This window comes from Puniceibacterium confluentis, from assembly GCF_007923445.1.
In the GTDB taxonomy this organism is placed as follows: domain Bacteria; phylum Pseudomonadota; class Alphaproteobacteria; order Rhodobacterales; family Rhodobacteraceae; genus Puniceibacterium; species Puniceibacterium confluentis.
The window spans coordinates 53,704-109,844 of the sequence record NZ_VOJI01000002.1; the positions used below are offsets into that span (position 1 = coordinate 53,704).

The 56,141-nt window shown below is 63.1% G+C and carries 57 protein-coding genes (1 of these 57 running past the window's edge); 14 read left to right on the plus strand and 43 right to left on the minus strand.

Annotated elements, in window-relative coordinates; all coding sequences use genetic code 11:
* The 5 genes in view from FOY53_RS02945 to FOY53_RS02965 are tightly spaced (at most 22 nt apart) and all read right to left on the minus strand, a layout consistent with a single transcriptional unit that may run on beyond the window.
* Positions 1-129 carry the start of an ABC transporter substrate-binding protein gene (locus FOY53_RS02945; protein WP_146585565.1) on the minus strand. The gene continues 825 nt to the left of window position 1, outside the view, so 129 of the gene's 954 nt are visible here — the first part of the coding sequence; it begins with the start codon at positions 127-129; its stop codon lies beyond the left edge, outside the window.
* Between the two features lie 22 nt (positions 130-151).
* Entirely contained in the window at positions 152-1,150 is a 999-nt protein-coding gene (locus tag FOY53_RS02950) for an ABC transporter permease (RefSeq protein WP_146585567.1), read from the minus strand.
* Positions 1,147-2,643, minus strand: coding sequence for a sugar ABC transporter ATP-binding protein (locus FOY53_RS02955; protein WP_246107260.1), 1,497 nt, complete (start codon positions 2,641-2,643; stop codon positions 1,147-1,149). The genes FOY53_RS02950 and FOY53_RS02955 overlap by 4 nt, the downstream gene beginning before the upstream one ends.
* Positions 2,640-3,797 carry a Gfo/Idh/MocA family protein gene (locus FOY53_RS02960; protein WP_146585571.1) on the minus strand — a complete coding sequence of 386 codons (1,158 nt, stop codon included), beginning with the start codon at positions 3,795-3,797 and terminating at the stop codon, positions 2,640-2,642. Before FOY53_RS02960 ends, FOY53_RS02955 begins: the two co-directional genes overlap by 4 nt.
* Entirely contained in the window at positions 3,794-4,852 is a 1,059-nt protein-coding gene (locus FOY53_RS02965; RefSeq protein ID WP_146585573.1) for a sugar phosphate isomerase/epimerase family protein, read from the minus strand. Before FOY53_RS02965 ends, FOY53_RS02960 begins: the two co-directional genes overlap by 4 nt.
* A 131-nt stretch (positions 4,853-4,983) precedes the next feature.
* Between FOY53_RS02965 and FOY53_RS02970 the strand changes: the two genes are divergently transcribed.
* Positions 4,984-6,000 carry a LacI family DNA-binding transcriptional regulator gene (locus tag FOY53_RS02970; RefSeq protein ID WP_146585575.1) on the plus strand — a complete coding sequence of 339 codons (1,017 nt, stop codon included), beginning with the start codon at positions 4,984-4,986 and terminating at the stop codon, positions 5,998-6,000.
* A gap of 16 nt (positions 6,001-6,016) precedes the next feature.
* On the opposite strand, the gene FOY53_RS02975 is transcribed toward FOY53_RS02970, so the two are convergent.
* From FOY53_RS02975 to FOY53_RS23940, 9 genes are all read right to left on the minus strand, one after another.
* On the minus strand, positions 6,017-7,096 hold the full coding sequence (locus FOY53_RS02975; RefSeq protein WP_146585577.1) for a DUF1513 domain-containing protein: 1,080 nt from the start codon (positions 7,094-7,096) through the stop codon (positions 6,017-6,019).
* Between the two features lies 1 nt (position 7,097).
* Positions 7,098-8,087 carry an imelysin family protein gene (locus tag FOY53_RS02980; RefSeq protein ID WP_146585579.1) on the minus strand — a complete coding sequence of 330 codons (990 nt, stop codon included), beginning with the start codon at positions 8,085-8,087 and terminating at the stop codon, positions 7,098-7,100.
* Positions 8,084-9,658, minus strand: a complete 1,575-nt coding sequence (locus FOY53_RS02985) for a di-heme oxidoreductase family protein (RefSeq protein WP_246107261.1) — start codon at positions 9,656-9,658, stop codon at positions 8,084-8,086. Before FOY53_RS02985 ends, FOY53_RS02980 begins: the two co-directional genes overlap by 4 nt.
* 120 nt (positions 9,659-9,778) lie before the next feature.
* On the minus strand, positions 9,779-11,041 hold the full coding sequence (locus tag FOY53_RS02990) for an imelysin family protein (RefSeq protein ID WP_146585581.1): 1,263 nt from the start codon (positions 11,039-11,041) through the stop codon (positions 9,779-9,781).
* 114 nt (positions 11,042-11,155) lie between these two features.
* Entirely contained in the window at positions 11,156-12,430 is a 1,275-nt protein-coding gene (gene arsJ / locus FOY53_RS02995; protein ID WP_146585583.1) for an organoarsenical effux MFS transporter ArsJ, read from the minus strand.
* The gene (locus FOY53_RS03000; protein ID WP_146585585.1) at positions 12,427-13,428 is read right to left on the minus strand and encodes an ArsJ-associated glyceraldehyde-3-phosphate dehydrogenase; all 1,002 of its coding nucleotides are present in this window, start codon (positions 13,426-13,428) and stop codon (positions 12,427-12,429) included. The genes arsJ and FOY53_RS03000 overlap by 4 nt, the downstream gene beginning before the upstream one ends.
* A complete protein-coding gene (locus FOY53_RS03005) occupies positions 13,425-14,264 on the minus strand; it encodes an arsenate reductase/protein-tyrosine-phosphatase family protein (RefSeq protein ID WP_146585587.1) in 840 nt (279 codons plus the stop codon). Before FOY53_RS03005 ends, FOY53_RS03000 begins: the two co-directional genes overlap by 4 nt.
* A gap of 80 nt (positions 14,265-14,344) precedes the next feature.
* Complete coding sequence (gene ade / locus FOY53_RS03010) at positions 14,345-16,039, minus strand: adenine deaminase (RefSeq protein WP_146585589.1); 1,695 nt, start codon at positions 16,037-16,039, stop codon at positions 14,345-14,347.
* Between the two features lie 199 nt (positions 16,040-16,238).
* Positions 16,239-16,373, minus strand: coding sequence for a hypothetical protein (locus FOY53_RS23940; protein WP_281289545.1), 135 nt, complete (start codon positions 16,371-16,373; stop codon positions 16,239-16,241).
* Between the two features lie 104 nt (positions 16,374-16,477).
* On the opposite strand from FOY53_RS23940, the gene FOY53_RS03015 reads away from it, so the two are divergent.
* Positions 16,478-17,197 (plus strand): PRC-barrel domain-containing protein, encoded by a 720-nt coding sequence (locus FOY53_RS03015; RefSeq protein ID WP_146585591.1) that lies wholly within the window; start codon positions 16,478-16,480, stop codon positions 17,195-17,197.
* 41 nt (positions 17,198-17,238) lie between these two features.
* On the opposite strand, the gene FOY53_RS03020 is transcribed toward FOY53_RS03015, so the two are convergent.
* Genes FOY53_RS03020 through FOY53_RS22975 form a run of 5 tightly spaced genes read right to left on the minus strand, consistent with a single transcriptional unit; the run spans position 17,239 to position 21,404 of the window.
* Positions 17,239-17,985, minus strand: coding sequence for a gamma-glutamyl-gamma-aminobutyrate hydrolase family protein (locus FOY53_RS03020; protein WP_246107262.1), 747 nt, complete (start codon positions 17,983-17,985; stop codon positions 17,239-17,241).
* The gene (locus FOY53_RS03025) at positions 17,982-18,926 is read right to left on the minus strand and encodes an amidoligase family protein (protein WP_146585593.1); all 945 of its coding nucleotides are present in this window, start codon (positions 18,924-18,926) and stop codon (positions 17,982-17,984) included. Before FOY53_RS03025 ends, FOY53_RS03020 begins: the two co-directional genes overlap by 4 nt.
* A 29-nt stretch (positions 18,927-18,955) precedes the next feature.
* Positions 18,956-20,683, minus strand: a complete 1,728-nt coding sequence (locus tag FOY53_RS03030; protein WP_146585595.1) for a sensor histidine kinase — start codon at positions 20,681-20,683, stop codon at positions 18,956-18,958.
* Between the two features lie 2 nt (positions 20,684-20,685).
* A complete protein-coding gene (locus FOY53_RS03035; protein ID WP_146585597.1) occupies positions 20,686-21,243 on the minus strand; it encodes an RNA polymerase sigma factor in 558 nt (185 codons plus the stop codon).
* Positions 21,240-21,404 carry a NepR family anti-sigma factor gene (locus FOY53_RS22975; RefSeq protein ID WP_186766494.1) on the minus strand — a complete coding sequence of 55 codons (165 nt, stop codon included), beginning with the start codon at positions 21,402-21,404 and terminating at the stop codon, positions 21,240-21,242. Before FOY53_RS22975 ends, FOY53_RS03035 begins: the two co-directional genes overlap by 4 nt.
* Positions 21,405-21,580: 176 nt before the next feature.
* On the opposite strand from FOY53_RS22975, the gene FOY53_RS03040 reads away from it, so the two are divergent.
* Complete coding sequence (locus FOY53_RS03040) at positions 21,581-22,381, plus strand: response regulator (protein ID WP_146585599.1); 801 nt, start codon at positions 21,581-21,583, stop codon at positions 22,379-22,381.
* Positions 22,382-22,532: 151 nt separating this feature from the next.
* On the opposite strand, the gene FOY53_RS03045 is transcribed toward FOY53_RS03040, so the two are convergent.
* The 5 genes from FOY53_RS03045 to dctP form a co-directional block, all read right to left on the minus strand.
* Positions 22,533-22,697: a DUF1328 domain-containing protein gene (locus tag FOY53_RS03045; RefSeq protein ID WP_146585601.1), complete on the minus strand. Its 165-nt coding sequence runs from the start codon at positions 22,695-22,697 to the stop codon at positions 22,533-22,535.
* Positions 22,698-22,721: 24 nt separating this feature from the next.
* On the minus strand, positions 22,722-22,910 hold the full coding sequence (locus tag FOY53_RS03050; protein WP_372836319.1) for a PLDc N-terminal domain-containing protein: 189 nt from the start codon (positions 22,908-22,910) through the stop codon (positions 22,722-22,724).
* A 238-nt stretch (positions 22,911-23,148) separates the two neighbouring features.
* The gene (locus FOY53_RS03055; protein ID WP_146585605.1) at positions 23,149-24,549 is read right to left on the minus strand and encodes a TRAP transporter large permease; all 1,401 of its coding nucleotides are present in this window, start codon (positions 24,547-24,549) and stop codon (positions 23,149-23,151) included.
* A 4-nt stretch (positions 24,550-24,553) separates the two neighbouring features.
* Positions 24,554-25,183, minus strand: a complete 630-nt coding sequence (locus FOY53_RS03060) for a TRAP transporter small permease subunit (protein ID WP_146585607.1) — start codon at positions 25,181-25,183, stop codon at positions 24,554-24,556.
* Between the two features lie 81 nt (positions 25,184-25,264).
* On the minus strand, positions 25,265-26,281 hold the full coding sequence (gene dctP / locus FOY53_RS03065) for a TRAP transporter substrate-binding protein DctP (RefSeq protein ID WP_146585609.1): 1,017 nt from the start codon (positions 26,279-26,281) through the stop codon (positions 25,265-25,267).
* Positions 26,282-26,671: 390 nt separating this feature from the next.
* On the opposite strand from dctP, the gene FOY53_RS03070 reads away from it, so the two are divergent.
* The 4 genes from FOY53_RS03070 (at position 26,672) to aat (ending at position 29,911) form a co-directional block, all read left to right on the plus strand.
* Positions 26,672-27,157, plus strand: coding sequence for a hypothetical protein (locus FOY53_RS03070; RefSeq protein ID WP_146585611.1), 486 nt, complete (start codon positions 26,672-26,674; stop codon positions 27,155-27,157).
* Positions 27,158-27,336: 179 nt separating this feature from the next.
* Positions 27,337-27,828 (plus strand): acetyl-CoA carboxylase biotin carboxyl carrier protein, encoded by a 492-nt coding sequence (accB, locus tag FOY53_RS03075; protein WP_146585613.1) that lies wholly within the window; start codon positions 27,337-27,339, stop codon positions 27,826-27,828.
* Positions 27,829-27,837: 9 nt separating this feature from the next.
* Complete coding sequence (gene accC, locus FOY53_RS03080) at positions 27,838-29,190, plus strand: acetyl-CoA carboxylase biotin carboxylase subunit (protein WP_146585616.1); 1,353 nt, start codon at positions 27,838-27,840, stop codon at positions 29,188-29,190.
* Positions 29,191-29,275: 85 nt separating this feature from the next.
* On the plus strand, positions 29,276-29,911 hold the full coding sequence (gene aat / locus FOY53_RS03085) for a leucyl/phenylalanyl-tRNA--protein transferase (protein ID WP_146585618.1): 636 nt from the start codon (positions 29,276-29,278) through the stop codon (positions 29,909-29,911).
* Here aat and FOY53_RS03090 read toward each other — a convergent pair.
* The 14 genes from FOY53_RS03090 to FOY53_RS03155 form a co-directional block, all read right to left on the minus strand.
* Positions 29,875-30,336 carry a DUF2155 domain-containing protein gene (locus FOY53_RS03090; RefSeq protein ID WP_146585620.1) on the minus strand — a complete coding sequence of 154 codons (462 nt, stop codon included), beginning with the start codon at positions 30,334-30,336 and terminating at the stop codon, positions 29,875-29,877. The genes aat and FOY53_RS03090 overlap by 37 nt on opposite strands.
* 4 nt (positions 30,337-30,340) lie before the next feature.
* Positions 30,341-30,724 (minus strand): NADH:ubiquinone oxidoreductase subunit NDUFA12, encoded by a 384-nt coding sequence (locus tag FOY53_RS03095; protein ID WP_146585622.1) that lies wholly within the window; start codon positions 30,722-30,724, stop codon positions 30,341-30,343.
* A 113-nt stretch (positions 30,725-30,837) separates the two neighbouring features.
* Entirely contained in the window at positions 30,838-31,206 is a 369-nt protein-coding gene (locus FOY53_RS03100) for a RidA family protein (protein WP_146585624.1), read from the minus strand.
* A 134-nt stretch (positions 31,207-31,340) separates the two neighbouring features.
* Entirely contained in the window at positions 31,341-32,606 is a 1,266-nt protein-coding gene (gene clpX / locus FOY53_RS03105; protein ID WP_146585626.1) for an ATP-dependent Clp protease ATP-binding subunit ClpX, read from the minus strand.
* Positions 32,607-32,766: 160 nt separating this feature from the next.
* Positions 32,767-33,396, minus strand: a complete 630-nt coding sequence (locus FOY53_RS03110; RefSeq protein ID WP_146585628.1) for an ATP-dependent Clp protease proteolytic subunit — start codon at positions 33,394-33,396, stop codon at positions 32,767-32,769.
* A gap of 250 nt (positions 33,397-33,646) precedes the next feature.
* Positions 33,647-34,687, minus strand: a complete 1,041-nt coding sequence (locus FOY53_RS03115) for a c-type cytochrome (protein WP_146585630.1) — start codon at positions 34,685-34,687, stop codon at positions 33,647-33,649.
* Positions 34,671-35,936, minus strand: coding sequence for a sulfite dehydrogenase (gene soxC, locus FOY53_RS03120; protein ID WP_146585632.1), 1,266 nt, complete (start codon positions 35,934-35,936; stop codon positions 34,671-34,673). Before soxC ends, FOY53_RS03115 begins: the two co-directional genes overlap by 17 nt.
* Before the next feature lie 76 nt (positions 35,937-36,012).
* Positions 36,013-37,710 carry a thiosulfohydrolase SoxB gene (gene soxB, locus FOY53_RS03125; RefSeq protein WP_146585634.1) on the minus strand — a complete coding sequence of 566 codons (1,698 nt, stop codon included), beginning with the start codon at positions 37,708-37,710 and terminating at the stop codon, positions 36,013-36,015.
* Positions 37,711-37,799: 89 nt separating this feature from the next.
* Positions 37,800-38,651, minus strand: a complete 852-nt coding sequence (gene soxA / locus FOY53_RS03130; protein WP_146585636.1) for a sulfur oxidation c-type cytochrome SoxA — start codon at positions 38,649-38,651, stop codon at positions 37,800-37,802.
* A gap of 55 nt (positions 38,652-38,706) precedes the next feature.
* The gene (gene soxZ, locus FOY53_RS03135) at positions 38,707-39,036 is read right to left on the minus strand and encodes a thiosulfate oxidation carrier complex protein SoxZ (protein ID WP_146585638.1); all 330 of its coding nucleotides are present in this window, start codon (positions 39,034-39,036) and stop codon (positions 38,707-38,709) included.
* A 17-nt stretch (positions 39,037-39,053) separates the two neighbouring features.
* Positions 39,054-39,473, minus strand: a complete 420-nt coding sequence (gene soxY / locus FOY53_RS03140) for a thiosulfate oxidation carrier protein SoxY (protein WP_146585640.1) — start codon at positions 39,471-39,473, stop codon at positions 39,054-39,056.
* A 28-nt stretch (positions 39,474-39,501) separates the two neighbouring features.
* Positions 39,502-39,975, minus strand: coding sequence for a sulfur oxidation c-type cytochrome SoxX (soxX, locus tag FOY53_RS03145; protein WP_146585642.1), 474 nt, complete (start codon positions 39,973-39,975; stop codon positions 39,502-39,504).
* Between the two features lie 111 nt (positions 39,976-40,086).
* Positions 40,087-40,665 carry a thioredoxin family protein gene (locus FOY53_RS03150; protein WP_146585644.1) on the minus strand — a complete coding sequence of 193 codons (579 nt, stop codon included), beginning with the start codon at positions 40,663-40,665 and terminating at the stop codon, positions 40,087-40,089.
* Between the two features lie 26 nt (positions 40,666-40,691).
* Positions 40,692-41,429: a cytochrome c biogenesis CcdA family protein gene (locus tag FOY53_RS03155; protein WP_146585646.1), complete on the minus strand. Its 738-nt coding sequence runs from the start codon at positions 41,427-41,429 to the stop codon at positions 40,692-40,694.
* Between the two features lie 88 nt (positions 41,430-41,517).
* Between FOY53_RS03155 and FOY53_RS03160 the strand changes: the two genes are divergently transcribed.
* The 3 genes from FOY53_RS03160 (at position 41,518) to FOY53_RS03170 (ending at position 43,417) form a co-directional block, all read left to right on the plus strand.
* Positions 41,518-41,880 (plus strand): thioredoxin family protein, encoded by a 363-nt coding sequence (locus FOY53_RS03160; protein ID WP_146585648.1) that lies wholly within the window; start codon positions 41,518-41,520, stop codon positions 41,878-41,880.
* A gap of 55 nt (positions 41,881-41,935) precedes the next feature.
* Entirely contained in the window at positions 41,936-42,271 is a 336-nt protein-coding gene (locus tag FOY53_RS03165; protein WP_146585650.1) for an ArsR/SmtB family transcription factor, read from the plus strand.
* A gap of 87 nt (positions 42,272-42,358) precedes the next feature.
* Entirely contained in the window at positions 42,359-43,417 is a 1,059-nt protein-coding gene (locus tag FOY53_RS03170) for a YeeE/YedE family protein (RefSeq protein WP_146585652.1), read from the plus strand.
* Positions 43,418-43,428: 11 nt separating this feature from the next.
* Here FOY53_RS03170 and FOY53_RS03175 read toward each other — a convergent pair whose 3' ends face one another.
* The 5 genes from FOY53_RS03175 to FOY53_RS03195 form a co-directional block, all read right to left on the minus strand.
* On the minus strand, positions 43,429-44,523 hold the full coding sequence (locus FOY53_RS03175; protein ID WP_146585654.1) for an ABC transporter ATP-binding protein: 1,095 nt from the start codon (positions 44,521-44,523) through the stop codon (positions 43,429-43,431).
* Between the two features lie 30 nt (positions 44,524-44,553).
* The gene (locus FOY53_RS03180) at positions 44,554-46,206 is read right to left on the minus strand and encodes an alpha-glucosidase (protein ID WP_146585656.1); all 1,653 of its coding nucleotides are present in this window, start codon (positions 46,204-46,206) and stop codon (positions 44,554-44,556) included.
* 27 nt (positions 46,207-46,233) lie between these two features.
* The gene (locus tag FOY53_RS03185) at positions 46,234-47,484 is read right to left on the minus strand and encodes a carbohydrate ABC transporter permease (RefSeq protein ID WP_146585658.1); all 1,251 of its coding nucleotides are present in this window, start codon (positions 47,482-47,484) and stop codon (positions 46,234-46,236) included.
* Between the two features lie 10 nt (positions 47,485-47,494).
* Complete coding sequence (locus FOY53_RS03190) at positions 47,495-48,472, minus strand: carbohydrate ABC transporter permease (RefSeq protein WP_146585660.1); 978 nt, start codon at positions 48,470-48,472, stop codon at positions 47,495-47,497.
* A gap of 124 nt (positions 48,473-48,596) precedes the next feature.
* Positions 48,597-49,952, minus strand: a complete 1,356-nt coding sequence (locus tag FOY53_RS03195) for an ABC transporter substrate-binding protein (protein ID WP_146585662.1) — start codon at positions 49,950-49,952, stop codon at positions 48,597-48,599.
* Between the two features lie 254 nt (positions 49,953-50,206).
* On the opposite strand from FOY53_RS03195, the gene FOY53_RS03200 reads away from it, so the two are divergent.
* From FOY53_RS03200 to FOY53_RS03215, 4 genes are all read left to right on the plus strand, one after another.
* A complete protein-coding gene (locus tag FOY53_RS03200) occupies positions 50,207-51,238 on the plus strand; it encodes a LacI family DNA-binding transcriptional regulator (protein ID WP_146585664.1) in 1,032 nt (343 codons plus the stop codon).
* A 26-nt stretch (positions 51,239-51,264) separates the two neighbouring features.
* On the plus strand, positions 51,265-52,587 hold the full coding sequence (locus FOY53_RS03205) for a GH1 family beta-glucosidase (protein ID WP_146586079.1): 1,323 nt from the start codon (positions 51,265-51,267) through the stop codon (positions 52,585-52,587).
* A gap of 4 nt (positions 52,588-52,591) precedes the next feature.
* Positions 52,592-53,572: a glucokinase gene (locus FOY53_RS03210; RefSeq protein WP_146585666.1), complete on the plus strand. Its 981-nt coding sequence runs from the start codon at positions 52,592-52,594 to the stop codon at positions 53,570-53,572.
* A 143-nt stretch (positions 53,573-53,715) separates the two neighbouring features.
* The gene (locus FOY53_RS03215) at positions 53,716-56,115 is read left to right on the plus strand and encodes a glycogen/starch/alpha-glucan phosphorylase (protein WP_146586081.1); all 2,400 of its coding nucleotides are present in this window, start codon (positions 53,716-53,718) and stop codon (positions 56,113-56,115) included.
* Positions 56,116-56,141 lie beyond the last annotated feature (26 nt).

The following is a 56,141-nucleotide window of genomic DNA, read 5'->3' on the forward strand; positions in this document are numbered from 1 at the left end:
GCCCATGAAGCCATGTGTGGCCGAAGGGATCGCCACACCGATGGTGTAGGTCTGATCCTGTGCGACAGCCGGTCCCGCCGCGAGCGCGAGGCCCAGTGCAGCGCCCTTGAAGATATCTCTGCGTTTCATAATATTCCTCCCAAATTGCCGCTCAATCTGCGGACTTCCCTTCCCGCTGCAAAACCACAGCGAGGATGACGATGACCCCCTGGATCGCACCGTTGAGATACGGGCTGACGATCGAGGCGAGGTTCAGAATGTTGTCGATCAGGCTCAGTATCAGCACCCCGACGACGGTGCCCCAGACCCGGCCAAAGCCGCCCTTGAGCACGGTCCCGCCGATGATCACGGCGGCAATGGCCTCAAGCTCCCACAGGGTGCCGGTCGACCCCGATGCCGAGCCGAGGCGCGGCACATACATGATGGTGGCCAGCCCGACCAGCATGCCGAGCAGGACATATGTGCCCATGCGGACCCGGTCGACCTTGACGGCCGAGTATTTCGCGACCTGTTCGTTGGCGCCTAGGGCTGCGCAATGGCGTCCAAACGGGGTGTGGCGCATGGTCAGTTCGCCCAGAACGGCGACAATGGCAAAGACGATGATCGGCCAGCTGACGCCCAGAAGACCGTCGTAATAAACCGGGCGGTAAAACCCGCGCGCGGCAAAATCGAGGCTCAGCGTGCCGCCATCGGCCAGCCAGGTGACTAGGCTGCGGTAGATGCCCATCGAGCCCAGCGTGACAATGAAGGCTTCGATCCCGACCTTCGAGATCAGAAAACCGTTCAGCAGCCCCGCCGCCAGACCTGCGAGCAGTGCCACACACATGCCCGCAAGGATCAGCGGCACGCCGACGCCCAATGTGGGGATCATCGCGTTCATCGCCATGATCATCACCCCGGCCACAAAGGCCGCCATCGAGCCGACGGACAGGTCGATGCCCCCGGCGGTGATCACGAAGGTCATGCCCACGGCAATGATGCCGATAAAGGCCGAGCGGGCCAGCACGTTGGTGACATTGCCATAGCCGAGAAAGTTCGCGTTCAGCGACGCGCCCAGGACAATCAGCGCGACAAGCGCCAGCACCGGTCCCAGAACATGCAGGTTCAGACGGCGGCGCGGTGGCGCGGCGGAGGCGGTTGTATCACTCATGCTGTTTCCCTTTCTGCGCCGACACCCATGGCAAGCCGCAGGATCGCGTCCTCCGAGATGGCAGTCCCGGACAACTCTCCGGCGATATGACCGCGCCCCATCACGATCACCCGCGCGGCGAGGCCAATCACCTCGGGCAGTTCGGACGAGACGACGATGACGCTTTTGCCCCTGGCGGCCAGGGCGGCGATGAAATCATAGATCTGCTGCTTGGTGCCGATGTCGATGCCGCGGGTCGGCTCGTCGATGATGACGATCTCGGGCTCTGCCAGCATGGTCTTGGCCAGCAGCAGTTTCTGTTGGTTGCCGCCCGAAAGACTGCCTGCGGCCATGGCGCGGTCGTTCACCCGGATATCGAAGTCGTGGATTGCCGTGGTCAGGGCGGCATCCTCGGCCGACTTGTCGATGCGAACCGTCCCGAACCTGTCCAGCGCCAGCAGGGTCAGGTTTTCGGTCAGGTTCTTGCCCAGAAGCAGGCCTTTGTCCTTGCGGTCTTCGGTGAGGTACACCAGCCCGGCCTCACGCGCGGCCAGAACCGAACCGGGTTTCAGCGGTTTGCCCAGCACCGCGACCTTGCCGCTCGCGGGACGCAGACCGACGATGCCCTCCATCAGTTCCGTGCGCCCTGCCCCGACCAGCCCGGCAAAGCCCAGAACCTCGCCCCGGCGCAGGGTGAAAGAGGCATCGCGCACCCGGCCCGGCACGCTGAGGTTCTCGACCTTCAGCACAACTTCGTCCTGCGGCACAGGCTTTGCCGGAAACAGGTCGCTGAGTTCACGGCCCACCATCGCGGTGGCCATGGCGTCCTCGGTGAATCCTGCGGCGTCGCGGGTCAGGATATGCCTGCCATCGCGCAGCACGGTCACCCGGTCGGCAATGCGGCGGATTTCGTCCAGCTTGTGCGAGGTATAGAGGATCGCCGTGCCGCTCTCGCGCAGCCTGTCGATCTGTTCCAGCAGGATGTCGGTCTCGCGGTTGGTCAGCACGGCGGTCGGCTCGTCCATGATCAGCACGCGGGCGTTGCGTCCCAGGGCGCGGGCAATCTCGACCATCTGCCGGTTCGGCACCGACAGGTCGCGGATACGGCTGCGGGGGTCGACATGGCAATTCAGGCGCACAAGCAAGGCGCGGGCCTCGTCCTGCATCGCCTTGTGATCCAGGAACGGCCCGCGCATCCTTTCGCGGCCCAGAAAGATGTTCTCTTCGACGGTCAGTTGCAGGGCGAGGTTGAATTCCTGATGGATCATCAGGAGCCCCTGCGCCTCGGCCTGTTTCTGGTCACTGAACTGAACCGGCTGGCCGTCCAGGAACAACTGACCTTCGGAAGGTGCCAGATATCCGCCGAGGATTTTCATCATCGTCGATTTGCCGGCGCCGTTTTCGCCGATCAGGGCATGCACCTGCCCCGGCACCAGGTCGAAATCGACGCCGTGCAGCACCTGGATCGGCCCGAACCGCCGGATGATCTGCTGCGCCGACAGAATGGCGGTCACAGCGGCACCCATGCGGCGTTGCGCTTTGACGACCGCACGCAGGCCTCGACAAATGCCACCCCTTCAACCCCGTCCGAGATGTCGGGGTAGGTCACACCTTCGGGCAACGCCGCCCCGGTACGATGCGCCCGAATGGCCTGTGCCGCTTCCGCGTACAGGTTGGCGAAGGCTTCGAAAAACCCCTCGGGATGGCCGGGAGGAAGGCGCGACACCCGCCCCGCCGCAGAACCGGTCGCGCCAGAGGCGCGGGTCACCACCGTCGTCGATCCGCCCAGCGGCGTGACCCGCAGCTCATTGGGGTTCTCCTGCCTCCATTCCAGTCCGGCTCTGGTGCCATAGACCCGCAGGCGCAGGGCATTCTCGCTGCCCGACGCCACCTGGCTGCACCACAGCATGCCCCGCGCGCCGCCCACGAAGCGCAGCATCACATGGGCGTTGTCGTCCAGTGCCCGGCCCGGAACAAAGCTTTGCAGATCGGCGGCCAGCGCCTCGGGGGCAAGACCAGTGACAAAACGCGCGAGATTGAAGGCATGGGTGCCGATGTCACCCGTGGCCCCCCCGACGCCGCTGCGCGCCGGATCGGTCCGCCAGTCGGCCTGCTTGTTGCCGGGATCCGGCACCTCGCCCAGCCAGTCCTGGGCATATTCGACCTGCACCAGCCGGATATCGCCCAGGTCGCCGCGCGCAACCCGCTCTTTCGCCTCGCGGACCAGCGGATAGCCGGTGTAATTGTGGGTGAGGACAAAAAGGGCATCGGCATTCGCCGCCGCCACCTGCATCTTTTTCGCATCCGCCAGCGTGCCGGTCAGCGGCTTGTCGCAGATGACATGAATGCCCCGCTTGAGGAACTCTCGGGCGACAGGCAGGTGCATGTGGTTCGGGGTCACGATGGCGACCGCTTCGATCCCGTCCTTGATCCGCGCCTCGCGCCTGGCCATGTCACTGTAGCTGCCATAGATCCGGTCGTCGGGAAGCCCGAGGTCAAGGCCGGAGGCGCGCGCCCGTTCCGGCGTCGAGGCCAGAGCCCCGGCCACCAGTTCGTAGTGACCGTCCAGGCGCGCCGCCACCCGATGGACCGCGCCGATCAGCGCCCCCTGCCCACCGCCGACCATGCCCAGGCGGATAGGGCCGCTGCGGTCTGCGAACCGGCTCATCGGTCCAGTCCCAGCATCTTGCGGTTGGCCGCCTCGTCGGTGCCGCCCGCGGCAAAATCATCGAAGGCATGTGGCGTCACGCGGATGATGTGATCGCGCACGAATGCCGCCCCCTCGCGGGCACCGTCTTCGGGGTGCTTCAGGGCACATTCCCATTCGACCACGGCCCAGCCGTCAAAATCCATCGCCGCGAGCCTGGAAAACACCGCCCCGAAATCGACCTGTCCGTCGCCGAGGCTGCGGAACCGGCCCGCGCGATTGACCCAGGATTGAAAGCCGCCATAGACGCCCTGTCGCCCGGTCGGATTGAACTCTGCGTCCTTGACGTGGAACATGCCGATCCGTTCGCCGTAGATGTCCAGATTGTCGAGATAATCGAGACATTGCAGCACATAGTGGCTCGGATCGTAGAGCATTTTCGCCCGCGGATGCTGGGCAACGCGATCCAGGAACATCTCGAAGGTGACGCCGTCGTGCAGATCCTCGCCCGGGTGGATCTCGTAACACAGGTCGATGCCCTGGTCTTCGGCGTGGTCCAGCAGCGGACGCCAGCGGGTGGCCAGTTCGTCAAAGGCCGTCTCGACCAGCCCGGCCGGACGCTGTGGCCAGGGGTAGACATAGGGCCAGGCCAGCGCACCGGAAAAGGTTGCGGCGGCAGAAAGGCCGAGATTGCGCGACGCGGTGATGGTCTTTTTCACCTGATCGACCGCCCAGGCCTGCCGGGCGGCGGGGTTGCCGCGCACCGACGGGGCGGCAAAGCCGTCAAAGGCCGTGTCATATGCGGGATGCACCGCGACCAGCTGGCCCTGCAGGTGGCAGGCAAGCTCGGTCACGGTGATGTTGTTCTCTGCCGCCTGACCTTTCCAGGTGTCGCAATAGTCCCGGCTCGTCGCGGCCGCATGCAGATCTATCAGCCGGTTGTCCCAGCTGGGCACCTGCACGCCGGCATACCCGCAGTCCGCAGCCCAGCGGGTGATCCCGTCCCAGGTGTCAAAGGGCGCTGTGTCCCCGGCGAACTGCGCCAGAAACAGGGCCGGACCCTGAATCGTTTTCATCTGATCCTCCCCCGCGCCTCTTTCGGGCGCATCTTGACGATGTAATCGTTTGCAGCGAGACTGACAAAAGATGAAATCGTTTACAACAGATTTTTTCGCCGCCATTCTCCGCGCCGAAAGAAAGGGTGACGATGGACAGGAAAACCGCGACCATTCAGGATGTTGCCCGTGTTGCCGGTGTCTCGACCGCCACGGTGAGCCGGACGCTGTCAAAGCCATCCGTGGTCGCCGAATCAACCCGCGAGGCGGTTCTGAGTGCCGTGGCCGAGACCGGCTACCGGATCAACTCCACCGCCTCGAACCTGCGCCGCCAGCGCACCGGCAGCGTCATCGCGCTGATCCCCAACCTCGCAAACCCGTTTTTCTCGCAGATCCTGGCGGGCATGTCCTCTGTCCTCGCCCCGGCGCAGCTGGGCCTGCTGGTGGCGGATACGCAGACCGGCACCGACCCCGAGGCGCGGCTGGCGGATTTTCTCCAGTCCGGTCAGGCCGACGGGCTGGTGCTGTTCGACGGCACGATGTCGCCCGGGGCGCTGGATCTGCCGGGGCGTCCGCCCGTGCTCATGGCCTGCGAATGGATGGGGGGTGATCTGCCGTCCATTCGGGTGGACAATGCCCGGGGCGCGGAAATGGCGGTGGCGCATCTGGCTGACGTCGGGCACCGCGCCATCGGGCATGTGACCGGTCCGCCGGGCAATGTGCTGACCGAAACCCGGCTGTCAGGCTTTCAGCGCGGCCTGACCCGGCATGGGTTGCAGGCCCGCGCGGACTGGGTGTTCGGCGGCGATTTCAGCATGGATTCCGGGGCGGCGGCGGCGCGACGTTGGCTGGCACTGGACGACAGGCCAACCGCGCTGTTCTGTGCGTCGGATGAAATGGCCATCGGGTTCATGGGGGCCGTGCAGCACGCCGGCATCCGCGTGCCCGAGGATCTGTCGATTGTCGGCTTTGACAACATCGACGTGGTTGCGCATCTGACCCCTGCCCTGACCACGATCCGCCAGCCGCGCACGGTCATCGGGGTGCGCGCCGCCGAACTGCTGGTGGACATGATCGACGCCGGCAGCCTGACCGGCCCGTCCGAGGTGGTCGAGGTCGAATTCATCCCGCGCAAAAGCGTGGCGCCACCCCGCGCCGCACGCGGCTGAGACCTGTGCCCCGGGGCTAGGTCGGCAGGGTGACCAGGTGGTTGTCCCAGGCCCGCGGCGCGGCAACAAGCGGCGACAGGGCGCCGCCCTTGATCCGGCACAGCCCGCCGAGGCCATCGGTGGTGAGGAATCCGCCTGTCGCCGGACCGACACCAGAGACATCGGCGCGGTTCAGCATCCCGACGAATTGCCCGGCCGCCTCAAAGACGCACACCACGCTGCCATGCGGCGACGTCAGGGCGATATGCGCGCCGTCCCCGCTGAAGGCGATACTGCCGGCATAGCCCTTCATCCGCGTCTGTTGCGCCTCGGGGGCCGTCGCCAGAACCGGAGGCGCGCCGCGCCGGTGCAGGCCCAGGAGCGGCGGCGCCAGCGCGGCGGGATCTTCGGATTGCATGGCAAAGGCAACCAGCCCGTCCGCACGCAGGGCAAGGTGGCGGATCGAATTGCGGTGCAGATCCGCCGCCAGCGTGACCTGTTCCAGCAGCCTGCCTCCGGCGCTGACATAACTCAGGTTCGGCTGCATCGTGTCGAGGTTCAGCTTGCTGCGCTCATCGTTCAGCGCGGTATGGATGCCGCCATTGGCCACAACCAGATCTTCCGAACCCGGCAGGCGGGCGATTTCGTGCGGACCGATGCCGTGGCTGGCAAATTCACCGATGCGGCGAAAGCCGCGGGTGGTGTCCCATTGGCCGATCAAGCCCCGCCCGGACCCGGCCACGATTTCAGAGGTGTAGAGCACGTCGCCCGCAGCCGAGAAGGCGCCGTGCCCGTTGAAACGCCGCCCCTCGGGCAGATCCAGCTGGTGCAGCACCCGGCCGTCGGCGCAGTCGATCACCAGTGCATAGGTGCCGGGACGGCGGGCAAAGGCCACGGCTAGCGGCTGGTGCGGGTGCCCCGCCGCCGCATGGCCCCGGGCTGGCAGCGGCACACGAAAGGTGTCCCGCCCCGCGACGCTGAGACCGAACAGGGCATACCCGCCCCCCGGTTCCCGCGCCGCCGCCAGATAGCGCGGGTTGCCCGCGTCCGCCCAGCTCAGTGTCGGCAGTGCCGATGCGGCGAGAAGTGATGCGATAAATTGGCGGCGTGATCCCATGTCAGTCGCCGTCACCGGCGTTGAAACCCTTGGATACGCCCAGGGCGGGACCGACTTCGGCCAGAACCGCGACCTCGATCGCCTTGATGGACTGCTGCAGGATCTCGACCTTCAGCCGGTCGCCCGGGTCGCTGACACCGGCAAAGGACGGATCGTCCAGAGCGGCGGCTGCCCAGGCCGCGCCGTCAAACGCGGCATCGGTCTCGGGCAGCGGCACATCGACCAGCGTGTCAACAAGCTGTTGCAGGGCCTGTACCGACAGGGTGACGTTTCGCAGCGACCGGGCCGAGCGACGGGCCTCTGCACGGTTGGGCCGGGGGCGGTCAAAGCTGCCGAGGGGGCGGCCCAACCGCTCGTTTGCAGTGAACTCCAGCCCGGCCACAAGGTTGGTGAACAGCACCTGCAGACCTTCGTTTTCGGACAGGTAGACGGCATTGCCGGGCGCCCCGGCGCCGCGCAGGGTATCGGCAAACCCTCCGTGCCAGTCCTCTGAAACCACTGCCGCAATCTCTGCCAGATCGCGGGTCGCCATGCGGATCAAATCGCAGGTATAGGGATCCTGCGGCTGGAATTGCGGGTCATAGAGCAGAAATTCCAGCGCAAAGAGACCGCGGGCCGCGACCGATACCTCCTTGAACTCTTCCGGGTCGCCGACAACGGGATCGCGGTCGGCGACAAGCCGTGCCAGGCTGCGCGGCGTCATGCCCTTGTCATCCGGCCAGAAGGCGATGATGACCGACCTGCCCTGTTCCTCGACTGGACCAAAGCGCAGGTGGCTCACCGCCATCCAGGCGTCGAAGGCGGCGTTCCACTCTGCCCTCAGCGGGTCCGGGTCGCAGCCGTCGGCGGCCGCCCTGGCCAGCGTCGCCGTGGTGTCCGCGAAAGCCGCATAGCCGGGCAGGATGTGCGCATCCACCACCCGGTCCAGGTCGGCGGCCACCGGACCGGCGGCCGAGGTCAGGGCGAAGAGGGTCGCAAAAAGGTGTCTCACAGGCTCTCCAGGTATCTGATCAGGGCTGCACGGTCGGCGGGCGGCATGTCGATCACCTGCTGTCTGTGCGGCAAGGCTTCGCCGCCGTGCCACAGTACCGCTTCCAGCAGGGTGCGGGCGCGGCCGTCGTGCAGATAGCTTTGCTGACCGCTCACGGTCTGGGTCAGACCGATCCCCCAGAGCGGTGCGGTGCGCCATTCGCTGCCGGTGGCCCGGCCCTCGGGGCGGTTGTCGGCCAGTCCCGGCCCCATGTCGTGCAGCAACAGGTCGGTATAGGGCCAGATCAGCTGAAAACTCTGTTCCGGCTGGCCGCGCAGACGGGCGGTGACAAACTTCGGTTGGTGGCATGCAGTGCAGCCCGTGTCGTAGAACACCTGCTTGCCGCGCAGCACCTGCGGATCGGCGACATCGCGCCGTGCAGGCACCCCGAGGTTGCGGGCGTAAAAGGTGACGAGGCCCAGACCATCGGCGCCGATCTCGGTGGCCTCGGGGCTGCCGGAGGTGCCGTCGGGAGCGGCGCGGCAGTCGGTCTGAGCCTCGGTGCAGTCGCCGAACGCCGCCGGAAAGATCGGCGACGAAATGCCGATGTCGCCGGCAAAGGCCGCAGCGCTTTGTTCGCGCACTGTCGGGGCGCCGGCCTTGAGCCCGAAACGGCCCAGCATCGGGCGGTTGTGTTCGAACGACCAGACCTTTTGCGCCCGCCCCGAGATGCCGTCGCCATCGGCGTCATCGGGGTCGGCCAGCGCCAGGATGTCCCCGGCTGCAATCGCTTCCAAAAGGCCAAGGCCGATCATCTGCGGCGCCACGCGTGGTGACAGCATTGCACCGGGCGCAAGTGGACCATACCCCAGATCCGCGGCGCGGTAGGTCGGCACCCGCAAGACGGCCGTTTCACCACCCGACAACGCCAGAGTCTGTTCGGTGTAGCGGACATCGAAACGGTATTCGGCAGCATGACCCGCGGTGGCGAAATCCTGCATCTGTCCGCCATAGACCGGGTCGGGCCGGGTGCGCGGGCTGTCGTCACCGATGCCGGCCAGAAAGGCCTCGATTTCGCTCAGCGGGGCATCCTGGGCCGAGGGCACCGAGACCCGCAGAAAGATCGACACCGCGTCATCCTGCGGCCCCTCCGGCGGATGGCCGCGCCCGTCCTTGAGATGGCAGGCCTGACATGAGCGTGCATTGAACAGCGGCCCCAGACCGTCCGACACCAGCGTCGACGACGGCGACGACACCCAGAGCTTGCGGAACAGCCCGTCGCCGACCTTGAAGTCCAGCTCGCGTTCGAACGCCATGTTGCCCGAGGCCTGCGAAAACGCATCCGCCGTGGTCCTGGCACGCACCGTGGCCCCGCCGCCGGAATTTGCCTCGAACGGTTCCGGCGCGCTGAAATCCGCGGTCAGTCGGGTCACGTCACGAATGCGGGCGATTTCGGCGCTGGTGCGGGGCACCTCGTCCAGGTGCGCCGCCGCGACATCAGGCGGCGTCTGCGAATGCGCAAGCGGCACGAGGCTGAAGCTCAACAACAGGGCACCGATCATGACAAGTTGCAGACGGGAAAGCGGGCTCATGGCGAACAGACCGTGTTGGTAGCCCGCCCGGGTGCGTTCCGGGCGGGACGTGAAACTGGGGAACAGATGTGGTGCGGCATCCCGGGGTTCAACGGGACGGACCGCCGCACCCTTCTGCGCTTACTGGAACACTGCGTTCACATCATCCAGACTGTCCGACCCTTCGAGCGTGATTCCGCCCAGATCCAGCGCCGTCACCACCCGTTCTATCGACCGGGTCTGCGCCACCAGCGCCGCGACCGCCGACATCACCAGTTCTTCGCCCGCATCGTTGCCGCGCGCGAGCATCATGTCGTAGGCCATGCCGTTCCTGGTCGCATCGACGATTTCCGTCATCTCAACCATCGTGGCGTCCAGATCAGTGCGCAACTGTGCGTCCGCCGGGGCGTTGACCTCGGCCACCAGATCGGCCAGCGACGCACCGGAAATCTGGGTGCCGTCACTCCGCGTGTATTGCCCGAGATAGGCCTGCCGGATGCCCAGAGCGTCGTAGTAATGGCTCCACTGCGTGGTGTCCGAGAAACAGTCGTGCTCTTCTTCCGGATCGTTGAGCAACACGCCCAGTTTCATCCTCTGGCCCGCCAGTTCACCGTAGGACAACGACCCCATTCCGGTGAGTATCGCCTGAAGGCCCGCCGCCTCGTCGCCGGTCAGCGTGGTGCGGGCCGCGCCGTCGGGCGCCCACTGCGCGACCATCCATTCGAGATCGGACAGCAGCAGATCCGACGCGGCGCGCAGATAGTCCGCCCGACGGTCGCAATTGCCGTTGGTGCAGTCCGCACCAGCCGCATAGTCGGTCCAGGGACGCGCACCTGCCCCGGCCCCGGTGCCGTTCAGATCCTGCCCCCAGAGCAGGAACTCGATGGCGTGATAGCCGGTGGCGACATTCGCCTCGACGGCGTCCGCTTCCTGCAGGGTCTCCTCGAGCAGCGCCGGCGTGATTTCGGCGGCGTCCACGGTCTGACCGGACAGGACAAAGCTGGGATTGGCGATCACATTCAGCGCGGCAATGGCATTTTCATCCGTCGCACCACCATAGGAGGCATCCACATAGTCGATCAGCCCCTCGTCCAGCGGCCAGGCATTCACCCGGCCTTCCCAGTCATCGACGATGGCATTGCCAAAGCGGTAGACCTCGGTCTGCATGTAGGGCACCCGCGCGGCGATCCAGGCTGCGCGCGCCTCGGCCAGAGTCTGTTCCGACGGGGCAGTGATCAGCGCCGAGATGGCGTTCTTCAGGACCTGCGCCGTGGTCAGGCTGTCGGAGTATTTGGCCTCGGCAATGTCGGCGTAGGTGGCAAGCACCTCGGATGTTTCAACAGCCATGACCGGTGCGGCGGTCAGGACGGTCGTGGCCAGACCGGCCAGGAGGATGCGTGTCATGTGGAACCCTTTCCGTGAGAAGCTGGGCGTTTGGCCCTGTGCGCGACGGAATCGCGATGCCCGCAACCTGACCAAAACAGTCAGGGTTGTCAAACCTGATAATTTTACTCGGTATTAGGGCTTCGATTCTGACACGGGCCGCCCCCGCGCACCCTGCAACCGCGCCGCGCCGACCCAACTCAGCGCCACCATCAACGCCGCCGTCCCGAGGCACAGTGGCAAACCGCCCAACTGATAGCTCAGTCCCGACAGCAGCGTTCCCATGAGACGCCCGGCGGCATTGGCCATGTAGTAAAACCCGACATCCATTGTGACCCGCGCCCCGGTGGAAAACGCCAGTATCAGGTACGAATGCAGCGCCGAGTTCACCGCAAACACCGCACCGAACAGCAGCAGCCCCAGGATCAGCGCCACGGTAAGCCCGCCAGAGGGCGCGCCGCCAAGCCACACCAGCAGCGCCAGAACGGCGGGGATCACCGCAAGGCCGGCCGCCCAGTGGCGCGCGGCATGGATGATCTCGGCCTCGGGGCGGGTATCCGCGTGCAACAGCTTTGGCGCGGCGGCCTGCACACCGCCGTACAGCACCGTCCAGACCGCCATGAAGCTGCCTATGGTGAAAAACGCGGCGCGGTTGCCTTCGGGGCTGCCATCCGACAACACGGCGTAGAAATAGATCGGTATCCCGACCACGAACCAGACATCGCGGGCGCCGAACAGGAATACCCGCGCCATGCTCAGCCAGTTGATGTTGGCGTTGCGCGAAAAAATCTCTCTGAATTTCGCGTCCTTGCGACCGGTAGGCAATCCGGTCGGCATCTTCAGGACGACCGCCAACAGGATCAGCGCCAGCACCGATGCCATGCCCAGAACCGCCGGCACGAACCCGGCAAGCGCCAGCAGGACCGCCCCCAGCAAGAAGCCCAGCCCCTTGACCGCGTTCTTCGACCCCGTCAGCAGCGCCACCCAGCGGAACAACCCGCCCTGACCATCGGGGGCCAGCAGCTTGACGGCTGACTTGGCACTCATCTTGGCCAGATCCTTGGCCACGCCCGAGGCGCCCTGCACCAGCATCACAAACACGACCGAGGCCGCAATGCCCCAGGCAGGATCCAGTTGCGCCAATGCCAGAAGCGCTGCGACCTGCAAGCCAAGTCCGGCGTAGAGCGTCGAGGTCAGCCCGAACCGCGCCGCGATCCAGCCGGCACTCAGGTTGGTGACGATGCCGGCCAGTTCATACAGCACAAACAGATAGGCGAGCTGGACCGGCGTGAACCCCAGGGCGTGGAAATGCAGCAGCACCAGCATCCGCAGCGCGCCGTCGGTCAGCATGAACGCCCAGTAGGCCGCGGTCACGGCGATATAGGCGGAGAGCCCTTCGGGTCGGCTCACAACCGGTCTCCGACCATGCGGGCGACGTCGACCAGCCGCTGGGCATAGCCCCATTCGTTGTCATACCAGGCATAGATCTTTACCTGCGTGCCGTCCGTGACCATGGTCGACGGCGCGTCGATGATGCAGGAGCGCGGATCATTGGTGTAATCGGTCGACACCAGCGGGCGGACCTCATAGCCCAGAATGCCTTTGAGCGGAGCGGTTTCGGCGGCTGCGGCGAACAGGGCGTTGACCTCTTCGGCGCTGGTGGCGCGGCTGACCTCGAACACGCAGTCGGTGAGCGAGGCATTGAGCAGCGGCACCCGCACTGCATGGCCGTTCAGCTTGCCGGTGAGTTCCGGATAGATCAGCGTGATCGCGGTGGCGCTGCCGGTGGTCGTCGGGATCAGCGCATTCAGCCCGGAACGGGCACGACGCAGATCCTTTCCAGGACGATCGACAATGGTCTGCGTGTTGGTAATATCATGGATTGTCGTTATCATTCCATGTTTTATGCCGATATTCTCATGTATCACCTTTACGATCGGCGCCAGGCAATTGGTGGTGCAACTCGCCGCCGTCACGACGTCATGCATCGCAGGGTCATAGCTGTCGTGATTCACGCCAAAGACGATGTTGGCGACCGCAGGATCCTTGACCGGCGCCGAAACGACAACCTTTTTCACCCCGGCCGCAAGGTAGGGCGCGATCCGATCCATCGTCTTGAAATAACCGGTGCAGTCGATCACCACATCGACGCCCGCGAGCGGCAGGTCGTCAAGGTTGCGGGTCTGCAAACAGGCGATACGGGTGCCGTTGATGGTTATGCTGTCAGCAGCATGTGAAAACTCCGCAGGCCAGCGCCCGTGGACGGTGTCAAATTCCAGCAGATGCGCCTGCATCATCGGATCGCCGACGGCGTCGTTGACAAAGGCGATCTCGGCCCCGCTTTCCAGCAGGGGGCGAAGCGCCAGCTTGCCCATGCGGCCAAGCCCGTTAATGGCGTAGGTTGTCATTGTATTTCCTTGGTATCATGCGACATCTGGTCGACGCTGTGTTGCAGGGAATTGCGGTCCATCGCGCCAATTGGCAGCGCCGCAAAAGCACTGATGCGGTTGCTCAGAGCGCCGTAGACCTGCTGGAAGGCCAGCATCTTCTCGGCCTCAGTGCCCTGTACCCGGGCCGGATCCGGCTGGCCCCAGTGCCCCGAGATCGGCTGACCCGGCCAGGCGGGACAATCCTCGTTCGCGGCGCGGTCACAGACGGTAAAGACAAAGTCGAAGTTCGGGGCGCCGGGGCTCTGGAATTCGGACACATGTTTGGCACGCAGCTGCGAAGTGTCGTGCCCCTTGTCGGCCAGCATCCGCACTGCAACGGAGTTCAGGTGCGACGCCGGAGTGGTGCCGGCCGAGTAGACTGCAAAGCGCTCCGGCGCCAGGTCGCGCAGCAGGCTCTCTGCTATGACCGAACGGGCGGAATTGCCGGAGCAGATGAATAATACATTGTATACCCTTGTGGTGTCTTCATTTTTTTCAATTCCGAAGGCAGCACGGGATAGACATGTTTCTGGCCGCGAGCGGCAACAGTCCTCGAAGAGGAAGCCGACCAGTGCGTCAGCGGACCGGGTGTCGGCACGGTACAGCCGCGAGGTGCCCTTTGCCGTCTGAGTGATCAGCCCGGCCTGGCGCAGCGCCCCGAGATACACCGAAAGCGTCGAGCCCTTGAGCCCCAGAGCGGCCGCAATCTCGCCAGCGGCCACGGCATCGGGGTAACGCCGCATCAATAGCCGGAACACCGAAAGGCGCTGCGCATGGCCGAGGGCGGCAAGTTGTTCGAGAATCTGCTTTTCCATATTTCATGGATATATGAAATAGATGACAGATCCATGACAGAACGCGCCGAAATGCGGCGTGCTCCGCCTCCGGGCCGAATTTACGACAGAATTTCGAACCGGGTTACATCCACCATGCCGCGATCAGTGATCTTGAGCGCCGGAATCACCGGCAGGGCCAGGAATGCAAGTTGCAGGAACGGCTCTTCCAGGGTCACGCCCAGGTCGCGGGCAGCGGCGCGCAGCCCGCTGAGGGCGTCGCGCACCACCTCGAACGGCTCAAGGCTCATCAGGCCGGCAACCGGCAGCGAAAGTTCGGCCAGAACCACACCGTCGCGCACGACGACAAAGCCGCCTTCGAGCGCGCTCAGCCGGTTGGCGGCCACAGCCATGTCGGCGTAGTCGACGCCCACGCAAGCGATGTTGTGATGGTCGTGACAGACCGTCGAGGCGATGGCTCCGGCCTGCAACCCGAAGCCGCGCACAAAACCGGTGGCGATGTTGCCGTTCTTGCCATGGCGTTCGATGACCGCAATGCGGGCCAGGTCGCGGGCCGGATCGGGAAATTTGTCGCCGTCCCGGATCGGGATGTCTTCGTGAAGGTGGTCGGTCAGGATCTGCCCCGGACGGATGCCGATGACATCCGTGTCGGTGCGGTTGGCACGGGCACGGAATTCCGACGGCACGACCTCCGGTGCGCGCACGGAATTGCGCCCGACCGGTGCGATGATCTCCCGCGCGGCAAAGGCGGTGTCGTTCACCACCCTGCCCGCACAGAGCACCATCTGCGCATGGCACCCTTCGAGCGAATCGATCACGACGATATCGGCACGCTTGCCCGGGGCGATCATGCCCCGGTCCTTCAGACCGAACGCCTCGGCGGCCGACAGAGACGCCGCGCGGTAGGCGGCCAACGGCGGCGTACCCAGGGCGATCAGCGTGCGGATCATATAGTCGAGATGACCATGTTCGGCGATATCCAACGGGTTGCGGTCGTCGGTGCACAGGCACATGTAGGGTGCGCTGCGCTCGGTCAGCAGCGGTTGCAGGGCATGCAGATCCTTGGACACCGACCCCTCGCGGATCAGCACGCGCATCCCCTTGCGCAGTTTTTCCAGGGCTTCGGCGGCGCTGGTCGCTTCGTGCTCGGTGCGGATGCCGGCGGCGATATAGGCGTTCAGATCGCGCCCGGTCAGCAGCGGACAGTGACCGTCGATATGGCCGCCCTCGAACAGCGCGAGTTTCTTCATCGCCTCGGGCTCGCGATGGATCACGCCGGGATAGTTCATGAATTCGGCCAGACCGATGGCCGAGGGGTGCCCCATCAGCGCCGCAAGGTCATCGGCCAGAAGTTCGGCCCCGGCGGTTTCCATATGTGTGGATGGCACGCACGAGCTGAGCTGGACGCGGATGTCCATCACCGTGCGCTCACTGGCGGCCTGAAAATAGCGGATGCCCTCTGCTCCGACGACATTGGCAATCTCGTGCGGGTCGCAGATGGCAGTGGTGACGCCGCGCGGCGCAACACAGCGATCAAACTCGAACGGGGTGACCAGCGAGGATTCGATGTGCAGGTGGGTGTCGATGAAGCCTGGCACGAGGGTAAGACCACTGACGTCGATCACCTGCACCGCGTCATAGTCGGCGCAGATTCCCACGATGGTATCGCCGCAGATGGCAACGTCTCCGGCCAGCATCTCGCCGGTCATCAGGTCGAACACCTGCCCGCCGCGCAGCACGGTGTCGGCCGGTATGTCCCCACGTGCCTGCGCAATGCGCCGGGATAGCTCGGCCATGTCATGCCCCTGTCTGTTGTGCAGCGTGTCGCCGTTTCATGCGCCAGCAGACCCGATCCGGGGACCAAGGACAAGGGGCCGAAGGCGCATGACCCGGGGCCACAGTCAGGTTAAAAACGGCTGCCCGAAAAAAAAGGCAGGATCACCCCGCCTCTTTCTCTGACTCCACCTATGTGAGTCCGTCGATTTTTCGGATCTGTCAGCCCATCGAAGATCGGTCATTATGCCGATGCTCGCGTAGCCCGTCTTCGTCGCGCTTGCTGGTCAGCGCAAATATCAGTGCCGCAATCAGGGTGAGCGCGGCCAATCCAGCTATGAATATGTCGGTCGTCATTGCTCGGTCCATTTGTTGCTGTCACAGTGGTAACGTCGCCGGGCAAGCTGCGGTTCCGGAACTTAGGGGGTGTTCACGGGTTTGGGATGCAGGGAGGCAACACTATGCTGACGAGCTACACGGATCTGATGAACTATCACGCCCGGTTGGGCGAGGATGCGTTCGATATCACCGACCTTCTGTTCAATGCCGCCGACGGCGCGCTGAAATATCTGGTGGTGGACACCGGTGCCTGGCTGGAAACCCAGCAAACCCTGGTAGCCGCCTCTCTTATCGGGGCAATAGACGTCGAGGACGCCGAAGTCGCATTGCGTGCCAGCCGCGAAGAATTTGACCAGGCCCCACGTTGGCAGGGCAGCGACGAGGCCCTGATCCCGCTGCTGGCCGCGCTGCCGCCGCTTGTCGTCGGGCCATTCGGATCGACATATGCCCCACTGGCAATGGCGGCGGAACTGGGCCCGCAGAGCGCCGCAAAAGACACCGATCCGCGCGCGCAGACCGCTTTCGACCAGTTTGAAATGGCGCGGGGCTGGCTGGGATCCGAAATGTTCGGTCGCGACGGCCCACTTGGCACATTGGGGGATCTGCTGCTGGACGCCGAAGCGGGCCGGGTCACACATCTTGTTGTCAGCAGCGATGATGTCCAGCCGGGCAAGATGCTGGCCGTGCCCTATTCCGTTCTGCGCTACCGGGCGACCGGCGGGCACCTGGTGCTGAACCTTACGGCGGAACGGCTTCGGCAGGCGCCACAGATAGACCAGATGGAACGGCTGAAACGCCACTGGCACGCGGACCTGCACAGCTATTTCATGATGCCGTTGTAGACACTGGCTCGCGCCGTCCCGCCACGACCTGCACCGGAGCGTTACAGAAACGTGTCCGCCAGGGCCTGCTCTTCGGCGGCGGCGATCTGACCGACTTCGGCGGCACGGGCGCGCGCCGCTTGCGTGAGTGCCGCAAAAATCCGGCGATGGGCGCGACGGTAAAAAAGGTGCTCCGGGTGCCACTGGACCCCCATGGCAAAGGGATCCGATGTGCGCTCGATCGCCTGCACCATGCCGCCGCTGTCCCGCGCGGCCACCCTCAGCCTGTCGCCCAGCCGGTCAACCGCCTGCGAATGCAGCGCATTGACGTACACCTGCGACTGCCGCGTGGTGCGGAACAACAGGCTGTCCGGGGTGACGTTCACACATTTGCGCGGCAGGATGGTGCGGAACTTGCGTGAGTCGTAGACGCTGTAGGCGTCCTGATGCAGGTCCCCGCCCAGCACGACATTCAACATCTGCGAGCCGCGACAGATGCCGAGAATCGGCAGACTGCGGGCAAAGGCGCCTTCGATCACCGATTTTTCCAGCGAATCCCTATCCGGATCCAGCCGCACCCCCAGACGCAGCTCGCCGCCGTAAAGCGTTGGGGCAATGTCATCACCGCCGCCGATCACAACGCCGTCGACCGCGTCCAGGTCGACACTGGCCGAGCCGGACTGCCAGCGCACGGCACGGGCACCGGCGATCCACAGGCTAAGCTGCATCAGCGGAAAGATCCGCCAGCCGGACCGGCGCGAAACGGTGACCCCGATCATCGGCCGCCTGCCGGACCGCACCCCGCTCATAGCGCGCCCTGAACCAGATCAAGCGAGGTCCTGGTCCAATCGCCGCGCAGGGTAAGGTAGGATGCGCGATGTGCATGCCATGCGGATTTGAGACGTTCCAGCAACGCGGCATCCGCGGCGATCCGTTCAATCAGAACCCAGCGATTCCACTCCAGCGCGAGCGACCAGTCAGCTTCGTCCACCCGGCAATCCGGCAGGCGAAAATGATAGGTTGGCCGGGCTGATATCGGTTCAAGGTCCATGACCTTGCCGACCCGCTCGGGATCCAGATGGGCGAACAGGGCCATCATGTCCAATGCGTAATTCCGCGACGGCGCATGTTTCAGGTAGAGGTCGATAAGCTGGGCCGTGTCCGAGATCCCGCCGCGCGCCAGCGCATCCACCAGAGCCCGGGGATAGGGATCAACAAATGGCAGGGCACGGCGCGAGATATCAATCTGCGCCGTCTCGCGCAGCGCATCCTCGTACAGGGCAAAGGCAGTCAGTACAGGCAGAATGTCGGAGAGTTCGGTGCCGGTCACTTCCGGGTTGAAATGCACCCCGAACCCCAACAGGATCCCGGCGCGGGTTCCGGTGGCCCCGGCCCGGCGCAGTTTTGGCAGCATGTCGTCCAGGACAGGGATGTCGGAGGGCAGCAGCGGTTCCGTCACAACTTCCACCGGCACCACGACCGAGGCGAGTTCCCGCAGACGTTTTTCAAGCTCGGTCTCGGCATCGGCCAGGTAACGGCTGTCCAGATACACTTCTATGTCGCCCAGCGACGTGTCCCGGACCAGACGGCCCTGCGCCGGGCGGGTGTCGATCCGCCCGCCAAGGTGCGCCTGCACGATATCCGCGACATGCTCTTCGGTCAGCCCGCCAAGCTCGACTTCGACCCCGACACGTCGCGGTTTTCCCGCGCTGGTACAGGGCTGGGGAAGCTGATCGATCGTTACGCACATATCGGCTCCAGTCTCTTCTTGCACGGCCTTCAGTAATCGCCGGCTTCGGGAATGAAATCGGTCAGGGTGAAGGTGACCCGCACTGAATAGATTCCGTCTGACACGCCTTGCTCCAACTCGCCTCCGAGCTGGGTGGCAAAGGCCCGGATCAGACGCGATCCAAGCCCGGTGCTGTCCGAAGAGAGTTCAGGTTCCGGATGACAGGTATTGCTGATCTCGATCAGCGCGCGGCTCGCCTCGAGACGTTTGAAGCGGACCTGCACGTGCAGGGTGCCGTTATGATCCGGACAGATGTATTTGACCGCATTGGTCAGCGCCTCTGCGGTCAGCAACGACAAGGGCACCGCCTGATCGGGATAAAGCTCGACATTCTCGAGCTCTGTATCCAGCTGGATGCGCGACGTGGACTGATCGGCCACCAGCGACATCTGGCGGATCAGGTCGTCCAGCAGGCGGCCGGCATCCACATGCCCAAGGTCTTCGGTCTGATACAGGTTGCGGTGGATCGTCGCGAGCCCGCGGATGCGATCCTGCAGACGCCGCAGCACCACGCGGGTTTCCTCGGACTCGCTTTGCCGTATCTGCATGTTCATGATCGACGAAATCAATTGCAGGTTGTTCTTTACGCGATGATGCACTTCCTTGAGCAGGATCGTCTTTTCCCGCAGGGCATTTTCCAGTTGCGCCTCGTCCTGAAGGATCGCGTTGGCCATGTGCAGGAAATCGCTCTCCATGTCCCGCAGTTCCAGCGTCATCTGCGCGCCGGCAGCTTCCTGCGGCACGCGGCGGTTACGGGCAAAGTTGCGCATCTGCTGGCTCAGCGTTCGGACCTGCCGGATGACCAGACGGTTGATCGCCAGAAACGCCACGATGACGCTGGCGGCCCACATCAGGAACGGCAGCAGCTTTGCGAAGTCGTTGCCCTGCACCGCGCTCGCGGCGCTGCTGTTTTCCGGCCAGATGCTGAGCGCATACACCAGCCCGGGCACCAGCGGTGCGACGGCAAAGATCCGGGACTTGCCATCCGCGCTGCGGGCCTTGAAACTGCTGGCCGTGGCCTCGGACAACGTCGCGAGGTCCAGCGCGTCCGGCAGCAATTCCACGGTCCTTTCGCGCGGCGAGCGCGACGACAAAACCTGACCGGCGCTGTTGAAGGTCAACAGCTCTTCGAGATCGCTGTCCGGGTCCGGCAGTTCGCGATCCCGCAACCCGACGGCGGGGATCGAGATTGCGACATATCCGGCAAGAGCGTTGCGGTAGAAAAACGGCTCGGCCACGACGAGAACCGATTGCTTGCTGATCCGGGGCGCTTCGTTCAGTTGAACTGTCGAGCGCGGATTGTCGAGAATGTAATGGAAATTCGGCGAGTCCGAGATATCAACCGTTTCGCCCGCAGAAGAGCACCGGATCAGGCCGTCCAGCGCCAGGATACCGGCAAAGGTGATATTGGGACGCGACTCGGCGTATTCGCGAAAGATCGCGGAACACTGCTCCTTGTCGGACTGATAGAGATTGGCAGCCGTGCCCAGCACCTGCGCCGCGCCCAATGTGCGCAGGATGGTCTGACGTTCGCCAGAGGCTGCGGATTCCGTCAGCGCGGCAAGGCTGAGTTGCGAGCGGGCGCGGGTTTCCTCGCTCAGCTCTGCGGTCTGCAGATAAGCGACCACGCCAAGCGGGATCAGCGCGACGGACAAGAATCCGATGATGCGCGCCGCGAGCCCGCCTGACAGCGGGCGGGGCCCTGCCGCTCCAATCATCGCTATCCTACCGAAGCTGTTCTGTTACCTGAGATTACCGCGAGGGTTGCGCCGTCAGTCATCTCCAGCGCTTCGTCCATGTCAAGATGCATCAGCTCGGCCAGGCGCGACCGTGCCCGGTTTGTCCGGCTCTTGATTGTGCCGACAGCCACACCACACATTTCGGCCGCCTCTTCATAGGAAAATCCTGAGGCGCCGACGAGGATCAGCGCCTCGCGCTGTTCGTCGTTGAGTTTGGCAAAGGCAATGTGGAAATCCGACATCTGCAACCGACCGTCATGTGCCGGCTTTTCCGACAGCGAGGCGGTGTAGACGCCATCGACGTCCGCGACTTCGCGGCCGGCCTTGCGACGATTGGAATAATAGGTGTTGCGCAGGATGGTGAACAGCCAGGCCCGCATGTTGGTGCCGGGCTCGTAACTGTCAATTTTTGTCCAGGCCTTGACCAGGCTGTCCTGAACCATGTCGTCAGCCAGCGCGCCATTGCGCGTCAGACTGAGCGCAAAGGCACGCAAGGCAGGCAGGTGCTGCACAATCTCGTCGCGCGGGTCAACGCTCATTTTGCGTCCCCGTGGGTCTCTTTGTCCTGTTGCCCCTTCAGTTGCGAAAGCAGGTCAAGAAACCGGTCAGGGACCTTTTCTTCGAGCATGTCCTGATAAACACGCTTGAGGTTGTCGTCGATCACCTGTGATTGTCTAGCCTTGTTGCGGTCCTGCGCCATTCTCTTACCTTGCTGCTGCCTGATGATGCCCGGATGCGCCCCTGCATCCAGACACTACACTTGCGCCCTTGCTATTTAACATACGACATAAAAAACTGCTTTGCCGAGCTGTTCTTGGGAACTAACTGGAGTTGCAGGCGTTTGGTTCCAGAAAAAGTGCAGGAAGGAAAATATTAATGACACAGGTGGATCTCAGCAGCGAAGTTGGCGCCGCTCTGCCATATCTGCGCCGCTACGCGCGCGCACTCACCGGCAGCCAGGGCAGCGGAGACAACTATGCCGCCGCCACACTGGAGGCAGTCCTTGCCGACCGAGCCGTTGTGGAAGATGCGTCTTCGCCCAAGGCCGGGCTGTTCGCCATGTTCCACGGCATCTGGGTCACCACGGGTGCGCCGGTGGTCGAGGAGGACAGCGGCCCCCGGGCTGCAGCCCAGAAACATCTTCAGCGTCTGACAACCAACAGCCGAGAAGCGCTTTTGTTGCATACGATCGAAGAATTCACCCTGAGCGAAGTCGCCGAGATCATGCAGATCGGCGCGGATGAGGCAGAGCAGCTAGTGAATGTTGCCCGCCAGGAGATGGCGGATGGCATCTCTGGCCGCGTCCTGATCATCGAAGACGAAGCGATCATCGCCATGGACCTCGAGAGCATCGTCGCCGACCTGGGGCATCGGGTCACCGGCGTTGCCCGCACGCGGGACGGTGCGGTGAAACTTGGCAAATCCGAAGCGCCGGATCTCATCCTGGCCGATATCCAGCTCGCCGACAATTCGTCGGGTGTGGATGCGGTACATGACCTGCTGAACGAATTGGGGCATCGCCCGGTGATTTTCATCACTGCATTCCCCGAACGTCTGCTGACGGGGGAACGGCCCGAACCGGCCTTCCTGATTTCAAAGCCCTATTCAGAAGATCAGGTGCGTTCGGCAATTTCTCAGGCGATGTTCTTTTCGTCCACGGAAACGCTCAAGGTCTGAGCCGAGGGGGTCCGGCAAGTGTCGGGCCCTGCCTTCGGCACCATGTGCAACGACAAAGCGCGCCGTGATTGCGGCACGCTTTGCATTTTCAGGGGCGGGGCTTGGCGGACCTGCGGCAAACAGGCCCCGGTCTGTGTCGGGGCCTGCCCGGTCAGACCTTGCGCAGGACGCGGAACAGCAGCGCCACCACGAACAGCACGAGGAAGATCACGAACAGGATCTGCGCGATGCCGGCAGAGGCAGTGGCAATGCCGCCGAACCCGAAGACAGCGGCGATGATGGCGACAACAAAAAACAGAAGAGCCCAGTACAGCATGGTTTAACTCCTAGTGACGGAAGATCACACGCGGCTGCGTACCGACCGGGGTCCGGCGACAAGCCAGATGATGAACCCGAGTATCGGAAGCACCAGAATCAGCAGTATCCAGAGCACTTTCGATCCAGTGCCGCGGTTGGACCCAAAGATCGAGATGATCGCGTAAAGGTCCAGCCCGAGTACAATGAGACCGCCAAGGCCTGCATATTCCAGCATGTGACGTTCCTTTGTTTGATCCTGCCGTTGGGGTCAGGATTTCTGCAGGATCAACGTCACAAGGGTTTGACTGGTTCCCGCAGGTACGTGGAAATTCCACAGAGTTTTACGTTGCCTGCCGTCGCCGCGACACCCCGGTCACCCGGGCCTCGCGCCCAGGGGCCGGACCCGGATTCAGGCCCTGCCTGCAGGTGTCGCGCCCTGCCCGTCCCTTGGGTATCGCCACGACCTCGGCCTATGCCAGAGACGGCAGCCACAGCACGATCCACGGAAAGGCCACCAGCAGGGCAATTGTCACACCGTCAGCAAAGAAGAACGGCATCACCCCGCGGAACACGTCCTGGACCGATATGTCGTCCCGCACGCCCGCCACGACAAAACAGTTGAGCCCGATGGGGGGTGTGATCAAGCAGAACTCGGCCATCTTGACCACCAGGATGCCGAACCAGATCGCGCACATCGTGCCGTTCATGCCGAACGCACTGTCCGCCGCCGACACGAATTCGCCGCCGTTCAGCGCCATGACCGCGGGGTAGACCACCGGCAGCGTGAGAAGCAGCATGCCGATGGCATCCATGAACATCCCCAGCACCGCATAGGCCAGAAGGATACAGATCAGGATCGTCATCGGGCTGTAGGTCAGCGAGGTGATCCAGTCGGAAAATGCGCTTGGCAGATCGGCAAAGCCCAGAAAGCGGACATAGACCAGCACGCCCCAGATGATGGTGAAGATCATCACCGACAGCTTGGCCGTCTCCATCAGCGCATCCTTGAGCTCGGCCCAACGCATGCCGCGAAACACCGCCATGAGAAAGACAATGAATGCCCCGATGGCGCCGCCCTCGGTCGGCGTGCCCCAGGCGTCACCGCCGAAGGGATTGTAGACAAAGAAGATGATGATGATCACGACCGCAAAGATCGGCAGCGCCGGTGGCAGCGATGCAAACCGCTGGCGCCAGGTGAACCCGGTGACGGGCGGACCAAAGCCCTTGACCGTCAATGCCAGGCCAATGATCAGGCCGGTATAGACAAAGGCCGAAAACACCCCCGGGATAAAACCCGCCAGCAGCAGCTTGCCGACGTCCTGTTCGACGATGATCGCATAGATAACCAGAATCGCCGAGGGCGGGATCAACGAGGCCAGCGTGCCGGCGGCAGCGACCACCCCGGCGGCAAAGCGTTTGTCATATCCCACGGCCAGCATCTCGGGGATGGCGATGCGGGCGAAAACCGCTGCCGTGGCAACCGAGGCGCCGGACACTGCGGCAAATCCGGCGGTGGCAAAGACCGTCGACACCGCAAGCCCGCCCGGCACCCAGGCCACCCAGCGTTTCGCGGCCTCGAACAGCGCCCGGGTCAGCCCGGCATAATAGGCCAGATAGCCGATCAGGATGAAGGTCGGTATCAGGCTCAGAGCCTGGCTGGCGACCTTGCCGTGGGGCACCTGCCCCGCGGTCTTGATCGCGACCGTGAGGGCCCAGCCGAGCTGGGCCATCTCATAGTCCTTCTTGTCCCAGAAGATCCAGATCAGGCCGACAAGGCCGGCCAGCGCGGCGGCAAAGGCGACACGCATTCCCAGCACCACCATGACCAGCATTCCGCCGGTGACCCAAAGGCCGATTTCAATCGAGTCCATGGCTTCAGTCCCGCCCTTGAATATGTTCGGCCTCAGCAGCGGCCTGTTCTGCCACGCTCATGATCAGCGGTACGGCAACGGGGTTTTCCTGCCCCAGAACGAAGGCGCGCCCATATCCCCAAAGCTGCAGGATCAGCCGCAGACAGAGCACGAAGAACGCCACCGGAACCACCAGCTTGGCCGGCCAGATCGGCAGACCGATGTCAATCGAACTGTCCCGGCTCCAGAGCGGTGCCGACAAATCGAAACTGCGGTCAAAATGGGCCCATGTGCCCCAGACCAGCGCCGCCATCAGCAGCAGGATGCCGAGCGTGGTGATGAATTCGGCCAGCCACAGTGCCCGCCCCCTGAGCGCGCCGACCACGATGTCCATCCGGATGTGGCCGCCGTTGCGCTGCACGTAGGAAATTCCGAGAATCGCGATCAGCGGCATGAACGCCTCGATCCAGTCGACGTAGCCGGACAGCGGCTTGTTGAAGCCTGTGCGCCCGGTAACCGAGACCACCGCGAGAACCATCAGGCCAAAGGCGAACAGACCGGATATCAATGCGAAGAACCGCTCCAGCACGTCCAGTCCCTCGTCCAGTCGGCTGAGGATGGAATTGTCGCGCAGTACAGAGGACGTGCCGGCCATGTCAGGCGCACTCCTTGGTTATTGATCGTGGTTGTTGATCGTTCGGGAAATGGCCCCGGCGCGATGCCGGGGCCGCGGGGATCAGTTGCTGACGCGGGACTTGGCCAGCGTGTCGTTCACCAGATCATAGAGCTCCTGCGCGGGCATGCCCTGGGCGCTCATCTCGGTGATCCAGGCCTGCTGGATCGGATCGCCGGCCACCTTCTTGAACTCTGCAAGCTGATCTTCGGAGATGGTGACCTTTTCAACACCCTTCTCCTCGAGCACCTCGTCCCAGCGCTTGAGAAGTTTTCCATAGTTTTCAATGTAGTATGCGATCGATTCGTCCACCGAACTGTCAAGCGCCCCGCGCTCGGCATCTGTCAGCGCGTCATAGGCGTCGATGTTCACCACGATCGGGCAATTCACCGTGCCGGGGTTCAGGTTCGCGGTCCACCAGTCAGCCTCGTTGATGGTGCCAAAGGAAAGATGCGCGTGCTGGGCAAAGGCAACCGTGTCGACAACGCCGGATTCCATCGCCTGATAGGCCTCGGACGAGGTGACCGAGGTCGGCACACCGCCAACGGCGCGGAAGGCCTCGCCGATGCCACCGGTGGCACGCACCCGCATTCCTTCGAATTCGGCAATCTCGTCGCGCGGATCACCGGTGCCGACCAGGTTGTACTGTGGCATGGGCGACGTCATCAGCATCCGGGCGTTCCACTGCGCCATCTCCTTGGCCACGGCGGGGTGGGCATAGACGGCATGGCTCACGGCCACTTCCTCGGCCAGGGTATTCACGCCCATGAACGGCAGTTCCAGCACGGTGATCGCGCGATTCTTGTCCGGGTGATAGCCGGCGCAGAACTGGGCCATTTCGAAGGCACCGATGCTGATGCCATCAAGGTTCTCGGTATTTTTCGACAGGCCGCCATAAGAGATGTTCATGGTGAACTCGCCATTGGTCTTCTGTTCGACCAGTTCGGCCAGCTTGTGCACATGTTCGGTAAAGGCACGGCGCTTGCCCCAAACCGACACGTTCCATTCGGTTGCCATCGCTTCGGTCGCGATGCCAAGGCTCAGCGCTGCCACGGTCAGTTTGGCTGCGGTATTTTTCATTTTTCGTCCTCCCGGTTGAATGGCGGTGTGTCCCGCCTGAACTGGAAAACCTAAAGGATCGCGGGACAGGCGCAACCCTGATGCTGCGCGCGGTTCCCCAATGCGCGGGTCACGTAACGTCGCCCGGCAGTGATTCTGCCGACAGAATACCCGGGGTTGGCCCGGCAAGCGTCACCGTCACATGGCAAGGTCCGGACTGGCTGCAATCCGAGGTTCACCAGCGGACACGGTCACCAGTCGCGGGAACCGAGCCTGCCTTTATTAACGAAATCAGGGCCTTGTGTTAACCTTTGCAGTCAAAAGATGCGCATTTGACAGGCTTTTCCGAAGTTCGGCGCCAGATTTGTGATATCGTAACCTTTCAAGGACTTGCAACGAAAGGAACCCAAGATGCAATTCTCGGTCCTTCCCCCTTGGGCCGCCCCCCTTTCCACCGGGCACCCGTTTGGCCTGCCGGACGTGAACAGCCGGACCAAGAGCGTGACACACGTGCCTGCGGTGACGCAGCAATCGTTCGGCGACACCGGGTCGACACAGGAAAAATCGCCGACGCGGTTCTGGAAACCCGTCGGCGGCAAGGGCGATGATCAGCACCATGTCGCACCGCCCTCGATCATCCAGCTCAAGATCAGCGAGATGCTCGACCGGCAGGCTCAGCGCCTGTCCGGACCGGACGGAACGCAGGATGCGGAGCCGGTGCCGCGAACAGATAATGCCGAAGAAACGGCGGCGCTTCTGCCGCCCGGGCCATGGAGCGCCGGCCCTGCGCCGGAACAACCCGCGGCAGCCCCCGTGACCGGCTATGGCCAGCTGTCGGCTCTGTCACGGGATGAAGGCCCGTCCCGCGAGAAAACCCAATCCGACGCGTCGGCCTGATCCGCTCGGGATCTCGCTCGCAATCTTCGATGCCTGTTGCGGCTCTGCAGCATTCGCCGGGGCGGAGAAAACGACGCGGTCACAGCATCGCTTTTCATGGCCGGACTGATGTCCTATAAGCGGGCAACCGCACGCGCAGCCTCGGGGGCATGACGCGACAGGAATCGGGCGAGGATGGCATGACAAAAAAAACCTACGACACTGACGTGGCCTTTATTCAGGCCCTCGCAGAACTGCTGCGGGAAAACGACCTGACCGAAGTTCAGGTGAAACGCGACTATGGCGCTGACGACAGCCTGAACGTCCGGGTGAGCCGCATGCAACCGGCGCCGCTGGCCCCTGCCTACGCCCCGCCTCCTGCCATGGCCCACCCTGGCAGTGCTCCGGCAGAGAGATCCGCGCCGTCGGCGGACGTCGCCGAAGACCCCGCCGCCCATCCCGGGGCCGTCACCTCGCCAATGGTCGGGACGGTCTACATGCAGGGTGAACCGGGCGCACCTGCCTTCATCCGCGTCGGACAACAGGTTTCAGAGGGCGACACGCTGCTGATCGTCGAGGCGATGAAAACTATGAACCACATCCCGGCCCCGCGTTCGGGCAGCGTCAAACGCATTCTGGTCGAAGATGGCGCGCCGGTGGAATACGGCTCGCCGCTTGTGATTCTCGAATAAGGCCAGGCAATGTTTGACAAGATCCTGATCGCAAACCGCGGAGAAATCGCCCTTCGCGTGATCCGTGCCTGCCGTGAAATGGGCATCAAGTCGGTCGCGGTGCATTCCACCGCCGACAGTGACGCAATGCATGTGCGCATGGCCGACGAAACCATCTGTATCGGCCCGCCGCCTTCGACCGACAGCTATCTGTTGATTCCCGCGATCATATCGGCCTGCGAAGTCACCGGCGCCCAGGCGATCCATCCCGGATACGGCTTTCTCTCCGAAAACGCGAAGTTCGTGCAGATTGTCGAAGACCACGGGCTGACCTTCATCGGGCCGACCGCCGAACATATCCGGGTAATGGGTGACAAGATCACCGCCAAGGACACGATGAAGGCGCTGGGCGTGCCCTGCGTTCCCGGCTCCGAGGGCGGCGTTCCCGATCTTGAAACCGCCAGAATGGTCGGTGCCGAGATCGGCTATCCCGTGATCATCAAAGCCACTGCCGGCGGAGGCGGACGCGGCATGAAGGTGGCACGGAACGAAACCGAAATGGAACGCGCCTTCCTGACCGCCCGCTCGGAGGCCAAGGCGGCCTTCGGCAACGACGAAGTCTATATCGAAAAATACCTGACAACCCCGCGTCATATCGAAATTCAGGTTTTTGGCGACGGCAAAGGCGGCGCGGTGCACCTGGGCGAACGCGACTGCTCGCTGCAGCGCCGCCATCAGAAGGTGTTCGAAGAAGCCCCCGGCCCCTGCATCACCGAAGAGGAGCGCGCGCGCATCGGCAAGGTCTGCTCCGATGCCGTGGCAAAGATCGACTATGCCGGTGCTGGCACGGTCGAGTTCCTGTACGAGAATGGCGAATTTTACTTTATCGAAATGAACACCCGGCTGCAGGTGGAACATCCTGTGACCGAAGGCATCTTTGGCGTCGATCTTGTGCGCGAACAGATCCGGGTGGCCGCAGGCCTGCCGATGTCCTTCCGTCAGGAAGATCTCGTCATCAACGGACACGCGATCGAGGTCCGTATCAATGCGGAAAAGTTGCCAAACTTCTCACCCTCGCCGGGCAGGATCACCCAATATCACGCACCGGGTGGGCTCGGGGTGCGCATCGATTCCGCTTTGTACGACGGGTACAGAATTCCGCCCTATTACGATAGCCTGATCGGCAAACTCATCGTGCACGGCCGTGACCGGACCGAAGCGCTGGCGCGGCTCAACCGTGCCTTGGGCGAACTGATCGTGGATGGGGTCGATACGACGATTCCGCTGTTTCATGCCCTGCTGCAAGAGCCGGACATTCATTCGGGAGACTACAACATCCACTGGCTGGAACACTGGCTGGAACAGGCGCTGAAACCCAGTTGACGTACACCGGTTGTCAGGCGGCGCCCAAGACTTTTCAAAAAAGTCTTGGCAAAAGTTTTCGCAAAACTTTTGCTCGCGCCGTGCTGTGACGCTGTCGCCGGAACTGCTGTTACAGGCTTATCGAAGCGGCATTTTTCCAATGTCCGAGAGCCGTACAGACCCTGACATATTCTGGGTCGATCCGCAGCGGCGCGGCATCTTTCCGCTGGACCGGTTCCATGTGTCACGCAGCCTTGGCCGCAAGCTCAGGCGGGGCACATATTCCGCAACTGTGGATGCCGAGTTCGAAGCTGTGATCGACGCCTGCGCCGCGCGCTCCGAGACCTGGATTAATGCCGAGATCCGAGCGCTTTATGTCACCCTGTTTGCCCGGGGAGAGGCCCATTCACTGGAAATCTGGCAGGATGGGCAGCTCGTGGGTGGGGTTTATGGCGTGACTTTCGGGACAGCATTCTGTGGAGAGTCCATGTTTTCGCACCAGCGCGATGGCTCCAAGCTGGCGTTGACATGGCTTGTAGACCATCTCCGGCGCACCGGATTTACCTTGTTCGACACCCAGTTCCTGACACCACATCTCGCCTCACTTGGCGCCGTCGAGATAAGTCGCGCCGCATATCATGCGCTGCTGAAAAAAGCGCTGGAAAACACGGCGGATTTTGCCGGGACGCCAGTGGCGACCTCAGGTCACGACGTCTGGCAACGCATGACCCAGACATCGTAACGCGGATGGTCCACGGCATTCAGCGCAGGGGCAGACGCGACCATCCAGCCGCGAAACACCGGATCCGCCTTGCCAGCCTCGCGGATGGTCACAAACGCATAGGCATCCCCGGACGGATTGCCTTCGGGGTACCGGCAGTCCCCCAGTTCGACCTCGATCCGTCCCAGCGCCTGTCGGGCTCCGTTCGAGAGCTGAATGTCCGTCACCTTGCCGCTGAGCTTGTCAAGCGCCCGAAGCGTGGCCCCGGGCGCATCGGTCACCGCCTCCTGGGCCCTGGCCGCTGTGCCAAGAAGGACCAGCAGCAGCGGTGCCAGCCGCAAGACCCGCCGCACCGCGCCGGTTTGCAGCAACAGCGAAGGCCGTCGCTTGCCTCCACGCCAGAGCTGTCCGGAGTGGGATCGGGTCACAAGTGTGCGTGTGGACATGCGCCTATTCCGGTCTCCAGGCCTCGTAGTCGCTCCGCTCGACCGGGACCGGGCGACGGATGGAGCCTGCCGGGACGTAGGCCTGAGCCGTGCCCGTCAGGTTTTCCTGGTGCGGTTTTTCCCAGACCTTGTGTGTCATTGGCCGTTCGGTCGGTGGCTCCTGATAGGTGTGATGCAGCCAGCCATGCCATTCCGCGCCGATTCGGCTTGCTTCGGCTTCACCGTTGAAAATCACCCAGCGGCGTTTGCCGTCCTTGGACTGGAAAAACACGTTGCCCTGGGCGTCGTCGCCCACCCGTTGGCCGTAGCGCCACGTATAGAGCTGAGTGTTCAGCGTTTGGCCGTTCCACCATGTCGCAGCGCGCAGGAGGGTGCTCAGAATACCCATGGATCACTCCTCTGAAGGTCTTGCCCCTCTATGACTCATCCGGGGTTGAACGTCCAGCGTGGCCGCGCCACCGGTCCGGGTCAATGCGCGGACCGGCGCGCGGGTCGGCGGCTTCAGGTCGGTGCCGGCACCAATGCCGTCAGTTCGATCTCGATGCGGTATTTGGCGTCGATCAGACCGCATTCGATCATTGTCGCCGCGGGCGGGTTTTCCCCAAAGGTCTCGGCAAGGATCGGCCAGCATTTCTCGAAGTCCGCCGCGGCGGGGAGGTAATAGGTCACGCGCACGGCGTCAGAGAATCCCGCGCCTGCCTGACGCAGTGCCCAGCCGATTGTCCCAAGCGCGGTGCGGCACTGCTCCTCGACGGTGTCACCCTGCCCCACGGTGCCTGCAACATGCACAAACCCGCCCGCCACCACCGCGCGGCAGTAGCCGATCTTTTCTTCGAACGGGCTACCGGAATGAATGCGTCTGATCGTCATATGAAGCCCTTTCTGGCCCTTAAAGTTGTCTGGAATCAACGCGCTGTCGGGCGTGCTGTCAACAATCCTTCGGTATCGACCACGAAAAAGGGCGGGAAAACTCCCGCCCTTTTGTAGATCCAGGTGTGTGCCGTTCAGCCCGCAGTGGCAGGCTCTTTCTTCTGATCCGCATAGATCATCAGCGGCTTTGCATCCGAAGTGACCGCCTCTTCGTTGACCACAACTTCGATGACCTCATCCATGCCCGGCAATTCGAACATGGTTTCCAGCAGGATCGCCTCGAGAATGGACCGCAGGCCGCGGGCACCGGTCTTGCGGGCAATGGCCCGCTTGGCGATCGCCGTCAGCGCGTCGTCGGTAAAGGTCAGCGCGGTGTCTTCCATCTCGAAGAGACGCTGGTACTGCTTGACCAGCGCATTCTTGGGCTGGGTCAGAATGGTGACAAGCGCATCCTCGTCCAGATCCTCGAGTGTCGCCAGAACCGGCAGACGGCCGACAAACTCGGGGATCAGGCCAAACTTCAGCAGATCCTCGGGTTCGAGATCCTTGAACACCTCGCCCACGCCACGGGCATCGACATCGCGCACATCGGCACCAAAGCCCATGGCCGAGCCTTTGCCACGCTGCGAGATGATGCGGTCCAGACCGGCAAACGCGCCACCACAGATGAACAGGATATTGGTCGTGTCCACTTGCAGGAATTCCTGTTGCGGATGCTTGCGTCCGCCCTGCGGCGGCACAGAGGCCACTGTGCCTTCCATCAGCTTGAGCAGGGCCTGCTGAACCCCCTCGCCCGACACGTCGCGGGTGATCGAGGGGTTTTCGGACTTGCGGGTGATCTTGTCGACTTCATCGATATAGACAATGCCGCGCTGCGCCCGCTCGACGTTGTATTCCGACGACTGCAGAAGTTTCAGGATGATGTTTTCGACATCTTCGCCGACATAGCCTGCTTCGGTGAGGGTTGTCGCATCCGCCATGGTAAACGGCACATCCAGAATCCGCGCCAAGGTCTGCGCCAGCAGCGTCTTGCCACAGCCGGTGGGGCCGATCAGCAGGATGTTGGACTTGGACAGTTCGATGTCGTTCGTCTTCTGACTGTGGTTCAGACGCTTGTAATGGTTGTGGACCGCAACCGACAATACACGCTTGGCCATCATCTGGCCGATCACATAGTCATCCAGCACGGAACAGATTTCGCGCGGGGTCGGCACGCCGTCAGCGGCCTTCAGGCCAGAGCCTTTGGTCTCTTCCCGAATGATGTCCATGCACAGCTCGACACATTCGTCGCAGATGAACACGGTCGGGCCGGCGATCAGCTTGCGCACCTCGTGCTGGCTTTTTCCGCAAAAGCTGCAGTAAAGGGTGTTCTTGCTGTCACCGCCAGAATTCGTCGCCATATCGCACCTTTCTCGGCTTTCGTCACCGCCTGGCCGGACCCCGAATTGCGGAAATCACACGCCAGCCGCCAAGTTCCTGTCAGCTTAGGACAGGCATTTCCGCTCTACAATCGCAAAGTTCGCCGCAAGGGGGCTTCCCCCTGCGGCACCCCCTGCGCGATCAGGACTTCGCGTCTTCCACGGCTTCCCGGTTCGTCACGATTTCGTCGATATGACCCCATTCCTTCGCCTCTTCGGGCGACATGAAGTTGTCACGGTCCAGCGCCTTTTCGACGGCCTTCTTGGTCTGGCCGGTGTGTTTCACGTAAATGTCATAGAGCCGGTCTTTGAGCTTTTGCGTTTCGGCGGCGTGGATCATGATGTCCGATGCCTGTCCCTGGTAGCCGCCCGAGGGCTGATGCACCATGATGCGGCTGTTGGGCAGGGAAAAGCGCATGCCCTTTTCGCCACCGGCCAGCAGAACCGAGCCCATCGACGCGGCCTGACCGATGCACAGCGTGCTGACCTTGGGCTTGATGTACTGCATGGTGTCGTAGATCGACAGACCCGAAGTCACCACGCCACCGGGCGAATTGATGTAGAGGCTGATTTCCTTGCTCGGGTTTTCGGCCTCGAGGTGCAGCAGCTGCGCCACGATCAGATGGCTCATCCCGTCGTGGATCGGACCGTTGATGAAAATGATCCGTTCCTTGAGCAAGCGCGAGAAAATGTCATAAGCCCGTTCGCCGCGGCTGGTCTGTTCGACCACCATGGGAACGAGGTTCATGTAGGTTTCAACTGGATCTCTCATATCGGCCTGCCTGCTGCTGTGTTTGAAGTGTCTAGCGTCTTGCGATTACCAGAGTCTTAGTGTCGGGCTTCGACCCCCGCAAGGGGCCGACATCAAATAGGGGTCCGCCGGGGCGCGCGCAAGCACCTGCCCCCTGTCGAACACGGTACTGCGATGTCGCATTTCGGCCCGGACAACAAGTCCGGGCCCGGCCTTTTGCAAGACCGGGCCCGGGCAGAGGGCGGCATGGCGTGTTACGTCCCTGTGCGGATCAGGGCGAAACGCTTTTGAGATACTCGGTCAAAGCCGTGATGTCCGCGTCCTTCTTCAGACCGGCAAACGACATCTTTGTGCCCTTCATCGCCTTTTTGGGATTGGCCAGAAACTCGGCCAGACGGGCTTCGTCCCAATGGCCGCCGGCCTTTTCCATCGCGCCGGAATAGCGGAAATCGTCCACAGCGCCGACGGCACGGCCGACAATGCCGTTGAGTTGCGGACCGGCCCGATTTCCGGCGTCCTTGCCAACCTGGTGGCAGGCCTTGCACTTGCGGAAAACCTTTTCGCCGGATGCGGCCAGATCCGGGTCGAACGATGCCTCGACCGGCGTGCTTTCCGTGGCTTGCGGGGTTGCTTCTTCAGATGCCGCCGCAGGAGCCGCCTGCGGGGCCGCGGCCTCGGTGGTTTCCTGTGGCGTCACGTCCAGAACCGTCGCCTTCATGGTGATCTCGACCAAGTCCTTGCAGTCCTGCATGCAGGGTTCTGCCCGCCATTGGCCATATTCGGTCTCGGCCCGGTCATCGAAGATGAAGCCGTCGGCATTTGGCATCTCGACTTCGCCAAACGATTCACGGCTCAGCACAAAGTCATCTTCGACCAGGAAATTGGAATAAAGGATGTAGGCGGTGATGGCATAGACTTCGTCCGCGCTCAGGCTCTGGGCATTGCCGAAGGGCATGGAGCGGTGGATATAGTCCCAGGTCGTGGACAGGTACGGCCAGTAGGACCCCACGGTCTTGACCGGGTCCACATTGGCAAGCGTGCCGTCGCCGCCCGCGAGCATCGGCCAGTTGCCCAGTCCTTCGGCAAATTCTCCGTGGCAGACGGCGCAGCTTTCAGAGAAAATCTGCTCGCCCTCTTCGACCGACCCCGAACCGGCCGGCAGGCCGGTCCCATCCGGTGCGACATCCAGATCCCAGGCCGCGATCTCGTCCGGGGCGGCCGCGCGGCCCAGGCCGTATTGTCCGGCCTGGGCCGACGCCGCGATCATCGTGCCCGCCAGTGCGATGCAGAGTGTTTTAGGAAACTTCGACATTTTCGGCCTCTCCTGTTGGCTTGACCCACCAGGTCTGAATGCAGTTGTTGTGGTAGACCGAGTTCAACCCGCGCACTTCGCGCAGTTGCGCCTTGGTCGGCTGGACATACCCGGTTTCGTCAACCGCGCGCGATTGCAGCAGCATCTCGGTGCCGTCCCAATCGGTGTCGAGGTAGAAACGGGTCAGCGCCTTGTTCTCACCCTCGCGGGCCAGACGCGCGGTTTCCCAGGTCTTGCCGCCATCCTTGCTGACATCGACACGGGTGATGCGCCCGTGCCCCGACCAGGCAAGCCCGGTGATCACCAGCGGCCCGGGGCCGTGGGTGATCGGCGCCTGCGGGCTGGGTGCGGTCACCACCGATTTGGCATCCATCACCCAGGTGAATTTGCGCGCGGTGCCATCGGCCAGAACATCGGTGTACTTGCTGGTTTCCTCGCGGCTTTCGACCGGCTGGTTCATCACCTCGATACGGCGCAGCCATTTGACCCAGAGGTTGCCTTCCCAGCCCGGCACCACAAGCCGCACCGGATAGCCATGTTCCTTGCGCAGCGCCTCGCCATTGGCCTTGAAGGCGACGATCACGTCGTCCAGAGCCTTTTCCATCGGGATCGAGCGGCCATTCGACGAGGCATCGGCCCCTTCGACATAGATCCACTTGGCCGAAACGTCGTAGCCCGCCTCTTCCAGCAGGGTGCGCAGCGGCACGCCGGTGTATTCCATGTTATGGATCATGCCGTGGGTGAACTGCGCGCCGTTGAGCTGCGCACCGGCCCATTCCATGCCGGTGTTCGCCGCACATTCCAGGAAATAGACATGGTTTTCGCGCGGAAAGCGTTCGAGATCCTCATAGGTGAACACCAGTGGCTGGTCCACCAGACCGTTGATCATCAGCCGGTAGTCCGGCTTGGCCAGTTCGATGGCGCCAGAGTGGTGCCGCTCGAAGCCGCACCCCTGTGGCGTGATGGTGCCGTCCAGCGCATGGATCGGCGTGAAGTTGATCGAGCTGATCGTATCCGCGGTGAGCCACGGCACGTTGCGCCGGACCACATCGGATTCAAACCGGATCGGCAGGCCATAGGGGGTCTCATCGACCGGGTCGCCGAAGCCCTGAGCCCAGGGCTGTACCTCGGTGATCAGCGGATCACCCGCCCGCGCCATGCCCGCCCCGGCAAGAGTACCGCCCGCCGCCAGCGACCCCTTCAGGAAGGCCCGGCGCGAGGCGGTTTTGTGAGTGGTGTCAGATGTCATATCCTGCCTCCGTCATATCAACACATTCGCCTATGTGAATGAAATTGCCAAATTTTTTAGCGCGGCGCGCGGGGCACTAGGCCCCGACCACCGTCACGCTGGTGTTTTCCGTAGGTGACACCGTGCCCAACTTGCGGATGTGGCTTTCGACCACATCCCAGATCGGCGGGCCTTCGGTGCCTTCGTTGACGCTGGCCCAGCCTGCCACGACATAGTTGCGCGCAGGGTCGATCGCCTCGCCGGTGGCGAGCAGGGTCATGTCGGTGATCCGCTGGCCCTGCGGCTTGGTGACGTCGATGCGGTATCCCATGCCACCAACCCGCACCATATCTCCGCCCTGCTGGTAGAACGGGTCCGGGTTGAACAGGTTGTCGGCCACGTCCTCCATCACCACCTTGAGGAATTCGCCGGTCATTTCGGTGCGGTAGGCGTTGGGATAGGTCATCGAGGTGACGTTCCAGATGTCTTCGCGGGTGATGTCCTGCCCGGGCAGGATCGACGGCCCCCAGCGCACACCGGGGGACAGGGCGATCTCGGCCTCGCGCTCGGACAACAGGGCGTCGCAGATCACATCGTCCCAGGAGCCGTTGAAGTTGCCGCGCCGGTACAGCAGGCTGCCCGCGGTGCCGATCACTTCGGCCATCTCTGCCGCGTAAGGCGCGCGCTGTTCGTCGATCAACCTGGTCATTTCCGGGTCCGGCGCGATCACGTCCGAAAAGATCGGGATCAGTTTGTGGCGAAACCCCATCATCCGCCCGTCGCGCACATCCAGATCGACGCGGGACACGAACTTGCCGTTGGAGCCGGAGGCGACAATGATCGTCTCACCCACCAGCACCGGTTCGGGCAGCGCGTCATGGGTATGCCCCGACAGGATCACGTCGATGCCGGTGACCACGCCGGCCATCTTCTTGTCGACGTCAAAGCCGTTGTGGCTGAGCAAGACCACCAGTTCGGCCCCCTGCCCGCGGACCTCGTCCACCATTTCCTGCATGTGCTGGTCGCGGATGCCGAACGAATATTCCGGGAACATCCAGCCGGGATTGGCGATGGGCATGTAGGGAAAGGCCTGACCGATCACGGCGATCTTGACCCCGCCGCGCTCAAAGAACTTGTAGGGCTTGAACGCCTCGGCCGGTTCGTCCCATTCCGCGTCAAAGATGTTCTGACCGAGGGCGGCAAAGGGCAGTCCCGCGACAATCTCGTTCACCCGTTCGGAACCCAGGGTGAATTCCCAGTGGAAGGTCATGGCGTCAGGCTTCAGCCCGTTCATGGCATTGACCATGTCCTGACCGGCCGTCTGATAGCAGGTGTAGGACCCGTGCCAGGTGTCGCCGCCGTCCAGCAGGATCGCATCCGGCCGCTCGGCGCGGATGGCGTTGACGACGGTGGCCACCCGGTCCAGACCGCCGACCCGGCCGTATTCCGAGGCAAGCGCCGAAAAGTCGTTGTAGCTCAGCGCATAGGCAGAGGGCGATCCGTCCTCGATGCCGTACAGCCTGCGGAAACCGGCGCCGGTCACATGCGGCACCTCGCCGCGATTCGCACCAACACCGATGTTGATCTCGGGTTCGCGGAAATACACCGGCTTCAGCTGCGCATGGATGTCGGTGATGTGGATCAGCGAGACATTTCCGAAGGTATCAAACTGCAGAAGCTGGTCCTGCGTCAGCCGCTGCTGCGCGGCCAGACGCGACCAGTTTCCAAAGCCCGAGGCACCGACCAGGGCGGAGGCGGCCATGGAGACCTGCATGAAGTCGCGTCTTGATATCATCGCGTGACCTTTCAAGATTTACATATTCGCATATTTGCATGAATTGGCGGTGAAGGACCCCGCGTCAGTTGTCTGACGCGGGGTCAACCTTAGTTGCGGACGCTGGGCGCCTCGACACTCAGACCGTTGCCGCGCGACGCGACATACAGCTCGAGCGCCACAAACTCGGGGCTGCCCGGCTTGAAGGTTTCGGCGCGGGTGTCGCGGATACACCCCTTGAACCGGTCATGCGACGCGTTCAGCTTGGTGTTCTTCAGGCGGTAGACCGGAAAGCCGTTGATCTGGCCCTGGCTCAGGTGATCGGCGCGGATGTAGTTGCCATAGTTGTCCTCGTGGCAGTTCGCGCAGGACAGCTCGAGCTGGCCGTAGCGCGTGTAATACATCTCCTTGCCCTGTTCCCACATCGACTGGGCCGGGCCGTCGATCGCAACGTCGACCGGCATCCCGCGCGAGGCCACCGAAATCAGCGCTTCCATCGCCGTCATGTCGCCCGACGTGTAGCCGTATGCGTCGGCATCCAGATTGTCGGTGCGGCAGGCGTTGATCTGCATCGCCAGGGTGCGAACTTCTTCGGCCTCGCCATTCCACTTGGGATAGGTCGCGCGCACGCCCTTCATGCTTTCCATGACATCGCCGTGACAGGTCGCGCAGGACTTGCCCGCCTCGCCCTCGACAGTGTTCCAGACTTCCTGCGCCGCATCGACGGCGAGGAAGGCGGGGTTGTCGAAATCATCCATCTGCGTTGCCTGGGTGTCCACTTCGCGAAAGCGCCACCCGGAATAGATTTCGGACAGCCCCTCGAGGTGAGCCGGCGCCGCCGCCTGTGTGGTAATCTCGATGTCGCCATTGACGACCAACTGGTTTTCGTCCGGATCAGCCCAGCCGCCGGTTGCCACGGCAATCAGCCCGGCTGCCAGAGCGGTTGTTGTTCTTTTCAGCATCTTATCCCTCCCTTGTGAGGCGCCGGGCCGTTTTCAGGCCCGGTCGCAGACCTGCTCAGCCGACGGTGATCGGCTTGCTGTCTTCATAGACATCGCCGTCGTCATCATACCACGTGAACTTGAACTCGCCGGTTTCCGGCACGGTGGCCTGGAATTCGACATAGGGGTTGGTCGAGATCGCAGGTTCCAGCGTCATGTCGAGGACGCTCTGGCCGTTGAACTCGCAGGTAAAGCGGTTGATGATCGAGCGTGGGATCTTGTTGCCGTCGCTGTCCTTGCGCTGGCCGGATTCCATCTGGTGGCTGATCAGCGTCTTGATTGTGATCACCTCTCCGGCCGAAGCCGAGCCGGGAACCTTGACGCGGGGTTTTACACCTGTTGCCATTTCTTGAACTCCTTAACTCAGCCGCCGCAGCCGCCGATGGTGACTTTGACCGTCTTGCTGGTGCGCGCAAAGGTGCCGTCGCCCAGCTGCGCAATGGCGATGACCTCCTGCGTGCCGGCAAGACGAATGCGGGTGCTCGCGGTCTGGCTGCCTGCCAGAGGGCCAAAGCCGAACTTTGCCACCGGCGGTGTCGGGTTTCCGGCCGCCAGCAACAGGATGGCCGAAGCCCCCGGCGCGCTGACCTCGATCGGTACGGTGTTGCCGTTTTCGGCAATCTCGGGCGCGTTCAGCTCGACACCCGCATCGGCCATCTCGGCCCCGCCGGTGAACTCGGCGATCAGGTCGTCGACCGCCGCCGCATTTGCGCGGAACGGCAGAAAGCTCAGCAGTGCGGCGCCGGCCCCCAGTGCCAGAGTCTCACGTCGTGTGAAATCCATTGTCATCTCCTTGTCTCGTGAGCGTTGCCTACTGCGCCTTCAGCGTCGTCAGGAACGCCACAACATCCTCGATCTGCTGGGCGCTGAGCAGCGGCTCCAGCTCGCCCGTGGGCGCTTTGCCGGTGAACCCGTCACCCGGGCGGATAAAACCGGTGGTCTTGTAGAACGACGGCATCATCGTGCCCTCGTAAGTCTTTTTGGCATCGGCCACGATTCCACGCAGCTCTGCTTCGTTCCAGCGGTCGGCAACGCCGTCCAGCGGCGGACCGACCTCGCCCTGAAACGCGGCGTCGAGTGACGAAATCTTGTGACAGGCGACACAGTTGCCCATCGATCGGGTCGAAGCCACCTTGGCTCCGGCTTCGGCATCGCCGCCCGTGCCGCTCAGCGACGCCTCGATGGCACCGTCTTCTGTATAGGTCACGTCGCCGGGGGCGACTGGGTTGGCATAAGCCACGCCCGCCGCCAGCGTTGTGGCCAGAGTGAGTGTTGTAAGCCTCATGGTCCCTCCCTGGGCTGTCCGATTTCTTGTCGTATCGGCCTGTTGTGCAGCCTAGGCTACCACCGGCCCCAGACGCAAGACAAATTCACAAAAGTGAATAATTGCGTGTGTTCAGTCGGTCCTGCCGTTGTCGCGTTCCTGAATCATTCTGGCATGGTATCGCTGGAAATCTTCTTCGGATTCAAGCTCATATCTCTTTTCGTTCACCCAGGTGAACATGTCCAGCGTGGTTCCCGGGCCAAAGGCGCCGGGCATCACCGCGACCGAGGCCTCTGCCGCCGACTCGGATTCGGCAACCTCCTCGGGCAGGAACATGATGGTCGGCGTGAACATCACCCGCCACTTGCGCGCCGCTGCCTTTTCGCTCAGCACCTCGCCGTCCAGATCCGTGACTTCGGTGTCCCCGTGCAGGTTCAACTGCACGACAAAATAGTTCTCGTCGATGTAGCCCCCGATTTCCGGTCGCGGAAAGACTTCTTCGTGCATCTTGGTGCAGTAGACGCAGCCGCGCTGTTCAAAGAACAGAACCAGGCGTTTGCCCTCGGCATTCGCCTCGGCCAGATCCTCGCGCAGGTCCTTGAAGGTGTCGCGCATCCACTCGGTCTTGTGCAGACCGTCGTCCCCCAGCTCCGCCGCCCAGACCGGCAGCGCCACCAGCGCCGCCGCGGCGGCCATAAACATCCGTGTCATGATTTCCCCCTTTCAGTCCGCAGTGTTCAGCCCAGCGATGTGAAGCCCGGAAACCACCGGATCATCGCATTGGCAATCAGATTCACGCTGTTGGTCGCAATCAGGATAGCAAAGACGATCAGCATCACACCCATCACCTTTTCGGCATATGCCAGTGCCCCGCGGTGACGCGCGCTCCAGCGCAGGAACGGCCCCGAGAACAATGCCGCGACAATGAACGGCGCGGTCATGCCCAGTCCATAGACCATGAGAAGCAGCCCACCGCGCCAGATGTCGCCCATGCCGGAGGCGATCATCAGGATGGATGCCAGCGCCGGGCCGACGCAGGGGGTCCAGCCGAAGCCAAAGGCCAGCCCCATGACATATGCGCCCAGCACCGTGGTCGGCTCGGCCGTGCTTTCGATCCGCGCCTCGCGGTACAGCAGCGGCACCCGGATCACACCAAGGAAGTGCAGGCCAAATACCGCCAGCACCGCCGCAGCCAGGTAACTTAGCGGCTGGCGCCAGTCGGCAAAGGCCTGTCCCAGCGCGGTGGCCCCCATGCCCATCAGCACGAAGATCGTGGTAACGCCAAGGGCAAAGAACACCGCCGACAGGACAAGCCGCCGCTGCGCGCCCGGCGCGATCCCGGTGTCGCTGCGCAGCTCCGACATCGACAACCCGGCCATGTAGCACAGGTAAAACGGCACCATCGGCAGGATACAGGGTGTAAAAAAGCTGAGAATGCCTGCAAAAGCGGCACCGGCAAACGACATATCCAGCATTTGTGGCGCCAATCCTTGATCAATTCACATATTCAGATTACGTTGTGCGATCAGGATACGTCAATCGGGATACAACATTTTGACACGAATGATCGCTAGCATCGCGGCGACTGTCGCGCTCTGGGCTCAGGCTGCCTTGGCAGATCCTGTTCTGGTCATGGTCGAACAGCCGGGCTGTGTTTACTGCGCGATGTGGGATGAAGTTATTGCCCCGATCTACCCCAAGACCGCTGAGGGACAATTCGCCCCCCTTGTGCGGGCCGATCTGCGGGCAGGCCCGCCCGCTGACATGGTCTACGCCCGTGCGGTGACGTTTACCCCGACCTTCATTCTGGTCGACGACGGCACCGAACTGGCCCGCATCGAAGGTTATCCGGGCGAAGATTTTTTCTGGGCCCTGCTGGGCCATTTGCTGCAGTCACACACAGAATTTGCGCCCGAGGCGTCCTGATGCATCGGGCAAACTTCACCACGCAACTTATAGAGACCAAACAGGATTCCGCGATATGACCCTGCCCGTCCTAAGCAATGACATGTCCGAGGCGGAATTTGACCGTATTGCGGACAAGGCCAGCAACGCGGCCGCCTTTCTCAAGGCGATCAGCCACGAGGGGCGGCTGATGATCCTGTGCCATCTGGTCACCGGCGAGAAATCCGTCACCGAACTGGAAGACCTGCTGTCGGCGCGCCAGGCTGCTGTCTCGCAGCAGCTGTCGCGGTTGCGGCTCGAAGGTCTGGTGGTGCCCCGCCGGGACGGCAAGGCAATCTATTACCGGCTGGCCGACGATCGCCCGCGCAAGATGCTGGAATGTGTCTACGAACTGTTCTGCAAGGACGACTGAGACCGCACGCATTTCACTTGCAGACATTTGAATACGTCTACATAATCGGCCTTCACTGCACGTCAGGTCAGGGAGGAAGGACCAGACATGCTCGGCATGACATATGAACATCTGGCCGTTGCCGGAGTGGGCCTGTTTGGCGGCCTGCTGCTGGGGCTGGCCGCGCGGCTGGGGCGCTTTTGCAGTCTCGGCGCGATCGAGGATATGCTGTATGGCGGCTCGACGGTACGGATGCGGCTCTGGGGAGTGGCAATCGGCGTCGCGGTTCTGGGCTCCTTCGGACTGATCGCGGCGGGTTGGCTGGACGTTTCGACCACGCCCTATCTGGGCGCCCGCTGGCAGCCGCTGGCCTCTGTCTTTGGCGGGGTGATGTTCGGCTATGGCATGGCGCTGGCCGGCAACTGCGGTTTTGGCGCGCTGGCCCGCCTCGGTGGCGGCGATCTGCGCAGCTTTGTCATCGTTCTGGTCATGGGCGTCACCGCCTATACCGTGCTCAGCGGGCCGGTTGCGCCGTTGCGCCATGCGCTGTTTCCCCAGGTTGCCACTACCGGTGAAGTGCCGCCCGGCCTGGCCCATCTGATCGGCGTCGGGACCGGTCTGCCCGCCGCCTGGATCGGGATGGCCCTGGGCTTGATGATTCTGGCTGCCGCCCTTGCGTCCCGCCCGCTCTGGCAGAAACCACACCAGGTGGTCTGGGCCGCGCTGGTGGGTGTGGCTGTGATCTCGGGCTGGCTGGGGACAGCACATATCGGCGCCACCGGCTTCGAGGCGCTGCCGGTCACCTCGCACAGCTTTGCCGCGCCGGTGGGCGAAACCATCCTGTGGTTCATGTCCGGCAGCGCCCGCCCCCTCAGCTTTGCGGTGGGATCGGTGGCCGGGGTCTGGACCGGGGCCTTCCTCGGATCGCTGTACAAAGGGCATTTCCGCTGGGAAGCCTGCGAAGACCCGCGCGAGTTGCGCCGCCAGATCTTTGGCGCCGTGCTGATGGGCACCGGCGCGGTGATCGCCATGGGCTGCACCGTGGGTCAGGGCCTCAGCGCGTTTTCCCTGCTGGCCTACAGCGCCCCGGTGACCTCTGCGGCGATCTTTGCCGGTGCGGCCATCGGACTGCGCCAGCTGATCGAAGGATTTCAGCCAGCCGCGTGACGGCGCCCGCCCTACCGATACAAGAGCGACTGACCGTCCGCGAAAATGTGCACCTTTTCCGGCACGGCGCCCAGCTTGACCTGCTTGCCGCGCAGATCCGCATGGATGCCGGGCAGCTTGCCGATCACCGGCTCGCCCCCCGCGACCTTGTCAAAGTACAACAGCGTGACCTCGCCCAACGCCTCGGTGATGTTCACCTTGCCTTCAAAGATATACGTCGCGCCCTCGGCCACTTCGAGGAAATCCTCGGGACGCACGCCGACGTTGACCTTGCGGCCCATGTCTGCCTGCGTGGTCGGATAATGCGAGACCGCCATGCCACCGCCGTCCATGCGGACCGTTGTCTGCTGGCCGGTCCGGACCACTTCGCCGGGCAGCAGGTTCATCGCCGGAGAGCCGATGAACTGGGCCACGAATTCGCCATTGGGGCGTTCGTACAGTTCCAGCGGCGCGCCGACCTGCGCGATGCCCTTGTTGGCCAGAACCACGATCCGCGTCGCCAGCGTCATCGCCTCGACCTGGTCATGGGTGACGTAGATCATCGTGCTGTCGGGCATCGATTCCTTGAGCTGGGCAATCTCGATCCGGGTGGCCACGCGCAGCGCCGCGTCCAGGTTCGACAATGGTTCGTCGAACAGGTAGACCTTGGGGTCGCGCACGATCGACCGGCCAATCGCCACCCGCTGACGCTGACCGCCTGACAGCGCCTTGGGCAGACGATCGAGGTACGGGTCCAGTTGCAGGATCTTGGCAGCTTTGGACACCGCCCTGTCGATCTCTTCCGGCGACTTCTTGGCGATCTTGAGCGCAAAGCTCATGTTGTCGCGCACCGTCATGTGCGGATACAGCGCATAGGACTGGAACACCATCGCGATGCCGCGCTGTGCGGGCGGGACGTTGTTGACCACCTGTCCGTCGATCTCAAGCGTGCCGTCAGTGATCTTTTCCAGTCCCGCGATCATCCGCAACAGGGTGGACTTGCCACAGCCGGATGGTCCGACAAAGACAACAAGTTCACCCTGCTTGATGTCCAGGTTGATGTCCTTCAGCACGTTGATCGTGCCACCGTATGTCTTTGCGACGTCGGTGAGTTTCAGGTTGGCCATGCGGTCCCCTCCCCAAGGATCAATGGTATGTTACGGGACCCGGACCGACAGCGCAGGCTGCCAGGGTCCAAGGTGAAGATTTCCGTCGGGTGCCGCGCCCGCGCTGCCCAGATCGGCCCCGATCTGGCGCCAGTTGCCTTCGGGCATCGCCATCGACGCCGGGTCGGGGCTGAGATTGAAGGCGCAGAAAATACGTTCGTCACCGTGGGTGCGGACAAAATGCAGGATGCTGCCCTCGGTGCCCAGATCGCGGATATCGCCTTTGGCAAGCGCTGTGTGGGCGCGCCGGAACGCCACCGCACGGCGATAATGGTGCAGGATCGCCGCCGGATCCTGTTCCTGGGTGCTGACGGCGCGATTCAGGTGGTCATGGCTGACCGGCAGCCAGGGGTGGCCCTGCGAAAAGCCGCCATTCTGATGCCCCGGTTCCCAGACCATCGGCGTGCGACAGCCATCGCGGCCCTTGAACGCCGGCCAGAAACGCTTGCCATAGGGGTCCTGCAAATCCTCAAAGGCGACCTCGGCCTCGGGCAGCGCCAGTTCCTCGCCCTGGTAGAGGCACACCGACCCGCGCAGGCACATCAGCAGCGTCGAAAAACACCGCGCCGCGCCATCCGACAGCTTCCAGCGCGACACATGGCGCGGCACATCGTGGTTGGAAAACGCCCAGCACACCCAGCCGTCCGCCGCGACCTCGGCGATCTTGTTCATCACCTCGGTGATATAGTCCGGGGTCGGCACCTTGTCCGACAGCAGTTCAAAGGCATAGGACATATGCATGAGATCATCGCCGGTCGTGTATTCGCCCAGAATTTCCAGCCCGCGCTGGTCATCGCCGACTTCCCCCACCGCCGCCGCATTGTACTGGTTCAACAGCGCGCGGAACTTGCGCAGAAACGCCAGGTTCTCCGGCTGCGTCTTGTCGTACAGGTGGTTCTGCCAGGTGTAGGGATTCACCGCCGGGGCAGTGATCGGATTGCGCTTTTCCGGCGGCAGGGCCGGATTGTCGCGCAGTTGCGCGTCGTGGACATAAAAGTTGATGGTATCCAGCCGAAAGCCGTCCACACCCCGGTCAAGCCAGAACCGCGCGGTGTTCAGCAGCGATTCCTGTACCTCGGGTTCGTGAAAGTTCAGATCCGGCTGTTCGGTCAGAAAGTTGTGCAGGTAGTACTGGCAGCGCGACGGCTCCCATTGCCAGGCGCTGCCGCCAAAGATCGACAGCCAGTTGTTGGGCGGTGTGCCATCGGGCTTGGCATCTGCCCAGACATACCAGTTGGCATAGGCGTTGTCCTTGCTCTGGCGGCTTTCCCTGAACCACTGGTGGTCTTCGGAACTGTGTGACAGCACCAGGTCGATCAGCACCTTGAGCCCGAGCCGGTGCGCCGTCTGGACCAGGATGTCGAAATCCGCCAGGGTGCCGAACATCGGATCGACATCGCAGTAATCGGACACGTCGTAGCCGAAGTCCTTCATCGGCGACTTGAAAAACGGCGAAATCCAGATTGCATCGACGCCCAGCGAGGCGACATGCGGCAGCCGCTGGGCGATGCCCAGCAGGTCGCCGATGCCGTCACCGTTGCTGTCTTGAAAGCTGCGGGGATAGATCTGGTAGATGACCGCGCCGCGCCACCAGTCGCTGTCCCGGGTTGCGGAAGGCACGAGGCGGTCTGCCTGTTGGTTCATGTCAGTGGTCTTTCGAATTCTAGGGGGTTACTTGACAGAGCCGGCCAGAAGGCCGCGCACCAGATATTTCTGCATTGCAAAAAAGACGAACAGCGGCACCGCGATCGAGATGAACGCCGCCGCCGCGAGGATGCCCCAGTCGCCGCCGCGCGAGCCCAGCAGGTCGTCGGCGATCTTGACCGTCATCACCCAGGATTCGGAATTCGAGGGCAGGAACACCTTGGCGACCAGCAGGTCGTTCCAGGTCCAGAGGAACTGGAAAATGGCAAAGGACGCCAGGGCGGGAAACGACAGCGGCAGGACGATCTTGGTAAAGACCTGAAAGTCGGTGGCGCCATCGACCTTGGCGGATTCGATGATGTCCCGCGGCAGGCCGACCATGTAATTGCGCAACAGATAGATCGCGAGCGGCAGGCCGAACCCGGTATGGGCAAGCCAGATACCCAGAAAGCTCTGCCCGATCCCGACCTTGTTGTGCAGTTGCAGCAGCGGCACCAGCGCCAGTTGCAGCGGCACCACCAGCAGCCCCACCACCATGGCGATGAGAAAGCCCCTGCCCCTGAAATCCATCCACGCCAGCGCATAGGCGGCAAAGGCCGCGATCAGGATCGGGATGATGGTCGCGGGGATCGTCACGGTCAGCGTGTTGATGAAGGCCCGGTCCATATTGTCCGAGGTCAGGATCTGTTCATAGTTCCCCAGCCCGAAATCCGGCGGGGCCGCGGCGGTGACATACAGTGTCGGCGCGCGGCTGATGTCACTGTCCTGCATCCAGGTGAAATCGCCATTGGCCGCAACGGTGAGCGCACGGTCGATGTGGAAGCCGGTGACCGGGCGGTTCTTGTCATCGGTTTCAGGAGCAGCGGGAGCGCCGTCGGCGGGCCAGGAGGTTTCAAAGTTTTCCTCGTCGGTGGTGCCGTCGGCCTCGCTCACCACCAGCTTGAGGCGGCCGTAGGTTTCGCCCGGCTTGGCGATGCCCGGATCGCGGCCGGTGATGCCAAAGCCCGACACCTTGCCCGAGCCCGTGTCGAACACATTGCCGGAGAACAGGTAAAGATCGCCGTCCCGGGTGACCCCGGTCGGTTCGGGCTGGATGCGGAACGCCTGTTCGACCGGGAACATCGACGCCCACCAGCCGGTTTCCGAAATCTGTTCGCGGTCGCGGAACGACGACACCAGCAGTCCGACGGTCGGGATCAGCCACAGCACCACCAGCAGAATCACCGAGATGTTGGTGACGATGGAGAGCGAGGTCTTTTGTCCGGCAATATTGTCCATGTCAGTCGCCTCAGTTCATCTCTTTCCGCGCCTGGCGGATGTTCCAGATCATCACCGGCAGCACGATCAGCATGATGACAAAGGCCACGGCGGTGGCACGTCCATCATCCCGGAACATGTAGTCCATCATGTAGGACGGCAGGATCTCGGTGTTGAAATTGCCGCCGGTCATGGCGTAGACGATGTCAAAGACCTTGAGCACCAGAATGGTGATGGTGGTCCAGACCACGACGATGGTGCCCATGATCTGCGGTACCTTGATCTTGAAGAAGATCTGGAACGGGTTGGCGCCGTCGATGATCGCCGCCTCGACGGTTTCCTCGGGAATGCCGCGCAGCGCCGCGGACAGGATCACCATGGCAAAGCCGGTCTGGATCCAGATCAGGATGACCATCAGGAAGAAATTGTTCCAGAACGGGATTTGCAGCGGGTCGATGGGTGCGGCGCCGAACGCGTCGCGGATGGCGTTGATGATGCCGATGTCGGGGTCATTGGCGTAGACGAATTTCCAGATCAGCGAGGCGCCGACAAACGAGATCGCCATCGGCATGAAGATCAGGGATTTGGCGAAATTCCCCCAGCGCAGCTTGTCCGTCAGCTGCGCCACCAGCAGTCCGAGAAACGTGGCGCCCGCCGGAACGACAAGCGCCCAGAGGATGTTGTTGTAGACCGCGGTCCGGAACCCATCTTCGGCGAACATGGTCGCATAGTTGCCAAAACCGATGAAGGTTTCGCCCGAGCGATTGTAAAGCGAGCGGACGAACGAGCCGACCACCGGGTACACTAGGTACAGGCCCAGTGCGAACATCGCCGGGAACAGGAACAGCCAGGGGCGCACCATCGTTGCCCGGTTGATGTTGCGCCCGTGATCGTCACTGCGGGGCGGAAAGATCACCTTGTCCAGGATCAGGTTGGAGGCAAAGAAATACCCGACGCATCCGCCGACACCGATGATGATCGTGATGAGACCCTGAAGGATCGGGGACATGGCGTTTTCTCCCTGAAGACTGCTGTCCGCTGGTGCGCGAGATGACGCCGTGGCCTGCACTTGCCAGGCAACACGGTCAGGCCCCCGCGCCCGGTCAGGGGCGCGGGGTGTTTTCAGACGCTGCTCAGCGGATCGAGTCCCAGCGGGTCTGGATCGTCTTGGCCACTTCCGCGGCGGGAACGCCGGTTGTGTAATCCACCATGCCGGACCAGAACGCGCCCGCTCCGATCTCGGATGGCATCAGGTCGGAACCGTCAAAGCGGAAGGTCGAGGCCTCTTGCAGGATCTGGCCCTGTGCCCGCAGGCTGTCGTCGGAGTAGGCATCCAGGTTGACCCCGGCATGGGCCGTCAGGAACCCGCCCTGTGCCATCCAGAGTTCATGCGCCAGTGGCAGCTTGAGGAACTCGATCATCGCGTTGGTGGCTTCCGACGGTTTGGTGATCGCAAACAACGCACCGGCGCCCAGAACCGGCTTGCCAAGATCCTTGTCGGCATAGGACGGGAAGTAGAAGAAATCGACGTCCTTGCCGACCTCGGTGCCCTCGGGGAAAAACGCCGGGATAAACGACGCTTGACGGTGCATGTAGCATTCAGCCGGGATGGTGAAGAGACCGGCCGGGCTGTCGCGGAAGTCGGTGGTGGCCACGTTGGACGCGCCGCCCTGCACGAAATCGTCGTTCAGCGCGAACCAGCCGAACTCCTCGATCGCGGCCACGACCTTGGGGTCATCGAACTTCATTTCGTTGGTGACCCACTTGTCGTAATCCTCGGGGGATTGCGTGCGCAGCATCATCTCTTCGACCCAGTCGGTTGCGGGCCACCCGGTTGCCGCCCCCGAGCCCAGACCGATGCACCACGGCGTGCCACCGTCATCGACGATCTGCTGCGTGAGCTCCTTGAGCTCCTCCATCGTTTCCGGGATGTCATATCCGGCTTCGTCAAAGGCGATCGGCGAATACCAGACCAGCGATTTCACATCGACGCGGTAGAACAGGCCATACAGGGCGTCGTTGCCGTCCTTGTCCGCGTAGGTGCCCAGATCGACCCAGGACTGACCGGCGGCAAAGTTGTCGCGGACCCATTCGGTGGTGCCCTCGGCCAGCGGCGTCAGCAGACCCTGCCGGGCCATGTCGGCGGCCAGCCCCGGCTGCGGAAACGCCGCGAGATTGGGCGCAGACCCCGCGCGGGACGAGATCACGATGTCCTGCTCGAAGCTGTCCGAGCCGGAATAGGCGACAGTCGCACCGGTGGCCGCTTCGAAATAGTCAAAGACCTTGTCGACCTTTTCCTTCTCGTTGCCGGTCCATGCGCCGGTGATCTCGACCGTCTGGCCGCTCAGGTCGGTGCTGTCGGCAAAGCTGTTGTAGCTGTCCCAGGTAAAGGCGCCCTCGCCCACCGGAAAGGCCAGATGCGCGTCGGCAAGGACCCCGCCAGCGGTCAGCGCCAGCGCAGCCGCGCTCACGTATAAAGTGTGTTTCATGTACATCATCCTCCCTGGTGCATCTCAGCGGAAAGTGGCGCCTCACCGCAAGACTTAATTCCAAGCACTGTTTTCCAAAGCGCTTTGATAGCCGCAAGCTGTCGCAGTTACCCCGATGAGTCAATCTGAATCCGGCACGGAATCCAACAATCGTTGCTGCATCGCAGAGAAAGCGGGGACTCTTCGCCTCTTTCCCTTCAGGACGGCTTGTGACAAACCTGACTTGGATTGAAAGCGCTTTGAGGGCGGCGGCGATGAACCTGAAGCAACTGGCGGAACACCTCGGGCTGAGCCAGACAACCGTGAGCCGGGCGCTGAACGGGTACCCGGAAGTGCGCGAAGCCACACGCAAGCGGGTGCAGGACGCCGCGCGCGAATTCAACTATGCCCCCAATGTCCGGGCCAAGGGGTTGGCCACCGGGCGCGCCATGTCGATCGGCCATGTGATTCCGGTGTCAAAGAAGCATGAGATCGTGAACCCGGTGTTTGCCGATTTCATAACCGGATCCTCCGAAGTCTATTCCAAGGCAGGCTACGATCTGGTGATCAGTCTGGTCGAGGACGGCGATCAGGAACAGCGTTACCGCGAGCTGCACGCCAAGGGCAATGTCGACGGGCTGATCGTACACGGACCGATGCGCGTCGACAGCCGGATCGAGTTCCTGGCAGAGCTGGGCATGCCGTTTGTGGTGCACGGCCGGGCATCGGACATCGGCTCGGATTACGCCTGGATCGACATGAACAACCGCCGCGCCTTTCACCGTGCCGCCACGTTGCTGATCGAACTGGGTCACCGCCGCATCGGGCTGATCAACGGCATCGAAGCGATGGATTTCGCCTACCGGCGCCGGCAGGGGTATGCCGGGGCGCTGGAGGACTGCGGCATCCCCTGCGACCCGGACCTGCTCTTTGCCGGCGAGATGACGGAAAACCTGGGGTTCTGCGCCATGCGCGACATGCTGCTGCTGGACGACCCGCCCACGGCGGTGCTGACCTCGTCGATCATCATCGCGCTTGGCGTCCGCCATGCCATGGACGATGCCGGTCTGGTCCTGGGGCGTGACGTGTCGCTGGTCAGCCATGACGACGATCTCAGCTATCTGCGCAACCGTGCGGACGTGCCGGTGTTCACCGCCACCCGGTCGCCGGTGCGCGAACATGGCGCGACCGCGGCCGAGATGCTGATACGGATGATCGAAAACCCCGGCCAGCCGCCGGAGCATGTGTTGCTCGAGGCGGATCTCATTCTCGGGCGGTCCACCGGCCCGGCCCCCCGGCCCGGTTGATGACGCAGATGACGAAAGGGTTCACCATGCAGCACAGGCGCAGCGATTTCCCCGAAGGGTTCGAGTTCGGCACCGCCACGTCGAGCTATCAGATCGAAGGGCACGGTTTTGGCGGTGCCGGTCCCACCCATTGGGACACCTTTGCCGCCACCCCGGGCAATGTGGTGCGGGCCGAGAACGGCGCGCGGGCCTGTGACCACTACCACCGATACGAAGCTGACCTTGACCTGGTGCAGGCGGCCGGTTTTGACTGCTACCGCTTTTCTACGTCCTGGGCCCGGGTCCTGCCCGAGGGACGCGGCACGCCGAACCCCGAAGGACTGGATTTCTACGACAGGCTGACGGACGCCATGCTGGAGCGCGGGATCAAACCCTGTGCGACGCTGTATCACTGGGAACTGCCGGCGCCGCTGGCCGACCTCGGGGGCTGGACCAACCGCGACATCGCCCTGTGGTTCGCCGACTTCACCGAGGTGATCATGGGCCGGATCGGCGACCGGATGCATTCCGTCGCGCCGATCAACGAGCCGTGGTGTGTTGCCTGGATCAGTCATTTCCTCGGCCTCCACGCACCGGGACTGCGCGACATCCGCGCCACTGCCCGTGCGATGCACCACGTGCTTCTGGCGCATGGCACGGCAATCCAGACCATGCGCGGCATGGGGATGAAAAATCTGGGGGCGGTGTTCAACATGGAATGGCCGCAGCCCGTCGACGACAGCCCCGAAGCCGCCGGTGCCGCCGCCACCTATGACGGCTATTACAACCGCTTCTATCTGGATGGCGTGTTCAAGGGCCGCTATCCCGACACCGTGCTGGCGGGGATGGAACAGCACCTGCCCCGCGGCTGGCAGAACGATTTCCCGGTCATCGACTCGGCCGTCGACTGGTGCGGCATCAACTATTATACCCGCAAGGTCATCGCCCCGAACGACGGACCCTGGCCGTCGCTGGACGAGGTAGAAGGCCCCCTGCCCAAGACTTTCATGGACTGGGAGATCTATCCCGAAGGCCTGTACCGGTTCCTCAAACGCACCGCCGCCGAATACACCGGCGACCTGCCGCTGATCGTGACCGAGAACGGGCTGGCCGCGCCGGACCTGCTGCAAAACGGCAGGGTCAGTGACCCGGGCCGCGTCGCATTCCTGGATCAGCACATGGCCGCGATCAAACGCGCCATCGACGAGGGCGTGCCGGTGGGCGGCTATTACATCTGGTCGCTGCTGGACAACTACGAATGGGCATTGGGCTATGAAAAGCGCTTCGGTCTGGTGCATGTGGACTTCGACAGCCTTGTGCGTACGCCCAAAGACTCGTACCACGCCCTCGCACGGGCACTGAAAGAGTAGAGCCATGGCCGATACAAAAGACATCATCGCCGTCGTCGCCGACATCGGCGGGACCAACACCCGCGTAGCGCTGACGCGAGGCACAGTGGTGCAGACCGACTCCATCCGCCGTTACCGCAACGCAGATCATGCCGGGCTGACCGAAGTGCTGGCGCAGTACCTGGACGCCCAGAGCGCCAGCCCGGACGCGGCCTGCGTTGCCATGGCGGGGCCGGTGCGCGACGGTGTCGGGCGTCTGACCAACCTCGACTGGACCGTTGACCGCGATGTCATCGCGCAGGCCACCCACGCCCGCACCGTTGCGGTGCTGAACGATCTTCAGGCCCAGGGCCATGCGCTCGATCATCTGACCACCGACAGCCTGACCCGTCTGATGCCGGGCCGGGCCGCCAGCGATCATGCCGCCAAGCTCGTCATCGGGGTCGGAACCGGCATGAACGCCGCTCCGGTGTTCCGTCTGGGCGGGCAGACGCTGGTGCCGCCGTCGGAATCCGGCCACATCACCCTGCCCCTGCAAACCGAGGAAGAACTGCGCCTGATGGCGTTCATCGCCCGCAAGCACGGCACCCCGGGTGTCGAAGATGTGCTGTCGGGGCGCGGGTTCGAACGGGTCTATGCCTGGCTCTGCGAAGAGGATGGCGGCGACGAGCCGCTGGACGCCAATACCATCATGCAGGCCGTCGGGACCGGCAGCAATCCGCGCGCCGACCGCGCCGTCGAAGTCTTTACCCGAATGCTGGGCCGGGTTGCGGGCAACCTCGCCCTGATCAACCTGCCGTTCGGCGGAATCTACCTCTGTGGCGGCGTCGCGCGGCACTTTGGTCCGCACCTGCTGGACAAGGGCTTTGCGCAGGCGTTTTGTGACAAGGGCCGGTTCTCCGACTTCATGAAGCAATTCCCGGTCCATCTTGTCACCGATGACTACGCCGCGCTGACCGGATCTGCCTGTCATCTCGCCGAAATCCTCGCACAAAACCGCCAATAGCCGCCGGATCCCGCTCAATTTGGCATCACTGCCGCGAAATTGCGCAAACTATCCGTGTGCAGAGTTGCATTTGCCGATTTGGCTCTATTGATAGCGATAACGGCCCCTAGGGTTTAAAAAAATCGGGACACACAGACATGAACATGGTCAGCCGCAATACCATCACGACCGACGAATTTCGCGCCTCCATCCTGCGCCATCTGACGTATGCGCTGGGCAAGGATGCCAGTCACGCCCAGGTCGAGGACTGGCGTATGGCCCTGTCCTTTGCGGTGCGCGACCAGATCGTCGACAGCTGGTTCGCGGCCACCCGCAAGACCTATGAGGCCGGCGCCAAGCGGGTCTATTACCTGTCGATGGAATTCCTCATCGGCCGCCTGCTGGAAGACGGCATCGTCAATCTGCGGCTGGTGGATCAGGCCCGCGACGCGCTGGCGTCACTGGGCCAGGATTTCGACACCGTGCTCGAAGACGAACCCGACGCAGCACTTGGCAACGGCGGCCTCGGCCGTCTGGCAGCCTGTTTCCTCGAATCCCTGTCGACCCTGGGCTGCCCGGCCTATGGCTACGGCATCCGCTATGAACACGGCCTGTTCCGGCAGTCCTTTTTCGAGGGGCGCCAGATGGAGGCCCCCGAAACCTGGCTGCTGCAGCGTCACGCTTGGGAATTCGAACGCCCCGAGTCGCGCTACCGCATCGGGTTTGGCGGCGAGGTGACCACCAAGGGCGGCAAATCCGTCTGGACCCCCGCCAGTGCCGTGGATGCCGAGGCCTACGACACCCCGGTCATCGGCTGGCAGGGTCGCTGGGCCAACACGCTGCGGCTTTGGTCGGCCAAGGCGTCGGACAGTGCCTTTGATCTGGACAGTTTCAACCGCGGCGACTTTTCGGCCGCGGCAGAGCCCGAGGCGCTGGCCCGCACGATTTCACGCGTGCTCTATCCCGACGACACCACCGAACAGGGCAAGGAACTGCGTCTCAAGCAGGAATATTTCCTGACCGGCGCGGCCCTTCAGGATATCCTGCGCCGGTTCGATTCAGAGCATGACGATCTGGCCAAACTGCCATCCAAAGTCGCAATCCAGATGAACGACACCCACCCGGCCATTGCCGGGCCGGAACTGGTGCGGATCCTGCATGACGAACGCGGCCTGCCCTTCAAGGACGCAATGCAGATGGCGCAGGCCTGCCTGAGCTACACCAATCACACACTTCTGCCCGAGGCTCTGGAAAGCTGGCCCGAGGCGCTGTTCGGGCGTCTGCTGCCGCGGCATCTGCAGATTGTCGACCGCATCGACGACGCCCATGCCAAGGCCAACCCGTCGCGCACGCTGTCGGCCCGGTCCGACCATCAGGTGAAGATGGGCGAGCTGTCGTTCATCATGGCGCACAAGGTCAACGGAGTCTCGGCGCTGCACACAGAGCTGATGAAGACCACGGTTTTCAGTGAATTCCACCGGCTGCATCCGGACCGGATCATCAACCAGACCAATGGCGTGACGCCGCGCCGCTGGCTGCTGTCGTGCAACCCGCGCCTGTCGGGGCTGATCACCGCCACCATCGGTGAAGGCTGGGCCGACGATCTGGAACTGCTCAGGGAGCTTGAGCCGCATGTCGCCGACGCGGCCTGGCTGGACAAATACGCCGCCGCCAAACGCGACAACAAGGCCGAACTGGCGAACTGGATGGCCGGGACGACCGGCTTCAACGTCGATCCGGATATGATGTTCGACGTCCAGATCAAGCGCCTGCACGAATACAAGCGTCAGCACCTGAACATACTCGAGGCGGTCGCGCTCTGGCAGGAAATCAAGGCCAATCCCACGGCGGACTGGACACCCCGGCTCAAGATCTTTGCCGGCAAGGCGGCGCCGGGATACTTCTTTGCCAAGGACATCATCCGCCTGATCAACGATGTTGCCAAGGTGCTGAACGCCGACGCTGAAACCCGCGACATGTTGCAGGTCGCCTTCCTGCCGAACTACAACGTGACGCTGGCCGAACGGTTGATACCGGCCGCGGACCTGTCCGAACAGATCTCGACCGCCGGAAAAGAGGCGTCGGGCACCGGCAACATGAAGTTCGCCCTGAACGGCGCCCTGACCGTCGGCACTCTGGACGGCGCCAATGTGGAAATCCGCGAACACGTCGGGGCGGAAAACTTCTTTCTGTTCGGCATGACCGCGGACAAGGTCGATGAACGCCGCGCGATCCGGGATCACGCCGCCCAGGCCATCGCCGCCGATCCGCGTCTTGCCGCGGCACTCAAGGCGATCCACGACGGTGTGTTCTCGCCGGATGAGCCCGCGCGCTACCACAACATCACCGAGAACCTGTCGGGACCGGACTACTTTCTGGTATCGTCGGATTTCACCGACTACTACCGCGCCCAACGCGAAGTCGATGCGGCCTTCAAGGACAAGTCGCACTGGATGACCATGGCGGCGCTGAACACCGCGCGTTCCGGGTGGTTCTCGTCTGACCGCACGATCACCGACTACATGGCTCAGATCTGGGACGCAAAAAGCCTGCGTGACAGCTGAGCGCGCAACGCCTGCGCTTCCCGGCC

Excerpts from the sequence above, each read along its gene's own strand:
- FOY53_RS03170 (WP_146585652.1), top strand. The coding sequence starts at position 42,359 with ATGCTCGGCATGACATATGAACATCTGGCCGTTGCCGGAGTGGGCCTG.
- FOY53_RS02950 (WP_146585567.1), bottom strand. The coding sequence starts at position 1,150 with ATGAGTGATACAACCGCCTCCGCCGCGCCACCGCGCCGCCGTCTGAAC.
- FOY53_RS02990 (WP_146585581.1), bottom strand. The coding sequence starts at position 11,041 with ATGACACGCATCCTCCTGGCCGGTCTGGCCACGACCGTCCTGACCGCC.
- FOY53_RS03210 (WP_146585666.1), top strand. The coding sequence starts at position 52,592 with ATGGCCGATACAAAAGACATCATCGCCGTCGTCGCCGACATCGGCGGG.
- FOY53_RS03200 (WP_146585664.1), top strand. The coding sequence starts at position 50,207 with ATGAACCTGAAGCAACTGGCGGAACACCTCGGGCTGAGCCAGACAACC.
- FOY53_RS03205 (WP_146586079.1), top strand. The coding sequence starts at position 51,265 with ATGCAGCACAGGCGCAGCGATTTCCCCGAAGGGTTCGAGTTCGGCACC.
- FOY53_RS02975 (WP_146585577.1), bottom strand. The coding sequence starts at position 7,096 with ATGGGATCACGCCGCCAATTTATCGCATCACTTCTCGCCGCATCGGCA.
- FOY53_RS03055 (WP_146585605.1), bottom strand. The coding sequence starts at position 24,549 with ATGGACTCGATTGAAATCGGCCTTTGGGTCACCGGCGGAATGCTGGTC.
- soxB (WP_146585634.1), bottom strand. The coding sequence starts at position 37,710 with ATGATATCAAGACGCGACTTCATGCAGGTCTCCATGGCCGCCTCCGCC.
- FOY53_RS03100 (WP_146585624.1), bottom strand. The coding sequence starts at position 31,206 with ATGACGATCAGACGCATTCATTCCGGTAGCCCGTTCGAAGAAAAGATC.
- FOY53_RS03155 (WP_146585646.1), bottom strand. The coding sequence starts at position 41,429 with ATGCTGGATATGTCGTTTGCCGGTGCCGCTTTTGCAGGCATTCTCAGC.
- FOY53_RS03115 (WP_146585630.1), bottom strand. The coding sequence starts at position 34,687 with ATGTCGAAGTTTCCTAAAACACTCTGCATCGCACTGGCGGGCACGATG.
- FOY53_RS03110 (WP_146585628.1), bottom strand. The coding sequence starts at position 33,396 with ATGAGAGATCCAGTTGAAACCTACATGAACCTCGTTCCCATGGTGGTC.
- FOY53_RS03190 (WP_146585660.1), bottom strand. The coding sequence starts at position 48,472 with ATGTCCCCGATCCTTCAGGGTCTCATCACGATCATCATCGGTGTCGGC.
- FOY53_RS02985 (WP_246107261.1), bottom strand. The coding sequence starts at position 9,658 with ATGAGCCCGCTTTCCCGTCTGCAACTTGTCATGATCGGTGCCCTGTTG.
- FOY53_RS03015 (WP_146585591.1), top strand. The coding sequence starts at position 16,478 with ATGCTGACGAGCTACACGGATCTGATGAACTATCACGCCCGGTTGGGC.
- FOY53_RS03000 (WP_146585585.1), bottom strand. The coding sequence starts at position 13,428 with ATGACAACCTACGCCATTAACGGGCTTGGCCGCATGGGCAAGCTGGCG.
- FOY53_RS03175 (WP_146585654.1), bottom strand. The coding sequence starts at position 44,523 with ATGGCCAACCTGAAACTCACCGACGTCGCAAAGACATACGGTGGCACG.
- FOY53_RS02960 (WP_146585571.1), bottom strand. The coding sequence starts at position 3,797 with ATGAGCCGGTTCGCAGACCGCAGCGGCCCTATCCGCCTGGGCATGGTC.
- FOY53_RS03160 (WP_146585648.1), top strand. The coding sequence starts at position 41,518 with ATGATCGCTAGCATCGCGGCGACTGTCGCGCTCTGGGCTCAGGCTGCC.
- soxA (WP_146585636.1), bottom strand. The coding sequence starts at position 38,651 with ATGCTGAAAAGAACAACAACCGCTCTGGCAGCCGGGCTGATTGCCGTG.
- ade (WP_146585589.1), bottom strand. The coding sequence starts at position 16,039 with ATGGCCGAGCTATCCCGGCGCATTGCGCAGGCACGTGGGGACATACCG.
- soxX (WP_146585642.1), bottom strand. The coding sequence starts at position 39,975 with ATGAGGCTTACAACACTCACTCTGGCCACAACGCTGGCGGCGGGCGTG.
- FOY53_RS23940 (WP_281289545.1), bottom strand. The coding sequence starts at position 16,373 with ATGACGACCGACATATTCATAGCTGGATTGGCCGCGCTCACCCTGATT.
- FOY53_RS03040 (WP_146585599.1), top strand. The coding sequence starts at position 21,581 with ATGACACAGGTGGATCTCAGCAGCGAAGTTGGCGCCGCTCTGCCATAT.
- soxY (WP_146585640.1), bottom strand. The coding sequence starts at position 39,473 with ATGGATTTCACACGACGTGAGACTCTGGCACTGGGGGCCGGCGCCGCA.
- FOY53_RS03165 (WP_146585650.1), top strand. The coding sequence starts at position 41,936 with ATGACCCTGCCCGTCCTAAGCAATGACATGTCCGAGGCGGAATTTGAC.
- FOY53_RS03185 (WP_146585658.1), bottom strand. The coding sequence starts at position 47,484 with ATGGACAATATTGCCGGACAAAAGACCTCGCTCTCCATCGTCACCAAC.
- FOY53_RS03035 (WP_146585597.1), bottom strand. The coding sequence starts at position 21,243 with ATGAGCGTTGACCCGCGCGACGAGATTGTGCAGCACCTGCCTGCCTTG.
- FOY53_RS03215 (WP_146586081.1), top strand. The coding sequence starts at position 53,716 with ATGGTCAGCCGCAATACCATCACGACCGACGAATTTCGCGCCTCCATC.
- accC (WP_146585616.1), top strand. The coding sequence starts at position 27,838 with ATGTTTGACAAGATCCTGATCGCAAACCGCGGAGAAATCGCCCTTCGC.
- clpX (WP_146585626.1), bottom strand. The coding sequence starts at position 32,606 with ATGGCGACGAATTCTGGCGGTGACAGCAAGAACACCCTTTACTGCAGC.
- FOY53_RS03025 (WP_146585593.1), bottom strand. The coding sequence starts at position 18,926 with ATGTGCGTAACGATCGATCAGCTTCCCCAGCCCTGTACCAGCGCGGGA.
- soxZ (WP_146585638.1), bottom strand. The coding sequence starts at position 39,036 with ATGGCAACAGGTGTAAAACCCCGCGTCAAGGTTCCCGGCTCGGCTTCG.
- dctP (WP_146585609.1), bottom strand. The coding sequence starts at position 26,281 with ATGAAAAATACCGCAGCCAAACTGACCGTGGCAGCGCTGAGCCTTGGC.
- accB (WP_146585613.1), top strand. The coding sequence starts at position 27,337 with ATGACAAAAAAAACCTACGACACTGACGTGGCCTTTATTCAGGCCCTC.
- FOY53_RS03070 (WP_146585611.1), top strand. The coding sequence starts at position 26,672 with ATGCAATTCTCGGTCCTTCCCCCTTGGGCCGCCCCCCTTTCCACCGGG.
- FOY53_RS03060 (WP_146585607.1), bottom strand. The coding sequence starts at position 25,183 with ATGGCCGGCACGTCCTCTGTACTGCGCGACAATTCCATCCTCAGCCGA.
- FOY53_RS02970 (WP_146585575.1), top strand. The coding sequence starts at position 4,984 with ATGGACAGGAAAACCGCGACCATTCAGGATGTTGCCCGTGTTGCCGGT.
- FOY53_RS03095 (WP_146585622.1), bottom strand. The coding sequence starts at position 30,724 with ATGGGTATTCTGAGCACCCTCCTGCGCGCTGCGACATGGTGGAACGGC.
- FOY53_RS03195 (WP_146585662.1), bottom strand. The coding sequence starts at position 49,952 with ATGAAACACACTTTATACGTGAGCGCGGCTGCGCTGGCGCTGACCGCT.
- FOY53_RS03020 (WP_246107262.1), bottom strand. The coding sequence starts at position 17,985 with ATGAGCGGGGTGCGGTCCGGCAGGCGGCCGATGATCGGGGTCACCGTT.
- FOY53_RS22975 (WP_186766494.1), bottom strand. The coding sequence starts at position 21,404 with ATGGCGCAGGACCGCAACAAGGCTAGACAATCACAGGTGATCGACGAC.
- FOY53_RS03030 (WP_146585595.1), bottom strand. The coding sequence starts at position 20,683 with ATGATTGGAGCGGCAGGGCCCCGCCCGCTGTCAGGCGGGCTCGCGGCG.
- FOY53_RS03150 (WP_146585644.1), bottom strand. The coding sequence starts at position 40,665 with ATGACACGGATGTTTATGGCCGCCGCGGCGGCGCTGGTGGCGCTGCCG.
- FOY53_RS03005 (WP_146585587.1), bottom strand. The coding sequence starts at position 14,264 with ATGGAAAAGCAGATTCTCGAACAACTTGCCGCCCTCGGCCATGCGCAG.
- FOY53_RS03180 (WP_146585656.1), bottom strand. The coding sequence starts at position 46,206 with ATGAACCAACAGGCAGACCGCCTCGTGCCTTCCGCAACCCGGGACAGC.
- FOY53_RS03045 (WP_146585601.1), bottom strand. The coding sequence starts at position 22,697 with ATGCTGTACTGGGCTCTTCTGTTTTTTGTTGTCGCCATCATCGCCGCT.
- soxC (WP_146585632.1), bottom strand. The coding sequence starts at position 35,936 with ATGACATCTGACACCACTCACAAAACCGCCTCGCGCCGGGCCTTCCTG.
- FOY53_RS03090 (WP_146585620.1), bottom strand. The coding sequence starts at position 30,336 with ATGTCCACACGCACACTTGTGACCCGATCCCACTCCGGACAGCTCTGG.
- FOY53_RS02965 (WP_146585573.1), bottom strand. The coding sequence starts at position 4,852 with ATGAAAACGATTCAGGGTCCGGCCCTGTTTCTGGCGCAGTTCGCCGGG.